Genomic DNA, 57,671 nt, shown 5'->3' on the forward strand with positions numbered 1-57,671 from the left:
CCTAGTACTGCAACGGTGCTTGCCGTGACGGGTGGCCAGGTCAGGGGCTGTGTCCGCGTCGTTTGTAGTGGCTGGTGCGGGCCTGGTGTTGTCGTCGTCGGCGCCAGGTCGACCAGTGCAGGATGTGCTCGACGGGTGTGGGCCGGCGGTTGGTGAGGCGGGTGATCAGCCGTCGGATCTCGGCGAGGCTGAGGTGGATGAGCTGGGAGGATCCGTTTCTGCTTTCCCGGCATCCAGCTCGCGGGCTCGCAGGACGGTCAGGCAGGCGTGGGCGGCCATGGCGAGGGTGATGTGGCGGTGCCAGCCGGGATAGCGACGGACTTGGTAGTCGTCCAGTCCGCATTCCTGCTTCGCGCTCTGGAAGCACTCCTCGATGGCCCATCGGCTGCCCGCGATGCGGATCAGGTCATCCAGTGTGGTTCCAGCGGGGCAGTAGGCGATGTAGTAGGAGATTTCCTGCGGGCGTGCGACGCTGCGGCGGGCGATCACCCAGTGGCGGCGATCGGGCCGGTGCCAGGGCCGCACCTCGACGTGTGCCCAGTCGTAGATCCGCAGGCCGTGAGCCCCGCTGCCGCAGGAACGACGCTTCCATTTCTGCCGTGCCAGGCCGTTGAACAGGTCGTGGACGGGATGGTCGATCGCCCAGCGGGTGACCACGGTGTCGTGCCGGGTGGTGGCCATGACGTGGAAGACGTCCGCCCGCTCCAGCTCGGACCGCCAGCCCTTGGAGAAGCCGTAGGCGGCATCCGCGGTCACCCACCGGAACGGGATCTTGTCCGCGATGGCGCGGCGGACCATCGTCTTGGCCATGGCCACCTTGGTCTCGAAGGCGACCTCATCAGTGATGCCGGCCCGGCGACACCTTTCCCGGTCGTCGGTCCAGGAAGTGGGCAGATACAGACGCCGGTCGATCAGCGTCCGCCCACGGTCGGTGGCATAGGCGAGGAAGACGCCGACCTGGCAGTTCTCCGTCCGCCCCGCGGTTCCGGAGTACTGCCGCTGCACCCCCGCCGACCGCGTCCCCTTCTTCAGGAAGCCCGTGTCGTCCACGGCCAGGACGGCGTCCCGGTCGCCGAGGTTGTCGACCACGTACTGACGCACGTCGTCGAGTACCTCGTCGGCGTCCCACTCGATCCGGTTCAGCATCCGGTGGATGCGGTCCGGGCCCGCATGGCCGGCTTCCTCCGCCAGCGTCCAGCCGTTCTTGCGCTGCAGCGGAGCGATCAGTCCCCGCATATAGGCCAATGCCGACTCACGCGGCTCCGACCTGCTGAAACGGTGCACGAACCGACCATGCACAGCTTCCAGTTCACCCGCCCACAACCTGACACCAGCAAGGTCCCCACCCATAACCACACCAACGACCGACCTGGCCATCAGTCACGGCAAGCACCGTTGCAGTACTAGGGCCTGTTGTTCGGATCAGGTCGCAGGGGGCTGACGGTGCCGACTCACCGCCGGTGAGCGGGGTTCCATACGGCACAGATCACACCACGCGTCCCACCCGCCGGGCGTCACGCGTGCCCGGCGCTCACACCGTCCAGCCGGGTTCCAGGTCGACGATGTCGCCGGTCATCGCGGCGACGTCCGCCTCGATCTGTGTGCGCAGGGCCAGCCGCTCCACCCGCTCGGCTCGGTATTTGCCGTGTTCGGCGGCCGACTGCCACATCGAGAGGATCAGGAACTCGGGGCCCGGCGCCTCGCCGAACAGTCCGCGGATCATGCCCGGTGAGCCGGCCATCGCCGGGTTCCAGACCTTCTCCTGCATCAGCGCGAAGTGCTCGGCCCGCTCCTCGTGGACGCGGCAGTGGGCGACGCGGACGAGGTCGGCCTCGGTGAAGCGCGGTTCGAAGCCCGTCTTCACGTCGAAGCGGTAGTCGAACAGTTTGACCTGCTGGTCCTTGAACGTGCCGGACTGCGTGGCGGCCAGCCGGTCGTGGGAACGGGCCATGAAGGAGTCGTAGAAGGTGCGGCTCTCCCAGAAGGTGAAGACGTGCGCCACACCGGGGCGGGCGCGGCTGAAGCCCCCGCCCTGTCCCCTGAAGCCCGGCTCACCCGGCAGCCCCGCCCACTTCCGCTGTCCCCGTTCGAAACCTCGGCGGTCCACCACGGTGCAGCGAATCCACTTGACCAGCACCGCGCCATCGTAAGGCCACCGGCGTGGCGCCGGTCACGCTCGTCGGGAGCGCAGGGGCGCACGAGCACCCCCGACCGTCGCACGACCGTGGCAGGATGGACAAACGGCCCTCGCGGCCTGGTGGTTGGCGCTCGGCACTCGGGGAAGGGGCACATGCGGTGAGCGGCATCAGCAAGGGGATCGACAAGGCCGAGGTATCGGTCAAATGGGACCCGTCGCCCACCGGCGAGGACCCCACCGACCTCGACATCGTCGCCGGGACCTACACGGGCGACGACCCGTACGGCACCCCGGTCTACGTGGCGCACTTCGACAGCCGGTCCCCGGACGGGACGATCAACCTCAACCGGGACAGCCACGACGGCAAGGGCTTCGGCTGGGACGAGGTCATGACGCTGGAACTGGAGCGCCTCGATCCGCGGTACGTACGGGTGGTGGTCGGCGTGGTGATCCAGCAGCGGTACGGTCACCGGACCTTCGCCCGCGTCCTCAACCCCGCGCTCCGCGTCCGCGAGGGCTACGACGTACTCGCCGAGGACGACTTCACCGGAGTCCCGGACGCGACGGCGGCCACGATCGCGGAGTTCGTCCGGGACGACTCCGGCGAGTGGGAGTTCCGCGCGGGCCTCACCGGCTTCGCCGACGACGACCTGGCGACGTTCCCGCGCGTGATGGGCCGGGCCCGCGCCTGACCTCGCGTTTCGCCCGGGCCGGTCCGGGCGAAACCCTCGCGTTTCGCCCGGGCCGGTCCGGCGGACCCGCCCGGGCTTCCGGCGCGCGCAGCACTCCGGGAGCGGGCTCTGAGCCACGAGAGTCCGGCGTCTCGGTCGGTGGTGCCCACAGCGGCGCTCCGATACGCCGAGGGCGGGGGCCCGGACATCCGGCCCCCCGCCCTCGCCGGACGCCTTCGGCGCCCGGCGGTGTTCACCTCAGCTGCAACCGCTGGTGGAGCCGCAGCCCTCGCAGATGTAGCAGGAGCCGGCCCGCTGCATCTTCGTGCCGCAGGAGAAGCAGAGCGGGGCGTCCGCCTGGATGCCGAGCTGCATCTCGACCAGTTCGGCGCTGGTGTGGGCCTGCTTCGGGGCCGGCAGGGCCGCGGCGACCTCCGCCTTCGGCGTGGCGACGGCCTTCAGCTCCTGGGCGCGGGGCGCCGACTGGGCCAGGCCCTCGACGTCCATGTCCTCGTCGTCGAGCGGCTCGTAGGAGCCGGTCTCCAGGTGACGCTGGCGCTCCTCGGCGGAGTGGATGCCGAGCGCGGAGCGGGTCTCGAAGGGCAGGAAGTCCAGCGCCAGGCGGCGGAAGATGTAGTCGACGATCGACTGCGCCATCCGCACGTCCGGGTCGTCGGTCATGCCGGCCGGCTCGAAGCGCATGTTGGTGAACTTCGAGACGTACGTCTCCAGCGGCACCCCGTACTGGAGGCCGACGGAGACCGCGATGGAGAAGGCGTCCATCATGCCCGCGAGGGTGGAGCCCTGCTTGGACATCTTGAGGAAGACCTCGCCGAGACCGTCGTCGGGGTAGGAGTTGGCCGTCATGTAGCCCTCGGCGCCGCCGACGGTGAAGGACGTGGTGATGCCGGGGCGGCCCTTGGGGAGGCGCTTGCGGACCGGACGGTACTCGACGACCTTCTCGACCGCGGTACGGATCGTCTCCTCGGCCTTCTCGGTGATCGCGTCCTTCTCGACGGACTTGGTGTCCTTGGTCTTGGCCGACAGCGGCTGGCCGACCTTGCAGTTGTCGCGGTAGATGGCGAGCGCCTTGACGCCCAGCTTCCACGCCTCGTAGTAGATCTCCTCGACCTCCTCGACGGTCGCCGTCTCCGGCATGTTGACCGTCTTGGAGATGGCGCCGGAGATCCACGGCTGGATCGCGGCCATCATGCGGACGTGGCCCATCGGGGAGATGGCGCGCTCGCCCATGGCGCAGTCGAACACCTCGTAGTGCTCGGGCTTGAGGCCGGGGGCGTCGATCACGTTGCCGTTCTCGGCGATGTGGGCGACGATCGCCTCGATCTGCTCCTCCTGGTAGCCCAGGCGGCGCAGGGCCTGCGGGACGGTGCCGTTGACGATCTGCATCGAGCCGCCGCCGACCAGCTTCTTGAACTTGACCAGCGCCAGGTCCGGCTCGACACCGGTGGTGTCGCAGGACATCGCCAGGCCGATGGTGCCGGTGGGGGCGAGCACGGAGGCCTGCGAGTTGCGGAAGCCGTGCTTCTCGCCGAGGCGCTGCACGTCCTGCCAGGCCTCGGTGGCCGCGGCCCACACCGGGGTGTCCAGGTCGTCCATGCGGACGGCCACGGCGTTGGCGTCGGCGTGCTGCTTCATGACGCGCTGGTGCGGCTGGGCGTTGCGGGCGTAGCCGTCGTACGGGCCGACGACCGCGGCGAGCTCGGCGGAGCGGCGGTAGGCGGTGCCGGTCATCAGGGAGGTGATGGCACCGGCGAGCGCGCGGCCGCCGTCGGAGTCGTAGGCGTGGCCGGTGGCCATGAGCAGGGCGCCGAGGTTGGCGTAGCCGATGCCGAGCTGGCGGAAGGCGCGGGTGTTCTCGCCGATCTTCTGGGTCGGGAAGTCCGCGAAGCAGATGGAGATGTCCATCGCGGTGATGACCAGCTCGACGAGCTTCTGGAACCGCTCGGTCTCGAAGGACTGGTGGCCCTCGCCGTCGTCCTTGAGGAACTTCATCAGGTTGAGCGAGGCGAGGTTGCAGGACGTGTTGTCCAGGTGCATGTACTCGCTGCACGGGTTCGAGCCGTTGATGCGGCCGGACTCCGGGCACGTGTGCCAGTGGTTGATGGTGTCGTCGTACTGGATGCCGGGGTCGGCGCAGGCCCAGGCGGCCTCGGCCATCTTGCGGAAGAGCGACTTGGCGTCGACCTCCTCGATGACCTCGCCGGTCATCCGGGCACGCAGCCCGAACCGCCCGCCGGTCTCGACGGCCTTCATGAAGGTGTCGTTGACACGGACGGAGTTGTTGGCGTTCTGGTACTGGACGGACGTGATGTCGTCGCCGCCCAGGTCCATGTCGAAGCCCGCGTCGCGCAGGGCGCGGATCTTCTCCTCTTCCTTCACCTTGGTCTGGATGAAGTTCTCCACGTCGGGGTGGTCGACGTCGAGGATGACCATCTTGGCGGCGCGGCGGGTGGCACCGCCGGACTTGATGGTGCCGGCGGAGGCGTCGGCGCCGCGCATGAAGGAGACGGGGCCCGAGGCGTTGCCGCCGGAGGAGAGGAGCTCCTTGGAGGAGCGGATGCGGGAGAGGTTCAGGCCGGCGCCGGAGCCGCCCTTGAAGATCATGCCCTCTTCCTTGTACCAGTCGAGGATCGACTCCATGGAGTCGTCGACGGACAGGATGAAGCAGGCGGAGACCTGCTGGGGCTGGGGGGTGCCGACGTTGAACCAGACGGGGCTGTTGAAGCTGAAGATCTGGTGCAGGAGGGCGTACGCCAGTTCGTGCTCGAAGATCTCGGCGTCGGCGGGCGAGGCGAAGTACTTGTTGTCCTCGCCGGCCTTCCGGTAGGTCTTCACGATCCGGTCGATCAGCTGCTTGAGGCTGACCTCGCGCTGCGGAGTGCCGACCGCTCCGCGGAAGTACTTGCTGGTGACGATGTTGACCGCGTTCACCGACCAGAACTCGGGGAACTCCACGCCGCGCTGCTCGAAGTTGACCGAGCCGTCGCGCCAGTTGGTCATGACGACGTCACGAGACGCCCATTCCACCTCGTCGTACGGGTGTACGCCGGGGGTGGTGTGGATGCGCTCGATACGCAGGCCCTTGCTGCCCGCCTTGGTGCCCTTGGCGCGGGAACTCCGTGCCGGACCGCTCGCCGTCTCTGTCATGCCGCCTCCCTGATATCGGGCAAAACGCCCATCAGTGCCCGTTTCTTCCTGGCACTTGTGTGTGGTGTGTCTGCTGGTCACACGCGTCCGTGCTGCTCGGGCGCGCGTGACAGGTCTGTGTGCGCCGCCGTGGTGGCCGGTCCGGCGTCCCCGCCGTTCCGGGCCGGCCGTTTCGTCAGTCGGCGGCGGTGGCGGGCACGGGGACGCTCCCGGGCGTCCCTCCGGACCCGCGGTCGGTTCCCTGCCGTCCCGCCCGGTCGGCTCCCTGGCGTTCCGCCCGGTCGGCCGGCCGGCGTTCGGTGACGGCGTCCGCGCGGTCGTCGTCGTCCGCGCCTCCCGCCCCGTCGCCGGCGGGGTGCGCCGTCTGTTGCTGCCTGAGTTCCGCGATGGCGGCCTCGAAGTCCTCCAGCGAGTCGAACGCCCGGTAGACGGACGCGAACCGCAGATAGGCGACGAGGTCGAGTTCCTGAAGGGGTCCGAGTATGGCCAGCCCCACGTCGTGGGTGGTCAGCTCGGCGCTTCCGGTGGCGCGCACCGCCTCCTCGACCCGCTGGCCGAGCTGGGCGAGTGCGTCTTCCGTGACGGGCCGCCCCTGGCATGCCTTGCGCACGCCGTTGATGACCTTGGTGCGGCTGAAGGGTTCGGTGACCCCGGACCGCTTGACCACCATCAGCGAACAGGTCTCCACGGTCGTGAAACGACGGGAGCAGTCGGGGCACTGGCGGCGCCTGCGGATCGAGGTGCCGTCGTCGGTCGTACGGCTGTCGACGACGCGGCTGTCGGGATGCCTGCAGAAGGGGCAGTGCATGGTTCCAAGCCTCCTTCACGGCACGACACATCAGCCACAAGAGACCTCACCGGTCCCTCGGAGCGACCCCCAGCATAGGCGATCTCCTGACCGGCGAAAGACCGGGGGAACACAACTTGTGGGCCGCTGCCGCTATCCAACCACTAGATGTAGCGATTGGCTCGCACAAACGCCGATGACACGCCCGGCGCATGCGACACCGCGGGTGCGACGTGGGCGGGGTGCGACCGCCCGCTTGCGGACAGTGCCCGGCCCGCTTGCGGACAGTGCGCGCAGGGCCCCGGGACGGGACTCGCGGGCGCGTCCGAGCCGCGCGTGCACGGGACGTGCGCGCGGGCGTACCGACGTGCGGGCGGTCGTGCGCGGATGCGGTGGACACCGCATGGAGAAGCCGGGCCGGTGCGCGGCGCGCGGAAGCCCTGATGGCAGACTGGGCGCCGCCGACGCGGAGTCCCGGCCGACGGGGCCCTCGCCCCGGCGGTGAAGAGTACAGCAGCACATGCCCGCCCGACCCCCGGACGGCCGGCGTCGGCTATACACCTGGGCACCCGATTCCGACAGGTAATCAGCGGTTTTTCACTCGAACGTGTGTTTGGCGCAACCTTTCGAAAGCCACTACCGTTGTGCTGCACGGGAGACCATCGAGAGGGGCCGACGACGTGACCACCACCGCAGACAGTGCCGCCATCACTGCCCAGGACCGTTCCCAGGGCCGACTCGAGCCGGTGCATGCGATGACGGAAGTTCCGCACCCCGAGGGACCAAAGAGGTCCCTGCCCGGGCGACCTCCCGGCATCCGGGCGGACAGTTCCGGGCTGACCGACCGGCAGCGCCGCGTGATCGAAGTCATCCGGGATTCCGTGCAGCGGCGCGGCTACCCGCCGTCGATGCGGGAGATCGGCCAGGCCGTGGGCCTGTCCAGCACCTCTTCCGTGGCACACCAGCTGATGGCGCTGGAGCGCAAGGGCTTCCTGCGCCGCGACCCGCACCGCCCGCGCGCCTACGAGGTGCGCGGCTCGGACCAGGCCGCTCCCGTGCAGCCCACCGACACGGCGGGCAAGCCGGCCGCGTCGTACGTGCCCCTGGTGGGCCGGATCGCCGCCGGTGGGCCGATCCTGGCCGAGGAGTCCGTGGAGGACGTGTTCCCGCTGCCGCGGCAGCTGGTCGGTGACGGTGAGCTGTTCGTGCTGAAGGTCGTCGGTGACTCGATGATCGAGGCGGCGATCTGCGACGGGGACTGGGTCACCGTGCGGCGTCAGCCGGTGGCGGAGAACGGGGACATCGTCGCCGCGATGCTGGAGGGCGAGGCGACGGTGAAGCGCTTCAAGCGCGAGGACGGGCATGTGTGGCTGCTGCCGCACAACGCGGCGTACGAGCCGATCCCCGGTGACGATGCGACGATCCTGGGCAAGGTGGTGGCGGTGCTGCGGCGGGTCTGACGTCGTCGCCTGCGGGACGTCGCCTGCGGCGTCCTTGCCGACGGGCCCCGGAACCACCTGCGCCGGTTCCGGGGCCTTGTGCTGTGCGGGGCGGGTTCTTTCGCCCCCGCCGCCCCTGCCCTTCCCGCCCCTGCCCGTCCCGTCCCGTCCCTGACAAGGGGCTCCGCCCCTTGGACCCCGTACGGGGCTTCGCCCCGTTTCGCGCCCACGTGGCGGGGCCGCAGGGTGACACAACCCCGCGCCCCTACGCCTGTTTCGCCGCCGCGTCGATCGCCGCGAGGGAGCGGCGGACCTGGCCGCCGTCCACCGTGTACCAGAAGTCCGGCATCGACGCCTTCAGATAGCTGCCGTAGCGGGCCGTGGCCAGGCGGGGGTCCAGGACCGCCACCACACCCCGGTCCCCCGTCGCCCGGACGAGCCGCCCCGCCCCCTGCGCCATCAGCAGCGCGGCGTGCGTCGCGGCGACGGCCATGAAGCCGTTGCCCCCGGCCTCCTCCACCGCCTTCTGCCGCGCGCTCATCAGCGGATCGTCGGGCCGCGGGAACGGGATCTTGTCCATCACGACGAGCTGACAGCTCGCCCCGGGCACGTCCACGCCCTGCCACAGCGACAACGTGCCGAACAGACACGTCGCCGGGTCCGCCGCGAAGTTCTTGATCAGCTCGCCGAGCGTCTCCTCGCCCTGGAGGAGGATCGGGTACTCGGGGATGCGCGCGCGCAGCGCCTCCGCCGCGAGCTGGGCGCCCCGCATCGAGGAGAACAGCCCCAGCGTGCGCCCGCCGGCCGCCTGGATCAGCTCCGTCAGCTCGTCCAGCATGTCGGCCCGGTCGCCGTCCCGGGCCGGCCGGGAGAGGTGTTTGGCGACGTAGAGGATGCCCTGCTTGCGGTAGTCGAACGGGGAACCGACGTCGACGCCCTTCCACCGCGGCACCTCGTCCCCCTCCGTGCCCTCGGGGGCCAGCCCGAGCGAGGCTCCGACGCCGTTGAAGTCGCCGCCGAGCTTCAGCGTGGCCGAGGTGAGGACCACCGAGCGGTCGGTGAAAAGCTTCTCGCGCAGCAGCCCGGAGACGGACATGGGCGCGACCCGCAAGGACGCCCCGCTGTGTCGATACGCGGCTCCGCCGCGGGGCTCGTGCCGCTCGTACCAGACGACGTCCCACTCGCTGCCCTGCGTGATGCGCTCGGCCACGTCGTGCACCGACTCCACCGAGGCCAGGGCCTGCTTGCGGACGGCGTCCTCGTCCTGCACCGACTTGTCGCGCGTGGCGCCGATCGCCGAGATCACCGTACGGGCGGCGTCGCGCAGGGCCGTCAGGGCGTAGCCGAGGTCCTCCGGGATCTCCTCCAGGCGTCCGGGCAGCGCCAGTTCCATCAGCCGTTCGAAGCCCTCGGCGGCGGTCTGGAGCTGGTCGGCGGCCTTCTCGTTGACGAGCTTGGCCGCGCGCCGCACCGCGCGGTTGACCTGGCCCGGGGTGAGCTCGCCGGTGGCGACGCCGGTGACCCGGGAGACCAGTTCGTGCGCCTCGTCGACGATCAGGACCTCGTGCTGCGGCAGCACCGGGGCGCCCTCGATGGCGTCGATGGCGAGCAGCGCGTGGTTGGTGACGACGACCTCGGCGAGCTTGGCCCGCTCCCGGGCCGCCTCGGCGAAGCACTCGGCGCCGTAGGCGCACTTGGAGGCGCCCAGGCACTCCCGGGAGGAGACGGAGATCTGCGCCCAGGCGCGGTCGGAGACGCCGGGGGTCAGGTCGTCCCGGTCGCCGGTCTCCGTCTCGTCCGACCAGTCGCGCAGCCGCAGCAGGTCCTGGCCCAGCTTGCTGGTGGGGGCCGCCGCCTCGAACTGGTCGAACAGGCCCTCCTCCTCGTCCTGCGGCATGCCCTCGTGCAGCCGGTGCAGACACAGGTAGTTCGAGCGGCCCTTGAGCATCGCGAACTCCGGGCGGCGGCGCAGCAGCGGGTGCAGCGCCTCGACCGTGCGCGGCAGGTCCCGCTCGACGAGCTGCCGCTGCAATGCCAGCGTGGCCGTCGCGACGACGACCGGCTCGCCGTGCGCGAGCGCGGGCACCAGGTAGCCCAGGGACTTACCGGTGCCGGTGCCGGCCTGGACCAGCAGATGGGAGCCGTCGTCGACGGCGTCCGCGACGGCTTGGGCCATGGTCACCTGGCCGGGGCGCTCCGTGCCGCCGACGGCGGTGACGGCTGCGTGGAGGAGTTCGGGAAGTGAGGGCTTCGTCATAGCCCGACCACCCTACGGCCCGGGACCGACAACCGGGTCCGGACGGCCGGAGCGCGAGGGGCGGCCCGGGGTGGTGAGGGGCGCCCGTGCGAGCCGCCCCCGGGCGGGGTGGTCGCGTTCACATCAGATGCCGCAGGGAGCGGTCGCGGATCATCAGGGCCGCCCGCTTCCCGGGCAGCGTCAGCTCGGCGGAGAAGCGGAACCCCGCGCTCAGGAAGGCGGTGAGGGAGGCGGTGTTGCGCAGGTCGGGCTCCGCGACCACCCGCGCGCAGGCCGGGCGGTGGTCGAGAATCAGGTCGGTGACCGACCGCAGCAGCACCGAGCCGAGCCCGCGGCCCCGGTCGGCGACGGCGCCGAGGAGCAGATGGACGCCGGTGTCGTGCGGCCGGGCCGGATAGTGCCGGGCCAGGGGGTCGAGGTCGGCGCGGTACACCTCCCAGTAGCTCATCGCCGCGCCGTCCAGCACGCCGAGGCAGGGCACGCTGTGGCCGTCCCCGTCCGCCTGGGCGCGCAGATGCCGCCCGGTGACGTCGTCGGGCCCGTCGAGCTCCCAGAACGCGGCGACCGCCGGATCGTTCATCCAGCGCGCGACCAGCGGAGTGTCCCGCTCCGGGCGGACCGGCAGCAGCCGGAAGGCGCCGGCGGGGGTGGCGACCGGGCCCCAGTCCACGATCCGGCCGAGCAGGTCGTCGGCGGGGCCGGTGTCCGCGTCCCCCGCGTCGGGTGCGGGCGCGGCGAACGCCTCGGCCGGCCGCAGGCTCAGCGTGGTCTCGCAGTCGGATTCCTCGGGGACGGACAGGGGTTCCGCGGTGGGCACAACAGTGCGGCGCGACGGAGCGCCGTCGTCGGTGCGCGCGTCGTGGGAGGACACGGGGCGCTCCTCTCGGCAGACGGGGGTGGGCCGTGGTCAGCCATGAAGGGGGTTGGCGAGGGTGACGTAGACGGACTGGGTGTCGACGGGGCCGACGAGTTCGTCGAGCCCGTGCAGCCGGGTCAGCAGATTGGCCTTGCAGCGCAGCACGGGTGAGTCCAGCAGACGGGACGGCAGGCTCGTACGGAGCCGGTCCGGGCCGGTGGCGACGGCGGTGAGGAAGCCGCGGAACGCGGCGAGCAGCAGTCGCTCGTCGGCCAGGCGCTGCGCACCGAACGCGCCGATCAGCCCGAACACGTTGTTGATGCCGAGGTAGTAGGCGAACCGTTCGTCGGCGACCGCGTCGGCGACGAAGGTGTCGCTGCGGGCCCCGATGCCGGGCAGCAGGGCGTCTAGTTCCGCGTGCCGGGAGGTGCGGAAGTAATAGCCCTGGTTGTCCCGGTAGCGGCCGCCGGCCGGCCAGCCGTCGGGGTCCAGCAGGAGCAGGGTGTTCTGCTGGTGGGCCTCCAGCGCGATCCCGGCCTCCGCGTCCAGCCACAGCAGGGGCCGTACGACCGCCTCCAGATAGCGCAGGAACCACTCGACGGACACGGCGCCGGGCGGGCGGCCGGTGCGGCGGGCGAGCCGGGTGACGAGACGGGCGAGCCGGGAGCCGGTGCCGGGCGGGGCCTGGGCGGCCCCGGAGTCCGGCTCCGGCAGCGGGCGTGGCGCGACCAGGCCCGCCACGCACGACACGTCGTCCGACGGGGCGAACGGGTTGTGGCGGAGCAGCGCGTCGAGCCCGGGCACGGGGCCGCCGTCCGGGTCGTCGACGGCGAGCCAGGCCGGGTCGCGGACGATGTCGAAGCCGGGGTGGGCGGCCCGCCATCGCCGGCCCAGGCCGGTGCGCAGCAGCCGGTGCGCCTCGACGCCCCGGTGCAGTTCCTTGCGCAGGTTCTCCCGGCGGGAGTTGGTGATGCGCAGGCCGAGCGACAGCTTGAGCATGGCGGGGGCGCCGGTGCGGTGGACCGTGCGGACGGAGGAGGTGGGGTGCCAGGGCGGGCCGTACGGATGGAGGTCGCGGAGCAGCCCGGTGTCGAACAGCGCGGCGACGCCCGGTCGCAGGCGCAGTTCGCGCGCCTGCCAGGGATGGACGGGGAGCGCGGCGTGTCCGGCGGGCAGCGGCAGGCCGTGGCCCGCGAGCCGCGCGGTCAGCTGGGCGGCGGGCACGGGCCGTCCGCGTTCGGTCCAGGCGGAGTCGGTCGCGAGGGCGGTGGGGGCCACGGCCAGCCAGTGCAGCGGGAAGGAGCCGCGTGCTTCGGGCGAGTAGCGGCCGGCCTCCGCTTCGGAGAGCCCTTCGCGGCTCTTCGGCGTGGGGTGCAGTGGGTGGCCGAGCAGCAGCGCCTGTTCGGCGGCGAGGAAGAGGTCGGGACCGTCGTCGGGGCGGGCGCGGCGGTCGCGCAGGAAGACGGCGGTACGGCGCACGGAGTCGGCGACGCGCCCCACGAGGTCGGCGGCCTCCGCCCCCGCCCCGGGTGCGCCGGAGCGTGCGCCGGCCTCCCTGGCCAGCAGGGCCGCGAGCGTCACGGCGTCGACGGGCGGGGCGGACTCCGGTGCGTCCGTCAGGGCCGGTGCCCCGAAGCGGTGCCAGCCGGTCGCCGACCAGTGGCGGACCGGCACGCGCAGATGGGCGCCGGAGGCGGGCAACGGGACGCGGAGGACGCCGTCGTCCGGCGCCGCGAACCCGTTCTCCCGCACCCAGCAGCGCAGCAGATTGTCGACACCGGCGGCCTGGGCGGCGGCATACGGGTCGGGATGGTCGAGCGGGTCGGGATGGTCGAGCGGGTCGGGATGGTCGAGCAGGTGGGAGTGATCGAGGTGGTCGAGGTGGTCGAGTGGGGCGAGCCGGCCGCGTGCCTCGGGCTTGTCGCTCGCCGTACGGCGGTCGGGCGGGCCGGCGGGGCGGGGCGCCGACAGCCGCTCGACGGGGGCCGACGGACCGGCGGGCGGCGGGACGTCCTCGGCGTCCGTACCGGCGAGAGCGGCGGTCGTGTTCACACTGGCTCCTTGATTGCGAGGGGCGCGCGGCGGACCCGGCCACGGCGCACGGTTGCCTCACGCGCCGGCGCGCGCTCCCCGGGCCACCGCCGCCACGGCGTCGGCGAGGCGGTCCAGTACGGCGGAGGCCTGCTCGTCGGTGATCGTCAGCGGGGGCAGCAGCCGTACGACACTGGCGTCGCGGCCGCCCAGTTCGACGATGAGCCCGCGCCGCAGACACTCCCGCTGCACTGCCGCCGCGAGGTGGGGCGCGGTGGGGCGGGGCTCGTGACCCGCCGACTCCGTGAGGCCGTGACCCGCCGGCTCCGTGAGGCCGTGACCCGCCGGCTCCGTGAGGCCGTGACCCGCCGGCTCCGGGAGGCCGTGGCCCGCCGGCTCCGTGAGGCCGTGGCCCGACTCCGTGAGGCCGTGGCCCGACTCCGTGAGGCCGTGGCCCGACTGCGTAAGGCCGTCGGGCGACGCGCCGGCACCGCGCTCGCCCCGCTCCACGTCCCGACCGCCCGACTCCCCCGCCGGATCGACCAGCTCCACCCCGATCATCAGCCCGCGCCCCCGCACCTCCCCCACGCACGCGTACGACGTTGCCAGCTCCCGGAGTTGACCGAGCATCCGTTCGCCCAGCTCCGCCGCCCGCGCGGCGAGCCCGTTCTCACGGACGTACGCCAGGGTCGCCGTGCCCGCGGCCATGGCGAGCTGGTTGCCGCGGAAGGTGCCCGCGTGGGCGCCCGGCGGCCAGACGTCGAGGTCGTCGCGGTAGACGACGACGGCGAGTGGCAGGCTGCCGCCGATGGCCTTGGACAGCACCATCACATCGGGCACCGTGCCGCTGTGTTCGACCGCCCAGTAGCGGCCCGTGCGGCCCACCCCGGTCTGCACCTCGTCCACGATCAGCGGAATCGAACGCGCCTCGGTGAGTGCGCGCATGCGGCGCAGCCAGGCGTCGGGCGCGGGCAGCACGCCTCCCTCCCCCTGCACCGGTTCGAGGATCATCCCGGCGGGCCGGGGCACCCCGGACTTGGGGTCGTCCAGCAGCGACTCGGTCCAGCGCGCGGCGAGTTCGGCGCCGCGCGGGCCGCCGACGCCGAACGGGCAGCGGTAGTCCTGCGGATACGGCAGGCGTGCCACCCGTACATCGCTCGCGCCCCCGGATGCTTCGAGCGCCCCCGCGGTCTGTCCGTGGTAGGCGCCGGTGAAGGCGAGGATCCCGGTCCGTCCGGTGGCCGTGCGGACCAGTTTGAGCGCGGCTTCGACGGCGTCCGTTCCGGCGGGTCCGCAGAACTGGATGCGGGCACGCTCGGCGAGCCCCGGGGGCAGGGTCCGGAACAGTTCGGTGGTGAAGGCGTCCTTGACGGGGGTGGCCAGATCGAGGCAGTTGAGCGGGGCCCCGGAGTCCAGGACCCCGCGAATGGCCTCCAGGACCACGGGGTGGTTGTGGCCGAGGGCCAGCGTGCCCGCGCCGGAGAGGCAGTCGAGGTAACGGCGGCCGTCGGCGCCCTCGATGGTGAGGCCGCGGGCGCGTACGGGCACGATCGGCAGGGCGCGCGCGTAGGTGCGGGCGGCGGACTCGCGCGCCGCCTGCCGGCGCAGGATGCCTTCGTGCGCCCCGCGCGCACCTCCGGGCACGCGCGCCCCGAGCGCGTCTGCGGACGCGTGCGCCCCCGCCACCACCGATGCCTCCGCTGTCTCTCCTGCTTCTCCCGCTTCTCCCGCTTCTCCCGCTTCTCTCGTTTCTCCCGTTTCTCCCGCTTCTCCTGCCTCGGACGCCACCGCAGATCCGGTCACTGTCACGACGACGGTTCCTCCCGCTTCCCGACGGCGAGTTGCCGGGGCACCGCACGCCCGCGCCGGACAGCCGGGCGGCAGGCCCCGTGACCACCAACGACCGGAGAGGCCGGGGGGAAGCGGGCACGGGCACGATCTTTCGCCCGCCGTTGCCACGATCTTTCACCTGCCGTTGCCCCGACGGCCCTTGTCCCGGCGGCTCTTGAGCGCCGCTGCCGTGACGCAACCGTTGCCCTCCGGTGGGCAACCACCCACAGCGACCGCATAGTGTGGGATGCCGTCGCGTAAAGCCGTACGGGCAGGGGACTCACTCCCGCACGACAGTCAACTCCGCAGCACATCCCGTTCTTTCCAGGGGGACTTCACACCATGCGACCCATACGCCCGCTCTTCGCCGCTCGCCGAGAAAGGAGCGGACGCCGCAGGATCTCCCCCTCCCCGGCCGCCGTCGCCCTGGCCGCCGCACTGGCGCTGACGGCCACCGCCTGCGGCTCGGACGACGACACCAAGGCGAACGCCGAGATCTCCGCGAGCCCCTCCGCCGGCGACGACGGCAAGATCCACATCCCGGACGACGTCAAGCAGAAGCTCAAGGAGCACGGCTTCGACCTGGACAAGTGGAAGGACGGCGCCTGGAAGAACTGGGACAAGGACGACTGGCTGCGCGAGGCCAACGAGTACATCAACCCCATCATCCAGGGCCTGTGGGACCCGGACCGGATGCGCAAGGCCGACGACCCGGACAAGGGCGTCGACGCCAAGGATCTCGCCGCCGACCAGGGCGTCACCGATCAGACTCCCGCCCCGGTGCGGGCCCAGTCGGTCACGGCGCCGTACCACGACAGCGCACCCACCGCCGGCAAGGTCTTCTTCGACGCCCCCGAGGGCACGATGGTCTGCTCGGCGACAGTGGTCGAGGACCCGGCGCACCCGGGCAAGTCCAACCTGGTGTGGACCGCGGGCCACTGCGTGCACGCCGGCAAGAAGGGCGGCTGGTACCGCAACATCGCCTTCGTGCCCGCGTACAACAACGCCGGTGAGACGGCCGCCCAGTTGGTGGACGCCTCCCGCGAGGAGGTCGCGCCGTACGGGGTCTGGTGGGGCGACTGGGCGCAGACCTCGCAGCAGTGGATCGAACAGGGCGGTGAGACGGGCGGCCAGGGCGCCGCGTACGACTACGCCGTGATCCATGTGACGCCGGAGAAGGGCAGCGGCGGCAAGTCGCTGGAGGAGACGGTCGGTTCGGCGCTCCCGGTGAACTTCGACGCGCCCGCCGTGCCGGACGTCGACAGCATCACGGCCACCGGCTACCCGGCGGCGCCGCCGTACGACGGGCAGACGCTGTACCGCTGCCAGGACAAGCCGGGCCGGCTGTCGATCGCCCAGAACGACCCGACGATGTACCGCATCGGCTGCACCATGACCGGCGGTTCGTCCGGCGGCGGCTGGGTGGAGACGGGCTCGGACGGCAAGCCCGCGCTGGTCTCCAACACCTCCATCGGCCCGGTCAGCGCCGGCTGGCTGGCCGGCCCGCGCCTGGGCGACGTGGCGAAGGGCGTCTACGACGCGGTGAGCAAGAAGTTCGCAGCCGCGCGGTAACCGCGCGAGCACCGCGGCCGGGAACGGCGGAAAGGGCCCGGCCCCTGCGAGGGGGCCGGGCCCTTTCCACTGCACGCCGGCGCCGTACGGTCCGGGCGGGACCGTACGGCGTCGGCGTACCGCCTGTGGGCCGGTCCGGTCAGGCCAGCGGGGCCGGAGTGTACGGTTCCAGGTCCGCCGCCAGTTCCTCGTGCACCCGTACCTTGAGCAGCGTGCCCTCCGGGGTGTGCTCCTCGGAGAGGACCTCGCCCTCGGCGTGGGCGCGGGCGACCAGCTTGCCGTGGGTGTACGGCACCAGGGCCTCCACCTCGATCGCCGGGCGCGGCAGCTCCGCGTCGATCAGGGCGAGCAGCTCGGCGATGCCGCGGCCCGTGCGGGCGGAGACGGCGATCGCACGCTTCTCGGTCCGCAGCAGCCGCTGGAGCTCCAGCGGGTCGGCCGCGTCGGCCTTGTTGACGACGACGATCTCGGGCACGCCGGTGGCGCCGACGTCCCTGATCACCTCGCGCACGGCGGCCAGCTGCTCCTCCGGGACCGGGTGCGAACCATCCACCACGTGCAGGATCAGGTCGGAGTCGCCGACCTCCTCCATCGTGGAACGGAACGCCTCGACCAGGTGGTGCGGCAGGTGCCGGACGAAGCCGACCGTGTCCGCCAGGGTGTACAGCCGCCCGCCCGGGGTCTCGGCCCGGCGCACGGTCGGGTCCAGGGTCGCGAACAGCGCGTTCTCGACCAGGACGCCCGCGCCGGTGAGGCGATTGAGCAGCGAGGACTTGCCGGCGTTGGTGTAGCCGGCGATGGCGACGGAGGGCACCTTGTTGCGGCGCCGCTCCTGGCGCTTGACCTCGCGGCCGGTCTTCATCTCCGCGATCTCCCGGCGCATCTTCGCCATCTTCTCGCGGATCCGCCGCCGGTCCGTCTCGATCTTGGTCTCACCGGGGCCGCGGGTGGCGAGGCCGCCGCCCTTGCCGCCGCCCATCTGCCGGGACAGCGACTGGCCCCAGCCGCGCAGCCTCGGCAGCATGTACTGCATCTGCGCGAGCGCGACCTGCGCCTTGCCCTCACGGGACTTGGCGTGCTGGGCGAAGATGTCGAGGATCAGGGCCGTACGGTCGATGACCTTGACCTTGACGACGTCTTCCAGGTGGATCAGCTGGCCGGGGCTCAGCTCGCCGTCGCAGATGACGGTGTCGGCGCCGGTCTCGATGACGATGTCCCGCAGCTCCTCGGCCTTGCCGGAGCCGATATACGTCGCCGCGTCCGGCTTGTCGCGGCGCTGGGTGACGCCGTCGAGCACGAGGGCGCCGGCCGTCTCCGCGAGGGCGGCGAGCTCCGCGAGGGAGTTGTCCGCGTCCTGGATGGTGCCCGAGGTCCAGACGCCGACGAGGACGACCCGCTCCAGGCGGAGCTGGCGGTACTCGACCTCGGTGACGTCCTCGAGTTCGGTGGAGAGGCCGGCGACGCGGCGGAGGGCCGCGCGGTCGGAGCGGTCGAGCTGGTCGCCGTCCCGCTCTCCGTCGATCTCGTGGCTCCAGGTGACGTCCTCTTCCATCAGGGCATCGGCCCGGAGACCCTCGGGGTGAGTGTGCGCGAGGCGTTTGGTGGCCTGAGAAGAGGAAGAGGAGGAGGTCATTGGTTCCTTACGTCGTGGGAATGCGGTGGGGGACGGCGGGGAGCCGTCCTCTTCGTCAACGTGTGAGAGTGCCCGGGGATTCCCGGGCGGGCCCGTCGCACGGCCGACCCCCCGATGCTCCCACGGCCCCCCGGCCCCCGTCACCGTGTTATCGCCCCCGCCGCCCCGTAAAGATCGCACGGTTCCCCGCGCCCCTGTCAGGGGTGCGAGGAACCGCGCATTCAGGGGCGCCGGAACTGCGTACTCAGCGGCGCGGGGAACTACGCACTCAGGGGCGCGGGGAACCGCGCGAGAAGCCCCACCGGCGGTCAGCCGACAACACGCCCCCGGGGTCCAGGGGCGGAGCCCCTTGTCAGCTCGGGTCGGTGGCCGGACGCCAGTCCGGGTGACCCGGCATCGGCGGCGTCTTCGCCCCGTACAGCCACGGCCGCAGGAACCCGCTCACGTCCCGCCCCGCCACCTCCGACGCGAGCCGTACGAAGTCGGCCGTCGTCGCCGTACCGTCCCGGTGCGTGCCGACCCACTCCCGCTCCAGCCGCTGGAACGCGTCCGCGCCGATCTCCTGCCGCAGCGCGTACAGGACCAGCGCCGCGCCGTCGTAGACGTTGGCCCGGAAGATGCCGATCTTCTGGCCGGCCTTGGGCGGCTTGGGCGCGGCCGGCGGGCCGCCGGACGCCCTCCAGCCGTCGGACGCGGCGTACGCCGCCTTCATACGGGCCTCCATGGGCCGGTCCGCCTTCTCCTGGGCGTACAGCGCCTCGTACCAGGTGGCGTGCCCCTCGTTGAGCCACACGTCGGACCAGGCGCGTGGGCTGACGCTGTCGCCGAACCACTGGTGGGACAGCTCGTGCACCATGATCGACTCGACGTACCAGGCCGGGTAGCCGGGCTCGGTGAACACCTCCTTCTCGAACAGTGAGAGGGTCTGCGTCTCCAGTTCGAACCCGGTCTGCGCCTGCGCCATCAGCAGCCCGTACGTCTCGAACGGGTACGGGCCGACCTTGCTCTCCATCCAGGCGATCTGGCCGGGGGTCTTCGCCAGCCACGGCTCCAGCGCCTTCTTGTCCTTGGCGGGGACGACGTCGCGGACCGGCAGTCCGTGCGGGCCCTGGCGGTGCAGCACCGCCGAGCGGCCGATGGAGACCTGGGCGAGCTCGGTGGCCATGGGGTGCGCGGACCGGTACGTCCATGTGGTGGTGCGGGCGGTGCGCTCAAGCCCTGCGGGCAGGCCGTTGGCGACGGCCGTGTAGCCCTCGGGGGCGGTCACGTGGAAGGTGAAGTCGGCCTTGTCGGAGGGGTGGTCGTTGCACGGGAAGACGAAGTGCGCGGCGTCGGCCTGGTTGGCCATGGCGAGGCCGTCCGTGGTCCGCACCCAGCCGCCGTCCCGGTCGGCGGAGGGCTTCCGCGGGTCGCTGGTGTGCCGGACGGTGACCAGGAGCGGGGTGCCCGGCACGAGCGGGGCCTCCGGTGTGACGACGAGGTCCTCACCCGCGGTGGTGAACGAGGCGGGGTCGCCGTTGACGGTGACGGACTGCACCGTGCCGTGCGAGAAGTCGAGGTTGAACCGCTCCAGGTTCTCCGTGACGCGGGCGTTGATCCTGGTGACGGCGGTGAGCGGCTTGGTGTTGTCGCCGCCGTAGGTGAAGGACAGGTCGTACGCGCGGACGTCGTACCCGGGGTTGCCCAGGTGCGGGAAGAGCCGGTCGCCGATGCCGAGCGGCTCCGCCGGGGAGGGCGCGGAGGCGGCGACGAGGCAGACGGAGACGGCCGAGGCGAGCAGGGCGGCGCGCAGTCGCCCGCCGCGGCGGGAGCGGCGTGGCCTGCGGGTGTCGGGGAGCGGAGGGGCGGACGAGCTGCTCTGCGGATCCGGGGTGTGCGGCATGGATCACCGCTATCAGCGCCCGCACCCGACACGGCGCAGACGCGCACCGAGCCCACCCGAAAGAGGGGCGTACGGGGGCCGGGGGACGTGTACGGCGACGCGGGGAAGCCCAAAATGCAACCGTGCGCACGCATCGCGCCGGGGGCCCGTGCGGCGGCACCCGGGCGCCCGCACGCACGACGCCCCGAGGGCGCGCGGGGCAGCACGGAGATGCCAGGCACGCGCCCGAACGCACGACGGCCCGGGGGCGGAACACAACCAGGCGCACCCGCCCGCCCGCCGTCGCGCACAGCGTCACCCGGCGGCACGGGCGCGACGCCCGGGGCCGGTGCGGTGCGGTGCCCGGGGCCGGGTGGGGCACCCGGGGCCGGAATGCGGCCGACCGCAGCCGACGGCCCGAGGGGCAGCACGGAGATGCCAGGCACACGCCCGAACGCACGACGGCCCGGGGCGGAACACAACCAGGCGCGCCCGCCCGCCGTCGCGCACAGCGTCACCCGGCGGCACGGGCGCGGCACCCGGGGCCGGGTGCGGCACCCGGGGGGGCGGATGCGGCACCCGGGGGGGGCGGATGCGGCACCCGGGGCCGGATGCGGTGCCGGGGCCCGGATGGGGCCCGACCGCAGCCGACGGCCCGAGGGCGCGCGACGGCGCAGGTATGCCGGGAACCGACCAGGCGCGCCCGCTACCCCGAATGGCGCGCAGCCGCGCCCGGCGGCACGGGACGCGACGCCCGCGACCCGGCACGGTCGGCCGACGCCGCCGGCCCGGGCGTCCGTTCGACGGCGCCCGGGCGGCGGCGTCCGGACGCCGCCGCCCGGTCGGCGGCCTCCGCGCATCGGCGCCCGGCCGGTGAGGTTCGGTCGGCCGCGCCCGGTGAGCCGCGGCCGGTCAGCCGCGGTCGGTGGTTCGGGCCGCGGCCTCCGTGTGCTGGGCGCGGTCGACGTCGTACACGCCGGGGACGTCACGCATGGCGCGCATCAGCGCGGGGAGGTGCGCGGCGTCGGGGAGCTGGAGCGTGTACGTGTGCCGTACGCGCTGCTGGCTGGGCGGTTCGACGGTCGCCGAGACGATGCCGACGCCCTCCCGGGCGATCGCCTCGGTGAGGTCGGCGAGCAGGTGGGGCCGGCCGAAGGACTCGGCGACGAGCGTCACCCGGAAGTCGGCGGTGTCCCCCCAGCGCACGTCGACCTCCGCGCGCCCGGCGCTCTTCATGCGCGCCGCTCCGGCGCACTCGACGCGGTGGACGGTCACCGCTCCCCCGCGCACCGTGAAGCCGGTGATCTCGTCCGGTGGTACGGGCGTACAGCACCCGGCGAGCCGTACGGGGGCTCCGGGCCGGTCGGCCACGACGCTCGCGGGGGCGCGCGTGGCGGCGGGGCGGGGGTCGGAAGCCGCCGCGGGCGCCCGGCGTGCGCCCTCCGGGCCGTCGGCCGGAACGGCGAGCGGGGCGGCAGGCGCGGTCGGCGGATGGGCGGTGAGCCAGCGCTGGATGGCGATGCGCGCGGCGGGGGTGTGCGCGTGCTCCAGCCACTCGCGGGAGGGCTCGGAGGCCGCGTCCTGGCCCATGAGGAGCTCGACCGCGTCCCCGTCCTTCAGCACCGTGCTGAGCGTGGCCAGCCGGCCGTTGACCCGGGCGCCCATGCAGGCGTGGGCGTCCTCGCCGTACTGGGCGTAGGCGGCGTCGACGCAGGTGGCGCCCTCGGGCAGACCGAGCGTGCCGCCGTCGGGGCGGAAGACGGTGATCTCGCGGTCCTGGGCGAGGTCCTCGCGCAGCGCCGACCAGAAGATGTCGGTGTCGGGGACCGCCTCCTGCCACTCCAGGAGGCGGGAGAGCCAGCCGGGACGGGTGGGGTCGGCGCGCTCGCCGTCGGCCGGGTCCTCGGCCCCGGGGGCGTACGGATTGCCGAGGGCGACCACGCCGGCCTCGGCGACCTTGTGCATCTGGTGGGTGCGCACGAGCACTTCGGCGACCTCGCCGTCCGGGCGGGCGACGGCCGTGTGCAGCGACTGGTACAGGTTGAACTTGGGTACGGCGATGAAGTCCTTGAACTCCGAGACGACCGGCGTCATACAGGTGTGCAGTTCGCCGAGGACGGCGTAGCAGTCGGCGTCCTCGGCGACCAGGACGAGCAGCCGGCCGAAGTCGGTGCCGCGCAGGGTGCCGCGTTTGCGGGAGACGCGGTGGACGGAGACGAAGTGCCGCGGCCGGATGAGGACTTCGGCGGTGATGCCGGCCTCGCGCAGGACCGCGCGGACCTCGTCGGCGACCTCCGTGAGGGGGTCGGTGCCGCGTTCCGCGTTGCGCGCGATCAGCTCGCGGGTGTGCGCGTACTCCTCGGGGCGCAGGATCGCGAAGACCAGGTCCTCGAGCTCGGTCTTGAGGGCCTGGACGCCGAGGCGTTCGGCGAGCGGGATGAGGACGTCGCTGGTGACCCTGGCGATGCGTTCCTGCTTCTCGGGGCGCATGACGCCGAGGGTGCGCATGTTGTGCAGCCGGTCGGCGAGTTTGATCGACATCACACGGACGTCGTTGCCGGTGGCGACAAGCATCTTGCGGAACGTCTCGGGCTCGGCGGCGGCGCCGTAGTCGACCTTCTCCAGCTTGGTGACGCCGTCGACGAGATAGCGCACCTCCTCGCCGAACTCCTCGCCGACCTGGGCGAGGGTGACGTCCGTGTCCTCGACCGTGTCGTGGAGGAGGGACGCCGTGAGCGTCGTGGTCTCGGCGCCGAGCTCGGCGAGGATGAGGGTGACGGCGAGCGGGTGCGTGATGTACGGCTCGCCGCTCTTGCGCATCTGGCCGCGGTGGGAGGACTCGGCGAGGAGGTAGGCGCGGCGGAGGGGGCCGAGGTCGGCGTCGGGATAGTGGGCGCGGTGGGCCTCGACGACGTGGCCGATGGCGTCAGGGAGCCGGTCGCCGCGGGCGGCCGGTCCGCGGAGGGCCGCGCGGCTGAGGCGGCGGAGGTCGAGGTGGCGGCTCTTGCGGCGGGGGCCGGCGGGGGTGGGGGCGTCCTCGGGTGTGGGGGCCGGGCGCGGGGCCGGGGTCGGCGCCGGGGGTGTCATGGACGCCGCGGACGCGGGCGTGGTGGGGGCGGGCGTGGCAGGGGTCGTGGCCTCCGCACTCATGGGCACCTCCGGCTGCTAGACCGGCGGACGGGTTCCCCTTTGCTTGTGCGCGGCTCGGGGACTGGTGGTGTTCCCCGTCCGGGCCGGTGCTTGATGCTATCGAGCCCACCACGGCTGTCCGACCGCCTCCCGCCGAGCGTGAAACGGATCACCCAATCGAGCGACGTGAGGCGAGGTTTATCCCTCGCCGACCGTGGTTGCAGAACTGTCAACGCCCCGACCGCCCCTACCCTTCCCGTCCCTCACCCGGGGGCTGCGCCCCCGGGCCCCCGCTGGTTCGGACGGGTGCTGGTGGGATGTGGCCGGTCGCGCGGTTCCCCGCGCCCTTGGGAAGGCCGCGGTCCCCCAGGGGTCCAGGGACCGTCAGCCCCCGACCCCCCGCAGCCACTCCCCGTCGATCTCCCCCTCCGCCACGATCACCGCAGGCCCCGTCATCTCGATCTCGCCCCCGGGGTACTCCGTGATCACCAGCCTGCCGCCCGGCACATCCACCGTGTACGTCGATGCCGCTCCCGTCACCGCCGGGTCCGCCCCGTCCCGACGCGCCGCCGCGACGGCCACCGCGCACGCCCCCGTCCCGCACGATCGCGTCTCCCCCGAGCCCCGCTCGTGCACCCGCATCGCGACATGCCGCGGCCCCCGGTCGACCACGAACTCGACGTTCACCCCGTCCGGGTAGGCCGCGGCCGGCGCGACCGGCGGCGCGACCAGCAGATCCCCGGCGTGCGCGAGGTCGTCCACGAACGCCACCGCGTGCGGATTGCCCATGTTGACGTTGCGCGCGGACCAGCTGCGCCCGCCGACGCTCACGGTGACCTCGCCCTCGGGGAACCTCGCCCGCCCCATGCCGACCGTCACGTCCCCGTCCTTGGCGAGGTGGACCCGCTTCACGCCGCCCCGCGTGGCGACGGCGAGGTCGCCCGCCCCGACGTGCCCGGCGCGCTCGAGATAGCGCGCGAAGACCCGTACGCCGTTGCCGCACATCTCCGCGACCGAGCCGTCCGCGTTGCGGTAGTCCATGAACCACTCGGCCTCGGCAGCCATCCCCCGGGCCTCGGGGTGCGCCGCGGACCGCACGACGTGCAGCAGGCCGTCCCCGCCGATGCCCGCGCGGCGGTCGCACAGCGCGGCGACGGCGGCCGGGGGCAGGTCGAGGGTGTTCTCGGGGTCCGGGACGATCACGAAGTCGTTCTCGGTGCCGTGTCCCTTGAGGAAGGCGATCCGCGTGCTCATACACCGATCGTACGGGCTGGGTACGACACCCGGCCGCCCGTGCCTCAGCGCAGCCGGGCCACGCGCCACACGGCGAGCACGACCACCGCGGTGACCACCACGGCGTAGGCCATCACGACCCGCCACTCCGGCCGCCGTCCGGACCCGCGCGAGGGCAGTCCGGGCCAGGCGTAGCCCACCCTGCGGGCGGCCATCATGCCCCACCCGGCGGCGCAGGAGCAGATGAGCAGGCCGAGCATGGCGACCACGGCACCGCCGTCACCGAACTCGAAGGCCAGCGGGAAGGCGAACATCAGCGAACCGACCGCGGCCAGCATGACGATGGGCGCGAGCTGCCAGATGCGCAGCCGGCGCTGCGGGCGCAGCTCCACCTCGACCTCGGGCCCGGTGGACAGCTCGTCCGCGCCGGGACCGTCGTCGCTCACGCCGACCGGTTCCGGTTCGTCCTCGGGGCCGTCGGAGCTGAGCGGTCCGGCGTCCACGCCGAGCCGGTCGTCGTCCGGCAGCACCGGGGCGTCGCCGAACTCGCGCGCGTCCTCGCCGAGGTCGCCGTCGGGTTCCGGTTGCGGGTGCCCGGTGCTCTCCGCGGTGCCGTGCGCCGCGGCGTGTGCGGTGTCACGAGGGCCGGCCTCCATCGCCACGCGCCCTCCCCACTCGGACTCCACTTGCGATCGAAGCTCGATGATGGCACGCCGCCGATGGCCCGGATGACGGCCGGAGCTTCCCGATGCCATCACGTGATCAGGCTGTAACCGGTCGTTCGACCAACGCGAGCGCGAGCCCCGGAAGTTCCCCGATGTCGGCCGCGGCCCCACTCAGCCAATGCACCCGGGGATCCCGCCTGAACCATGAATCCTGGCGGCGCGCGAAGCGCTTGGTGGCGCGTACGGTCTCGGCGCGCGCCTCCTCCTCCGTGCACTCCCCGACGAGCGCCGCGAGCACCTGCTGGTAGCCCAGCGCGCGCGAGGCCGTGCGCCCCTCGCGCAGGCCCTGCGCCTCCAGCGCGCGCACCTCGTCGACGAGCCCGGCGTCCCACATGCGGTCCACCCGGCGCGTGATGCGGTCGTCGAGCTCGGGGCGCGCCACGTCGACCCCGATCTGCACGGTGTCGTAGACCGAGTCGTGCCCGGGCAGATTGGCGGTGAACGGCTTGCCGGTGATCTCGATGACCTCCAGGGCGCGCACGATCCGCCGCCCGTTGCTGGGCAGGATGGCGTGCGCGGCCCCGGGGTCGGCGGCGGCCAGCCGCGCGTGCAGGGCGCCCGAACCGCGCAGCACCAGCTCCTCCTCGAGCCGGGCCCGTACTTCGGGGTCGGTGCCGGGGAACTCCAGGTTGTCGACGGCCCCGCGGACGTAGAGCCCCGAGCCGCCCACCAGTACGGGCCAGCGGCCCTCGGCGAGGAGCGCGTCGATACGGGCGCGGGCGAGCCGCTGGTACTCGGCGACGGACGCGGTGACGGTCACGTCCCAGATGTCCAGGAGGTGGTGCGGAACGCCGGCGCGCTCCTCGGGCGTCAACTTGGCGGTGCCGATGTCCATCCCCCGGTAGAGCTGCATGGAGTCGGCGTTGACGACCTCGCCCCCCAGCTGCCGGGCGAGGAAGACGCCCAGATCGGACTTTCCGGCCGCGGTCGGCCCGACGACGGCGATGACCCGCGGGGCGGGGGCTGCGCTACTCACCGCCCCAGTCTCGCAAACCCCGCGCGCACTCCTCGAACGAGTTACGTGACGTCACCTGTGCGGGGTCGTTGCCCGGAGCGGGGTTCCGGCCGCCGTTCGCGAGCGCCGGCGTTCCGGGTGACGCGAAGAGGCGCACCGGAGCCACGCGGGATTTCGCCCGCACGAGTACCGTATGGAGTGGATATGGGTGTTTTTGCGCGACTTTTCCGGAAGTCGAAGGTTGTCGAGTCCTCGGTGCCGTCGGAGGGCGACGAGTCCTCGGAGACTGCGACGCCCTCGGATGCCGGGGAGTCCGCGACGACCGAGGAGTCCCCGGTAGTCGCCGAGGTCTCGACGGTTTCAGAGGTCTCAGGGGTCTCAGGGGTCTCGGAGGCCTCGGAGGCCTCGGAGGTCTCGGAGGTCTCAGAAGTTGCGGAGTCCTCCGAACCCGCCGAGGACTCCGGGCTCTCCGAGTCGTCCGACTCCGCGCGGGATGCGGAGTCCTCCGAGGGCCGCGAGACCGCGGGGGCGGACGTCGGGGACTCCGCGACGGCGGATGCCGGCGCCCGCGCCGACGAGGTGAAGGACGCGGCGGACGACCAGACCGCCGACGCTGTCCCCGCCGCCCGCGAGCACGCGGCGATTCCGGGGCAGCAGTCCGCCGGACGGACCGCCGACGAGGAGGCCGGCGAGAGCGCCCGCACATGACGGTCCCGCGAGGGGAAGGTGCACCATGGGTCTGCTCGACAACGTGAAGGCCAGGCTGGGCCCGGCCAAGGACAAGGTCTCGGACCTCGCCGATCAGCACGGGGACAGGATCGGGCGGGGGATCGACAAGGCGGCGCGGGTCGTCGACGAGAGGACCGGGGGCAAGTACCGGGACCGGATTCGGACGGGGTCGGGGAAGGCGAAGGATGCGGTGGGGCGGCTCGGCCACCGTGGGGCCGACGGCGGGGGTGGGGCGGCTCCGCCGCCGGTCTCTTGAGCGGTGGGGTGCTGTGGGGGTTCTCGCCCCCGCCGCCCCTCCCCCGAGCTCTCCGCTTCGCTCGAGCAGGGGGCGCCCCGATCGTCCCCGGGGGCTCCGGGGGCTCCGGCCCCGGACGCTCGAAGATGCGCCCACGCGGCGGAGCCGCACATCGGCACCGCCCCGCGCCCCTATCGCCTCATGACCACGTTGCCGTCATATAGCCCACCCCGTACGGGGCCTCCGCGTACAGCAAGGCGCCCGTGAGGTCGGTCGAGGTGGCCGCGCCTGCCAGGACCTGCCAGGGGGCGCGGCCGGAGGCCTTCAGGGTGCGGGCCAGGTCGGGGTCGAGTGCCATGAGGGCGGCCGGGTCCGCCGTGCCGAGTGCCTCGGCGGCCCGGGCGTCGAAGGGCTCGGCCCGTTCGTCGAGGTAGCCCGGCGCCTTGAGGGACCGGCAGGCGCTGCCGTCGCCCATCACCAGCAGGGCCACCCGGTCGGCTCGCGCGGCGAGGTCCCGGCCCGCCTCCGCACACCGTTCGGGCTCCAGCGGTTCACCCACGCCCAGTCCCTCGACCGGGGCGCCGGACCAGCCGTCGCGCTCCAGCAGCCACGCCGCCACGGCCAGCGAGGGCGGCAGCGCGCCCTCGGACGCGGTGCCGGGGTCCCGGCCGAGCCGGACGTCCAGGTCCACGCCGAAACCGCGGAACGAGCCGGGCGTGCCCTCCGGGTGCGGGCCTCGGCCGGGCCGCTCGGCCGGTCCGACGACGACGAGCAGGTCGGGGCGGGCCGCGGCGAGGACGCCGAGGGCGTCCGCGCACGCGGCACGCGCGGCGTCCAGCTCGGGCGCGGCGCCCCGCGCCACCTCCGGCACCAGCAGGGGCGGACAGGGGCAGACGGCTGCGGCGACAAGCATGATCGGCAGCCTAACGCCGTCCCACGGCCCGCCGCCCGCGCCTTTCCGGCTGTCGCGCCCCGGCGCGGATCAGTCGCAGCCGCACCCGCTCGCCACGGCCGGCAGCGGCTCCGGCACGCCGATCTTCGGCAGGCCGAGCAGGACGCCGCTCTGCCTCTTCTCCTGCTCCCGGGCGTTGCGCGCCGCCCAGGCGTCCCCCGCGCGCGTGCGGCGCACGCCGAGCACGGCGCCCTCGGCGAGCAGGTGGTGCGGGGCGGCGTAGGTGACCTCGACGGTGACCATGTCGCCGGGGCGGACCTCCTGCTCCGGCTTGGTGAAGTGCACCAGGCGGTTGTCGGGGGCGCGGCCGGAGAGGCGGTGGGTGGCGCCGTCCTTGCGGCCCTCGCCCTCGGCGACCATCAGCTCCAGGGTGCGGCCGACCTGCTTCTTGTTCTCCTCCCAGGAGATCTCCTCCTGGAGGGCGACGAGCCGCTCGTAGCGCGCCTGGACGACCTCCTTGGGGATCTGGTTCTCCATGGTGGCCGCCGGCGTTCCGGGCCGCTTGGAGTACTGGAAGGTGAACGCCTGTGCGAACCGGGCCTCGCGCACCACGTGCAGGGTCTGCTCGAAGTCCTCCTCGGTCTCCCCGGGGAAGCCGACGATGATGTCCGTGGTGATCGCGGCGTGCGGGATGGCGGCGCGCACCTTCTCGATGATCCCGAGGTAGCGCTCCTGGCGGTAGGAGCGGCGCATCGCCTTCAGGACGGGGTCGGAGCCGGATTGCAGCGGCATGTGGAGCTGCGGCATGACGTTCGGCGTCGCGGCCATCGCCTCGATGACGTCGTCGGTGAAGTCGCGCGGGTGGGGCGAGGTGAAGCGGACCCGCTCCAGGCCCTCGACCTGGCCGCAGGCGCGCAGCAGCTTGCTGAACGCCTCGCGGTCGCCGATGTCGGAGCCGTACGCGTTGACGTTCTGCCCGAGCAGGGTGATCTCGGAGACGCCCTCGGCGACCAGGGCCTCGACCTCGGCGAGGATGTCGCCGGGGCGGCGGTCCTTCTCCTTGCCGCGCAGCGCCGGGACGATGCAGAACGTGCACGTGTTGTTGCAGCCCACGGAGATCGAGACCCAGGCGGCGTAGGCGCTCTCGCGCCGGGTCGGCAGCGTGGAGGGGAACGCCTCCAGCGACTCGGCGATCTCGACCTGCGCCTCCTCCTGCACGCGGGCGCGCTCCAGGAGGACCGGCAGCTTGCCGATGTTGTGCGTGCCGAAGACGACGTCGACCCAGGGCGCCTTCTTGACGATGGTGTCGCGGTCCTTCTGCGCCAGGCATCCGCCGACGGCGATCTGCATCCCGGGGCGCGAGGCCTTCTTGGGGGCGAGGCGGCCGAGGTTGCCGTAGAGGCGGTTGTCGGCGTTCTCGCGGACGGCGCAGGTGTTGAAGACGACGACGTCCGCGTCGCCGTCGGAGCCCTCGGGGGCCCGTACGTACCCGGCGCCCTCCAGCAGCCCGGAGAGCCGTTCGGAGTCATGGACGTTCATCTGGCACCCATAGGTGCGGATTTCGTAGCTCTTGGGTGCGGGAACGTCCACTGCCGGGCTCCGGTCGCTGCTGCTGGTCATGCCCTCCAGGGTAGGCCGTCCCGCGACCGCCCCCGGGGGCGCCCGGAAGCGTCCGGGGGCGTCCGGGAGGACCGCCCTGGCCGTGGCGGCCCTCCTGCTGGCAGGATCGCGCGCATGGTCACAGGTCTCGCCGGGGTCGGCCGGCGCCGGATGCTGTACGCGGCGGCGGCCGTGCTCGTCGTGCTCGGGCTGCTGTTGTGGTGGCTGCTGCCGCTGGGCGGGACGTCGCCCAGCGGGACGATCAGCCTCAGTACGGGCACGCCCACCGGCGTCTACCAGAAGTACGGCGTCCTCCTGCAACGCGAGGTCGCCCAGCAGATGCCGCAGCTGGACGTGCGCCTGGTGAACAGCGACGGGTCGCAGGCGAACGTCCGCCGGGTGGCCACCGGGAAGGCGGACTTCACCATCGCCGCGGCCGACGCCGTCGAGGCGTACACGCTCGCGAACCGGGAGGGCGCGGACACGCTGCGCGGCTGCGCACGTCTGTACGACGACTATGTGCACCTCGTCGTGGCGCGCTCCTCGGACATACGCTCGGTGGCCGACCTCAAGGGGCACAGCGTCGCGGTCGGGGAGGCCGGATCCGGGGTGCGGCTGATAGCGGACCATGTGCTGGCCGCGGCGGGGCTCGATCCGCAGGACGACGTCACTCCGCTGCCCCAGGGCATCGGTGACGCGCCCCGACTGCTGGAGCAGCACCGGATCGACGCGTTCTTCTGGTCGGGCGGGCTGCCCACCGCGACGCTCACCCAGCTTTCGCAGCGCTTCCCGGTGCGGCTGGTGCCGATCGGCACCGATCTGGTGCGCAAGCTGCACGCCCAGGGCGGCGCCTCCCGCTACTACCGGGCGGCGGTGATGCCGGCCGACGCCTACCCCGACGCCCAGCACGGCAACGCGGTACCCACCCTCGCGGTGGCGAACCTGCTGGTGACCCGGGCGAGCTCGGGCGCGGACCTGACCGAGCAGCTGACCCGTACGGTGATCGACAGCCGGGACCGCATCGGGCGCAAGGTGCACGCGGCGCAGCGGGTGGACCTGCGCACCGCGATCTACACGGATCCGCTCCCGCTGCACGAGGGCGCACGCCGGTACTACCGGTCCGTGAAGCCGTAGGCCCCCCCCAGAACCCCAGACCTCAGGCCCCCAGCCCCCCAGGACCCCCCGACGGCTTTCACGCCCCCCGCGGCACCGACGTCCGCGGCACCGTCACCGTCACCGTCAGGCCGTGCGGGGCGTGGTGCGCGTACGCGATGGTGCCGCCGCCGGCCGCGAGCAGGGCCCGGCAGATGGACAGGCCGAGTCCGGAGCCCTTGATGTTCTGGTGGGCGGTGCTGCGCCAGAAGCGGTCGCCGATCCGGGCGAGTTCCTCATCGGTGAGGCCGGGTCCGAGGTCGTTGACGACGATGCTCGCACTCTCGCCCCCGGCGGCCACCTCCACCTCCACGCGCTCCCCCGCGGGGGTGAACTTGAGCGCGTTGTCGATGACGGCGTCCAGCGCGCTGGACAGGGCCACCGGGTCGGCCCAGGCCGTGGTGGCCGGGCACTGTCCCTCCAGGAGCACGCCCTTGTCGGCGGCGACCGGTCCCCAGGCGGCGACGCGCTCGGCGGCCAGCGCCCCGATGTCGGTGAGCCGCAGCTGGGTCTCGGCGTGCTCGGCGAGCGCCAGGTCCAGCAGGTCGTCGAGCACCTGTGCGAGGCGTTTGCCCTCGGTGCGGACGGAGGCGATCTCCTCGTTGCCCTCGGGCAGTTCCAGGGCGAGCAGTTCGATGCGCAGCAGGAGCGCCGAGAGGGGGTTGCGCAGCTGGTGGGAGGCGTCGGCGACGAAGGCGCGCTGCTGCTCCAGCACGTCCTCGACGTTGTCGGCCATCTCGTTGAACGAGCGGGCCAGACGCTGGAGTTCCGGGGGTCCGCCGGCCGCCGCGACCCGGGACTTCAGCCGTCCGGTGGCGATGTCGTGGGTGGTGGCGTCGAGGATCCGTACGGGCCGCAGCACCCAGCCGGTCAGCCGGAGCGCGGCGCCGACGGCGAGCAGCATGGCGGCGACCTCGCCGGCGGCGAGCACCACCCAGCCGTGCAGGATCCGGGAGCGCATCTGCCCGGTGGGCGAGTCGGTGACGACGACCGCGACGACGTCGCCGTCCCGGATGACCGGGGAGGCCACGAAGAGGGAGCTGTGCTGCCAGGGCCAGACCTGCTGGGGATCGTGGCTGCGGCGCCCGGCGAGGGCCTCGTCGAAGGCGGCGCGGCCCTCGCCCTCCTCGGGCACCCGCCAGTTGCCGGGGGCCCGCGCCATGGGGCACTCGTCGCGGTAGAAGACGCCGGCCCGGATGCCGTACACCCCGTGGTAGGTGGTGAGTTCCTTCTGGAGGGTGGCGCCGCGCTCGTCGCTGTCGGCGAGCGCGGCGCAGCCGGCGGGCCGGTCGGTGACGAACTGGGCGAGCGAGGCGAAGCGCGCGGTGTCGTCGATCCGGTCGACGACGACCTTCTGCTGTTCCCCGGCGGCCAGGCTGACCGCGAGCGGGACGCCGAGCGCGAGCAGGACCGCCGCCATGAGGACGATGAGCAGCGGCAGGAGACGTGCGTGCACGCGGCCCCGCTAGGCGGCCGGGGCGACGAGCCGGTACCCGACGCCGCGCACGGTCTCGATCAGCGCGGGCATGCGCAGTTTGGAGCGCAGCGAGGCGACGTGCACCTCCAGGGTGCGCCCGGTCCCCTCCCAGCTCGTCCGCCACACCTCGCTGATGATCTGCTCGCGGCGGAAGACCACGCCGGGGCGCTGGGCGAGCAGTGCGAGCAGGTCGAATTCCTTGCGGGTGAGCTGGACCACCGTGCCGTCCACGCGCACCTGGCGGGTGGGCAGCTCGATGTGGACGGCGCCGAGGCGCAGCGCGGTCTCGACGGCGCCGGTGTCGTCCACGTGCGGGGTGCGCCGGCTGACGGCGTGGATGCGGGCGAGGAGTTCGCCGGTGTCGTACGGCTTGACCACGTAGTCGTCGGCGCCGAGGTTGAGGCCGTGGATGCGGGAACGCACGTCGGAACGGGCGGTCACCATGATCACGGGGGTGCTGGTGCGCTTGCGGATCTTGCCGCACACCTCGTAGCCGTCCTGGTCGGGCAGGCCCAGGTCGAGCAGGACCACGTCGAAGCCGGCCGCCTCCGGGACGAGGGCGCGCAGGGCCTCCTCGCCGCTGCGGGCGTGGGTGACCTCGAAGCCGTGCCGGGCCAGTACGGCGGACAGGGCGGCGGCCACGTGGTTGTCGTCCTCGACGAGGAGCAGTCTCATCCGGCGGCGCCCTCCGGTCCTCGGTGGTCTTGCGGCTGCGGCTAGAGTGGTAGCACACGCGTGCGGACGCGCGTACCGGGTGGTCACGCGGACACCGGGGGCGTTCCGCGTGCACATGGCAGTGACGCCGATGAAGCAGGACGCCGTCAAGAGAGATCGGGTTGCGAGCGGTTTCTGTTATCCACCCGGTACGGGTTCCGGACGCTTCTATGACGGCACGCGTCCGGACGATATCCGATCGTGATGCTCAACCTTCCCTCAGATGTGCTGACGGTCACTTTGACGGCTGATTACTGTCCTCCGAAACCGAGGAGGACGGAGCCAGTCAGCAATGACCGAAGTAGCAGTTGCCAAGAACAGTACGGCCTCGACCAGTGATCTTGTGGTCCTGAAGAGCGTCAACAAGCACTTCGGCGCCCTGCATGTGCTCCAGGACATCGAACTGACCATCACCCGCGGCGAGGTCGTCGTGGTGATCGGGCCCTCCGGGTCCGGCAAGTCGACCCTGTGCCGCACCATCAACCGCCTGGAGACCATCGACTCCGGCGAGATCAGCATCGACGGCAAGCCGCTGCCCCAGGAGGGGCGGGAGCTGGCCCGGCTGCGCGCCGACGTGGGCATGGTCTTCCAGTCGTTCAACCTCTTCGCGCACAAGACGGTGCTGGAGAACGTGACCCTGGGCCAGCTCAAGGTCCGCAGGACGGACAAGAAGCAGGCCGAGGAGAAGGCGCGCGCCCTGCTCGACCGCGTCGGCGTCGGCACCCAGGCGGACAAGTACCCCGCACAGCTCTCCGGCGGTCAGCAGCAGCGCGTCGCCATCGCCCGGGCGCTGGCCATGGACCCCAAGGTCATGCTGTTCGACGAGCCGACCTCGGCGCTCGACCCCGAGATGATCAACGAGGTCCTCGAGGTCATGCAGCAGCTGGCGCAGGAGGGCATGACGATGGTCGTCGTCACCCACGAGATGGGCTTCGCGCGCTCGGCCGCCAACCGTGTGGTGTTCATGGCGGACGGCCGGATCGTCGAAGAGGCGACCCCGGACCAGTTCTTCAGCAACCCGCGCAGCGACCGGGCCAAGGACTTCCTGTCCAAGATCCTGCACCACTGACCCCCGCCGGCCCTCGCGGCCGGACCCCCCCCGGCCCCCCGCGGCCGGATCCCCTCGCACGCACAGACTTCCGTACCGGCACCCGCACGCACGGGGCGCGCCGCACACGCACCGCCGGCCTCGGCACACCGCTTTCACGAGTCAAAGGACGCAGACATGAACCTCCGCAAGATCACCGCCGCCTCGGCCGCCGTGCTCGCCCTCGCCGTGACCGCCACCGCCTGCGGTTCGGACGACAAGGACAGCGGGTCCTCGGGCGGCGGTGACAAGATCACCGTCGGCATCAAGTTCGACCAGCCCGGCCTCGGCCTGAAGAACCCGGACGGCAGCTTCTCCGGCTTCGACGTCGACGTCGCGACGTACGTGGCCAAGCAGCTCGGCTACGACGCCAAGAACATCGAATGGAAGGAAACTCCGAGCGCCGACCGTGAGAACGCTTTGCAGCGCGGAGATGTCGACTACATCGTCGCCTCCTACTCGATCACCGACGAGCGCAAGGAGAAGGTCGACTTCGCCGGCCCGTACCTGCTCGCCCACCAGGACCTGCTGATCCGCGCCGACGACAACATCGCCAAGGGCGCCGACCTCAACGGCAAGAAGCTGTGTTCGGTCACCGGTTCGACCTCGGCGCAGAACGTCCAGAAGAGCATCGCGCCCAAGGCCCAGCTCAAGAAGTACGGCACGTACTCCGAGTGCCTCGACGGACTGACCAGCGGTGCCGTCGACGCCGTGACCACCGACGACTCGATCCTCGCGGGCTACGCCTCGCAGGACCAGTACAAGGGCAAAGTCAAGCTGGCCGGCCTCAAGCTCAGCAACGAGAACTACGGCATCGGTGTCAAGAAGGGCGACACCAAGATGACGGACAAGATCAACAAGGCCCTCGAGAAGATGGCGTCGGACGGTTCCTGGGACAAGGCCGTCAAGACCAACTTCGGCCCGGCGAACTACAAGAACGAGCCGGCCCCGAAGATCGGCAACATCGTCAAGTAGGCGCACGCCCTGCACCAGACCGGTACGGCGAGCAGGCCCGAGTCACGACGGCAGGTGAGCCCGTACGCATGATGTGCCGCGCCCCGAGCGCGCGGGCGCGGCACATCCCGACATCCCTCGGCACTCGTGGAAGCGCGGGAGATCGTGTTCGACTTTCTTGAAGGCTACGACGTCCTCGCGGCGTTCTGGGTGACGGTGAAGCTGACCTTCTTCTCCGCCCTGGGCTCGCTGATCCTGGGCACCCTGCTGGCCGGTATGCGGGTCAGCCCGGTGCCGCTCATGCGCGGTTTCGGCACGTTCTATGTGAACACCGTCCGCAACATCCCTCTCACCGTCATCATCGTTTTCTCGTCCCTCGGCCTCGCCGACGTCTTCGGCATGACCCTCGGCGCGCCCGACGACTTCGACGCGCTGGCCTACCGGCTCTCCATCCTCGGCCTGAGCCTCTACACGGCGGCGTTCGTCTGCGAGGCGCTGCGGTCCGGCATCAACACCGTGCCGATGGGACAGGCGGAGGCGGCCCGGGCCCTGGGGCTGAACTTCACCCAGGTCCTCACCCTGATCGTGCTCCCCCAGGCGTTCCGCACGGTGATCGTCCCCCTGGGCAACGTGCTGATCGCCCTGACCAAGAACACCACGGTCGCGGCGGCCATCGGTGTGGGCGAGGCGGCCCTGCTGATGAAGGACATGATCGAGAACGAGGCGCAACTGCTGCTCATCTCGCTCATCTTCGCCCTCGGCTTCGTGGTCCTCACGCTGCCGACGGGTCTGATCTTCGGTTGGCTCGGCAAGCGCCTGGCGGTGAAGCGATGAGTTCCGTCCTGTACGACACGCCCGGCCCCCGGGCGAAGCAGCGCAACATCATCTACACGGTCGTCTTCGTCGTCCTCCTCGGCCTGCTGCTGTGGTGGGTCTGGCAGCAGCTGGACGACAACGGCCAGCTCGACTGGGCCAAGTGGAAGCCGTTCACGCTGTCGACCAGCTGGACGACGTATCTGCTGCCCGGTCTCGGCGAGACCCTCAAGGCCGCAGCGCTGTCCATGGTGATCGCGCTGCCGCTGGGCGCGCTGTTCGGCATCGCGCGGCTCTCCGACCACGTGTGGGTCCGGGTGCCGGCGGGGGTGATCGTGGAGTTCTTCCGCTCCATCCCCGTGCTGCTGATGATGGTCTTCGCCAACCAGTTCTATGTGCAGTCCACGGACCTCAGCAGTGACACCCGTCCGCTCTACGCGGTCGTCACGGGCCTGGTGCTCTACAACGCCTCCGTCCTCGCGGAGATCGTCCGGGCGGGCATCCTGTCGCTGCCCAAGGGCCAGGCGGAGGCCTCGCACGCGATCGGTCTGCGCAAGTACCAGACCATGACGTCGATCCTGCTGCCGCAGGCGGTCACGGCGATGCTGCCGGCGATCGTCAGCCAGCTCGTCGTCATCCTGAAGGACACCGCGCTCGGCGGCGCGATGCTGAACTTCACGGAGCTGCTGTCCGCCCGCAAGACGCTGGCCGCCTTCTACGCCAACGTCATCCCCAGCTTCATCGTGGTGGGCCTGATCTACATCGTGCTCAACCTCGCTCTCACCACCTTCGCGAGCTGGCTGGAGCGGCGGCTGCGGCGCAGCAAGCGCGGCACGGGCACGGTGCTGGGCGCGGAGGACGTCGAGGAGCTGAACGCGGCGGAGCTCGGCAGCGTGGTCGGTGCCGGGGTCGGTGGTGCCGCCGACGATGTCGGCAAGAGGTGACGACCGGTCACCGTACGTGAACGAGGCCCGCCGGGGAACCGGCGGGCCTCGTCGTGCGTTTCCCCGGTGACTCTGACCCACTTGGCGGCACGGCGGGGGCCGGGATGATCACGGCCGAGTCCGTCGCTTGACGCGGACAGCGGCAATGGGTTGCATACGTTCTGTGATCGTGCACCCCGCTCCACCTGCCTGTTCCCGTCCGTTCCCGAGGACTTCGTCATGGGCGGGGGGCGCGGCGCCGTGGACCCGGTGATCATCGTCGGCGCAGGGCCCGTGGGGCTGGCCCTGGCACTCGCGCTGGCCCGCCAGGAGGTCCCCTCCGTGGTCCTCGACGACGGCCCGGGCAAGGACGAACCCCGGCTCGCCCGCACCGCCGTGCTGCGCGAGGACACCACCGCGCTCGTCGAACGCCTGACCGGCGCGCCGCTCACCGGGGCGGGCGTCCGCTGGAGCGGCTGGCGGTCGATGCGGCGGAAGCAGGTGATGCGGCGGGTGGTGTTCGAGGGCGCGGGCGAGGAGGCGTCCGACGGCGGATACGGGGGCGCGCTCGACGGCGGGCTCGGGGGCGGGCACGGCGGCGCGTTCGGGGGCGGGCACGGCGGCGCGTTCGGGGGCGTCGAGGACGCGCGGGGTGGCCCGGCCGAGGATTCCCCCGAGCCCCGCGGTGCCGAGGCCGCCGGACCCGCTCCCCTGCACCTCGCCCAGCACGTCCTGACCGGCGTCCTGCGGGCGGCGCTCGCCCGGGAGCCGCTGGTGAAGGTGGCGGTGGAGAGCCGGCTGGACGGCGTCGAACAGGACACGTCGGGCGTCACGGCACACACCCGGGGCCCCAAGGGCACCTGGTGGCGCGGGAGTTACCTGGTCGGCTGCGACGGCCCGCGCTCCACCGTCCGCAAACTCCAGGACATCCGTTTCCCGGGGCGCACGGCCGTCGAGCGGTACGCCGTCGCGGCCCTGCGCACCGAACTCCCGTGGAGCGGCGAAGCGTTGCTGCACCGCCTGCCGCCATGGCGCACCGCGGGCCCCTCGGCCGGCGAGGTCACCGCACGGCCGCTGCCCGAGGGGGTGTGGCGGCTGGACTGGCTGCTGCCGCCCGGCAAGGAACTGGTGACGCCGGAGCTGCTGGTCGGCCGCATCCGCGAGACGCTCACCGGCTGGACCGGCAACGCCACACCGGCGTACGAGCTCCTGGACACCGGCGTGCACACCGTGCACCACCGGCTCGCGCGCCGCTGGCGCGCCGACCGGGTCTTCCTCGCCGGGGACGCCGCGCATCTGCTCGGCGCACTCGGCACACAGGGGCTGGACGAGGGGCTGCGGGACACGGACAACCTCGCCTGGAAACTGGCGGCCGCCTGGCACCACCCGAACGGCTCGCGCGAGGCTCTCCTCGACAGCTACCAGGAGGAACGGCGCGCGGTCGTCTCCGCCCGGCTGCGCGCCGCCGACCAGGTGCTTCCGGTACTGCGCGGCGGTCGGGGCCTGCGGTCGTACGTCCCCGGGTCCGGGCGCGGCCACGACGCGCTGCTCGCCGACGGCCACCTGGGGCGGGGTCCGCTGGGCGGCCCCGGCGCCTACACCGGCTCGCCCCTGGCGGCGCCGGACGACGAGGCCACCGTGCCGGTGGGCACGCCGCCGGGGGCGCCGGTGGTCGACGTGACGGTGACGGCGGAGGACGGCACGTTCGTACGGCTGCGGGACCGGCTGGGGCGCGGGGCGCTGCTGGTGGTACTCGTCGCTCCGGGCACCGGGGTGTGGGAGCGGCGGCACTGGATGTCGGCCGGGATCATGCCGAGGCTCGCGGCGGCGGTGACGGCACTGCCGTACCGCGCGGAGCTCCTGGTCACCGAGAGCTATCCGGGTGCCGCCCCCCACACGGTCCTCCTGATCCGCCCCGACGGCCACCTCGTCACCGCCCTGGCGGGCGTCCACCCCGCCGCGCTCTACACGGCCACGGCAACGGCCCTGGCCGCCCAGGAACCCACTCCGCACACGACCTGACGGACGGTGCGGGGGGCTCCGCCCGGGAGCGGTGGGGGACGCGCCCCATCAGGGGCGCGGGGAACCGCGCGCCCAGCCACGACACCCCCGCACCCGCCATCGCACCCCAAGTCCCCCGCCCCTCCGGGGGACTTGGGGGCAGAGCCCCCTCGGGACGGGGGGCTGGAGCCCCCGCGGGACCGGGGGCGGAGCCCCATGGCGTCCCGGGGGGGGCAGAGCCCCGCACATTCTTTCGGGGGTGCAGGGGGCGCAGCCCCCGTGCAGGGGTGCAGGGGGCGCAGCCCCCGTGCAGGGGTGCAGGGGGCGGAGCCCCCGCGGGACCGGGGGCGGAGCCCCACGGCGTCCCGGGGGGGCAGAGCCCCCGCACGTTCTTTCGGGGGTGCATGGGCCGCAGCCCCTGCGCAGGGGTGCAGGGGGCGCAGCCCCCGCGTAGGGGGCCCGGGGGCGGAGCCCCCGGTGGGGTCGAAGGGGCGGAGCCCCTGGAGGACGGGAAGGGTAGGGGCGGCGGGGGCGAAACACCCCCGAAACAACACTCCGCACCCCGGAATTGACCACCCGCCGCCCCCATGGTGTACTCCCGACCATGACCGACACCTGCGTACGCCTCTGGCGGAGGGTCCACATGGACCTCGTCCGCTACGCAGGCTGCGTATGTAGCCCGTCCTGCTGAACCACACCCCCCTTCCGGCCGGTCCCCCCGGCCCCCGGTTCACCCCCGGCTCCCCATTGCCGCGTACCCACGCCCCCGCAGGGCCACCACGCGTACCCCGGAGAGCCCCGGACTCCTCAGGACGGTCCCGCGATGTCTGCAACCCCTTCTTCCGCCACCAGCTCCCTCACCTCCCACGCCCCCACCCCCACACCCCCCACCCAGGCCGAACTCCTCGACTTCGTCCACCGCACCGCCGCCGACACAGAACTGATCGACTCCCTCCCCCTCGACCCGGAGGGCCGCACCTGGATCCGCCTCGACGGCCCCGGCGGCAGCGAGGCCTGGCTGATCGGCTGGCCCCCCGGCACCGGCACCGGCTGGCACGACCACGCCGACTCGGTCGGCGCCTTCCTCACCGCCCGCGGCGAGTTGAAGGAGAACGCGCTCGCCGCCCGACTGCCCACCGACGGCTGGAAGACCCTCGAACTGACCGAGGACGTCGACCGCGAGCGCCGGCTGCCGGCCGGCAAGGGCCGCGCCTTCGGCCGCCACCACGTGCACGAGGTGCTCAACGAGTCCGCCGACGCCCACGCCGTCTCCGTCCACGCCTACTACCCGCCCCTGCCGCGCATCCGCCGCTACTCCCGCTCGGGCCACGTCCTGCGCCTGGAGCAGGTCGAGAGCCCGGAGGACTGGCAGTGAGTCCCAGCCGTCCCTCCGCCGACCACGGCCTCAGCCGCCCGCAACCGCCCCTCGGCATCGACGAGTTGCTGGACCGGGTCCGCGCGGACCTGGACCGGGTCGAACCCCGGCGGGCCCACGAGGAGGCGCAGTCGGCCGGCACCCTGCTGGTCGACATCCGCTACGCCGCCCTGCGCGACCGTGACGGCCTCGTCCCCGGCGCCGTCATCGTCGAGCGCAACGAACTGGAATGGCGCCTGGACCCCACCGGCAGCCACCGCATCCCGGAGGCCACCGGCCACGACCTGCGCGTGATCGTCTTCTGCAACGAGGGCTACGCCTCCAGTCTGGCCGCCGCGTCCCTGCGCCGACTCGGCCTCCACCGCGCCACCGACCTGACAGGCGGCTTCCAGGCCTGGCGCGCCGAGGGCCTGCCGGTGACGTTCGCCCCAGGACGTCCCCCCACGGCCCCCGTGCAACCCCACTGAGCCGATTGCCCCGACCCCGCCCGGCGCCCGCGCCCCGGCCCCGGCCCCGGGCGGGTCGAGGTGGAACCGCCCCTCGCCAGGCACCCGCCCCAGCCGACTCAGCCCCCCTTGTCCCCCTCGCCTCTCTCGTCCCCCCACGTCGCCCGTGCCCACTCGTTCACTCGTTCACTCGAACCCCAGATCCTCCGTCTCTTCCCCCTCCTCCTCCAGCGCCCGCCGGACCACCCGGAGGGCCATGCCCTCCGGATACCCCTTGCGGGCCAGCATCCCGGCAAGGCGGCGCAGCCGCTTGTCGCGGTCGAGTCCACGCGTCGCGCGGAGCTTGCGCGCGACCAGTTCCCGCGCCGTCTCCTCCTCCTGCTCGGCGTCGAGCTGCCCCACGGCCTCGTCGATCAGGGCCGGGGCGACCCCCTTCGTCCGGAGCTCCCGGGCGAGCGCCCGCCGCGCCAGGCCCCGGCCGTGATGCCGGGACTCCACCCAGGCGTCCGCGAACGCTCCGTCGTCGATCAGACCGACCTCCGCGAACCGGTCGAGCACGCCGTCCGCCACGTCGTCCGGGATCTCCCGCTTGCGCAGGGCGTCCGCGAGCTGTTTCCGCGTGCGCGGGGTCCCGGTGAGCAGGCGCAGACAGATCGCCCGCGCCCGCTCCTCCGGGTCCCCTGGGGACTCCCCCTGCTCGGCCCTCGACGAGGAGGAGGAGCCCCCGTCCTGTGCGGCGCCGGTCCCCTCCCCGGAACCGCGCCGTCGTCCCCGGCCCCGTCCCGCGTGCGCGCCCCCGGCCCGGCGGGCGCCACCCCGCCGCGTGCCACCGCCGCCGGCCCCGCCGGCCGGTTCGCCGCCCTCGCCGCCGGTGCCGTCCCCCGGCCCCCCGCCGGCGCCGTACGCGTGCTCGTCGTACCCCCCGTCCCCGTCCGCGACGGGCCGGCCGCCGGCGTCACCGGTCCCCCGGCCGGAGGGCGCGGGGGGCCGGGGGGTGTACTCGGCCCACTCGGTGCGTCGTGTCATGCTCCGCTACTTCGCCGCCACGGCCTTCGCCTTGCCGGCCTTGGCCGCCGGTGCGGGCACCGCCTTGGCGTCCGTCGCGGGAGGCGTCACGGCCGCGTCCGTGCCCGGCTCGGCGGCGGGCTGCTCCGGACGGACCCCGACACCCAGCTTCTCCTTGATCTTCCTCTCGATCTCGTTGGCCAGGTCGGGGTTGTCCTTCAGGAAGTTGCGCGCGTTCTCCTTGCCCTGGCCGAGCTGGTCGCCCTCGTACGTGTACCAGGCGCCGGCCTTGCGGACGAAGCCGTGTTCCACGCCCATGTCGATCAGGCCGCCCTCGCGGCTGATGCCGTGGCCGTAGAGGATGTCGAACTCGGCCTGCTTGAAGGGCGGCGCGACCTTGTTCTTGACGACCTTGCAGCGGGTGCGGTTGCCGACCGCGTCCGTGCCGTCCTTCAGGGTCTCGATGCGGCGGATGTCGATGCGCACCGAGGCGTAGAACTTCAGCGCCCGGCCACCGGTCGTGGTCTCCGGGGAGCCGAACATCACACCGATCTTCTCGCGGAGCTGGTTGATGAAGATGGCGGTGGTCTTGGACTGGTTGAGCGCGCTGGTGATCTTCCGCAGGGCCTGGCTCATCAGCCGGGCCTGCAAACCCACGTGGCTGTCGCCCATCTCGCCCTCGATCTCCGCGCGCGGGACGAGCGCGGCGACGGAGTCGATGACGATGAGGTCGAGGGCGCCGGAGCGGACCAGCATGTCCACGATCTCCAGGGCCTGCTCGCCGTTGTCCGGCTGGGAGAGGATCAGGTTGTCGATGTCGACGCCCAGCTTCTTCGCGTACTCGGGGTCGAGAGCGTGCTCGGCGTCCACGAACGCGACCTGGCCGCCGGCCTTCTGCGCGTTCGCCACGGCGTGCAGGGTGAGGGTCGTCTTGCCGGAGGACTCCGGGCCGTAGATCTCCACCACCCGGCCGCGCGGCAGGCCGCCGACGCCGAGGGCCACGTCGAGCGCGGTGGATCCGGTCGGGATGACCTCGATGGGCTCGTTGGTCCGGTCACCCATGCGCATGACCGCGCCCTTGCCGAATTGTCGTTCAATCTGTGCGAGCGCGGCGTCGAGCGCCTTCTCGCGGTCGGTTCCTGCCATGGGTTCCACCCGGTTCGTTTGTGTCGATCGCTTCACGTCAAAGACGCTAACGCCTGCCACTGACAATGCGCCTCGACGCCGTCCGGCCTGTGGATAACTCGGGCACTTCGCCGCGAATCACACGGGCGTTCCCTCCGCCCGGCGCCCCGCCGGAGATCTCATATGAATGGATGTTCGATTTTCATGTCAAGCGCACCACGCACAACCGGCGCCCGTCGGCGGCCACGCCCCGTCCCGCTCTCCCTCCCCCGCCGCTACTCCCCCGGACGTACGGCCGTTGCCTTCGGCCGGACGACGACCCTCCTGGCTGCGCATGGCCGCCCGGACCCGTACCGTCCTGCTCGCCGTGTTCGCCGTCGACTGCGTGGTCGAGGTGGGCGGGATCACTCTCCAGGCGTGGCGCCGCGTGCCCTCGCACCTCGACACGGAGACGCCCTTCGACACGGCGGTCTCCATGACCCTCGCGGTGGGGGGCGGCATCCTGGTCGTCGTCCTGTCGGCCTTCGCCGCGGCCGCGTTCCGGCACCGGCCGACGGGTCCTGAGGGCATGGCGCCCGCGGTGCGCGCGGGGTTCGCGCTCCTGGTCGTCGGCCTGCTGTCCGGGGCTGCGATGATCGCGCGCGGCGTCCTGCCGGCGCGTACGGGACACCAGGAGGCCGCCTACCGCTCGACCGCACCGCTCAAGCCGCTGCACGGCGTCAGCCTGCACGCCGTGCTGGTGCTGCCGGCCGCGGCATGGCTGGTGTCCCGTACGTCCTGGAGCGCCCCGGTCCGGCGCCGGGCCGTACGGGCGGCGATCGCCTGCTGCACGGCAGCCGTCGTGGCCGCCGCGCTGTGGCCGCTCCTCAACCGCTGAGAACCGGCCGCGCGCCGGAGAGCGTGCCCCGCCCGCGCCCCTGTCAGGCCCCTTCCTCCCCCTGCGGCCCGGCCGCCGCCCGCCGGGCCGCCCACATCCGCCGCAGCCCCCGGGAGACCCCGCCCGGGGGACGACGGGTCCGGTGCCCGTGGACGCGGGGGTCGTCCGTGACGTCGTACCGCTTCACATAGGCGCCCAGGAACGCCTGTAGCGTGGCGATCGCCGGAATGGCGATCAGCGCGCCGACCGCACCGAGCAGCGCGGTGCCCGCGATGACCGACCCGAAGGCGACCGCGGGGTGGATGTCCACGGACCGCGCGGTCAGCTTCGGTTGCAGCATGTAGTTCTCGAACTGCTGGTACACCACGACGAAGACCAGCACCCACAGCGCGTACCAGGGGTCGACGGTGAACGCGATCAGCATGGGCAGGGCACCCGCGAGGTAGGTGCCGATCGTCGGGATGAACTGCGAGACGAGCCCGACCCAGACGGCGAGCACGGGCGCGTAGGGGATCTCCAGCACTTGCAGCAGTACGTAGTGGGCGGCGCCCGAGATCAGTGCCATGAGGCCACGCGAGTACAAATAGCCACCGGTCTTGTCGACGGCTATCTCCCAGGCGCGCAGCACCTCCGCCTGCCGGGCGGGCGGCAGCACGGAACACAGGCCGCGCCGCAGCCGGGGGCCGTCGGCCGCGAAGTAGAACGAGAACAAAGTGATCGTCAGCATCCTGAAGAGGCCGCCCAGGACCTGCGCGGAGACGTCCAGCACGCCCGTGGCGCTGTTCTGCACGTACTTCCGCAGCCAGTCGGAGTGCACCAGGTTGTTCTGGACGTCGACCCTTCTCAGTTCGGTGTGGAACGTGGTGTTGATCCACTGGATGAGCGAGTCCAGGTACTCCGGGAAGCCCTCGATCATCTTGACGATCTGCCCGGCCAGCATCGACCCCAGCAGGGTGATGAAGCCCGCGGTCAGGAGCATCAGACACAGGAAGACCAGGAAGGTGGCCAGCCCCCGGCGCAGACCGTGCCCGGCCATCCAGCTCACCGCGGGCTCTATGGCCAGCGCGAGGAAGAACGCGATCAGAATGTTGATCAGCAGCCCCGTGAGCTGGTGGAAGGCCCAGCTGCCGAGCTGGAAGGCGGCGATCAGGGCGAGGGCCAGCACCATCGCGCGGGGCAGCCAGCGCGGCATGCGGGTACTGCGCCCGGGCACGCCCTCGGGCGGCGGGCCGGGCGGCCGGGGCGCGTCGGCCGGCGCCGGGTGCGGGGGGACCTGCGCGGTCTCGTCAGTCGGGGCCACGGCGCAAGTGTCGCCCACGCCACCGACAACCCGACCGCCGCCCACCACTGTCGTGACCCGCGACACACCTCAAGGGCAGCGGGAAGGGCGCGAACCGTCGCTTTCCGCCCCCGGCGGTCAGCGCCTCTCCTGCGGGACGTCCATGGCCGTGCACACCACTCGCCACACGTCCTTGGCGTCCCAGCCGGCGTCCAGCGCCTCGTGGACCGTGCGGCCGCCGAGCTCCGTCATCACGTGGTCGCGCGCGAAGGTGTCGGCGTACCCCGTACCGAAGTGCTCGGACATCCGCTGCCAGAAAACCGTCAACCGCATGCCTCAAGTATCCCGCTCCCGGGGCGCCGACCGGCTCAGCCCGTCATCACCCGCACCCCCGCCGTCACCACCACCGCGGCGGCCACCACGAGCAGGAAGGGGGCGCGCAGCACCAGGGCGACGGCCGCCGCGGCGAGCCCGGCCGCGCGGGCGTCCAGGACGAGCGCGCGGCCGTCGGCGAACGTCTGCTGGGCCGTGAGGGCGGCCAGCAGGGCGACGGGCAGCAGAGCGGCCAGCCTCCGCACGACGGGCCGCTCCAGGACACCCTCGGGCACCAGCAGCCCGGCGAGCTTGACGGCGTAGGCGCCGACCGCGGTCGCCCCGATCGCCAGCCAGACGTTCACCGCTCCTCCCCTCCGGGCTCCGCCGAGCCCCGCCGCCCCGCGAGGAAGAGCACCAGCGGGGCGGCCAGCGCAGCCGCCAGCACCGGCACACCGGCGGGCAGCACGGGCAGCAGCCCGAGCCCCAGCAGCACGGCGAGCCCGGCCACGACACGCTCGGTGGTGGTCCGCAGCATGGGGGCGAGCAGCGCGAGGAAGACGGCCGGACCGGCGGCGTCGAGCCCCCACGCGTCGGTGTCGCCGATGGCCTCCGCGCCCAGCGCGCCGAGCAGCGTGGTGATGTTCCACAGCACGTAGAGGGTGAGCCCGGTGACCGTGAACCCGATGCGGGCGGCCCGCCGGGAGGGCTGGGCGAGCGAGACGGCGGTCGTCTCGTCGATGACCCACTGCGCGGCGAACGGACGCGCCACGCGGGGGAGGGCCAGCAACTGCGACAGCCGCAGCCCGTAGAAGGCGTTGCGCACGCTCAGGAAGAACGCCCCGGCGGCCGCGGTGTACGGATTGCTCCCGGCCGCGAGCGCACCCACCAGAGCGAACTGGGATGCCCCCGTGAACACCAGGAGGCTCAGTACGCAGGTCTGCGGGAGTGTCATCCCACTGCCGGCCGAGGTCACCCCGAAGGCGAACCCGGAGAGGCCGACGGCGACACCGACGCCCAGGGCGTCACGGACGACGGCGGCATCAGGTTTCCCCTGCGGCCCTCTGTCCACGAAAACTGTCTGTTCTGCCACCCCCGCGACGCTACGGACCGCCCACCCCGAAATCTTGTACGTTTTTGCGCTCCCGCCGGTACGCCCCCGGCGGCACCCCCACGATCCGGGTGAAGTGCCGGCCGAGATGCGCCTGATCGGTGAAGCCGACGGCGACGGCCACCTCGGCGGGCGCGCGACCGGCGTCCAGCAGCCGTCGTGCCGCCCGCACGCGCGCGTCGGTGAGCCAGGTGTGGGGCGGCATCCCGTAGGCGTCACGAAAGGCCCGCAGCAGCGCGAACGGGCCGGTGCCCAGCTCCGCGGCGAGCCTCTCCAGGGTCGGCGGCTCGGCCATCCGCTCCTCGAGCACGGCACGCGCGCGTGCGGCCAGCCGCGCACCCGCCGTCCGCACGGACCGCTGCGGCAGCGCCCCGCCGTTGAGCCGCAGCAACCGCGTCACCACGACCCGCAACAGCGTGTCGGCGGCCAGCGCGTTGCCCTCGTCGACCGCCCGCAGCACCTGGTGCACGAGTCCGGCCGCGTACGGATCATCCACAACAGGCCTCACGAACCCCGGACTGCCGCGCAGCGCGGTGGTTTCCTCCGCGATCCGGGCCACGAGCCCCGCCGGCGGATAGACGGCCCCGTACCGCCATCCCTCAGGAACCCCCGCACGACCTGTATGCGGAGTATCGGGATTGACCAGCGCGAGGGCACCGGCCCCCACGTACTGGTCGGCACCGCCATGGTGGAACACCTCGACACCATCGACGACGGCCGCGATGACGAACTGCTCATGCGTGTGCCGCACGAACCGCTTCTCGACGTAACGGGCACGCAGCAGATCGACCCCCGGCAACTCCTCGTACCGCCAGTGCCGCGCCCGCTCCTCACCACCCGCCATGCCCCCATTGTCGACGCAGCGGCAGCCACGCGCGCACCCCCACGGCGGGCAGGCCGCCCAGGCACGGGAGGGGACGGGGCGGTGGTGCCCGCCCGCGGCGTCCGGCGCGTCGGCACCGGCTCCCTCGTCCTCGTACCGCCCCGCACCGGGCCGAGGACGCGTATCTCCGCCGCGGCCCCGGCCCCGTACGCACAGCGGGCGCACACCAACTGCCTGAAGCAACCGCAACCACCGACAGACGACGCACCCGCGAACCACCGAACCCGCCGCCGACGGCCGAACCCGCAGGTCATCCCCATTGTCAGTGGGGCAGGGCACCATGGACCCATGGCCAGCTCCACCCACCGAGCCCTAGCCGGCTTCTCGCCCGCGACCCGCGCCTGGTTCACGGGGGCGTTCTCCGCCCCCACCACGGCCCAGGCCGGCGCCTGGCACGCCCTCGCCCAGGGCTCGGACGTCCTCGTCGTCGCGCCCACCGGCTCCGGCAAGACCCTGGCCGCCTTCCTCGCCGCACTCGACCAGCTCGCCTCCGCCCCGCCCCCCGCCGACCGGCGCAAGCGCTGCCGGGTCCTGTACGTCTCCCCGCTCAAGGCCCTCGCGGTCGACGTCGAACGCAACCTCCGCAGCCCCCTCACCGGCATCCGCCACGAGGCGCTCCGGCTCGGCCTGCCCGAGCCGGAGGTCAAGGTCGGCATCCGCTCCGGCGACACCCCCGCCGCCGAGCGCCGCTCCCTGGCCACCCGCCCGCCGGACATCCTGATCACCACCCCCGAGTCCCTGTTCCTGATGCTCACCTCCGCCACGCGGGACGCGCTGACCGGCGTGGAGACGGTGATCCTGGACGAGGTGCACGCGGTCGCCGGCACCAAGCGCGGCGCGCACCTCGCGCTGTCCCTGGAGCGGCTGAACGAACTGCTGCCGCGCCCCGCCCGCCGCATCGGCCTGTCGGCCACCGTCCGCCCGGTGGACGAGGTCGCCCGCTTCCTGTCCCCGCACCGCAAGGTGGAGATCGTCCAGCCGGAGTCCGGCAAGGAATTCGACCTCTCCGTCGTCGTCCCCGTGGAGGACCTGGGCGAACTCGGCGGCTCCCCCGTCTCCGACGGACCAGGCGGCGCAGGCGACGGAGGGGCCGCCGGCGGCGCCGAGCGCCCCTCCATCTGGCCGCACGTGGAGGAGCGCATCACCGACCTGGTGCAGGCGCACCGCTCGACGATCGTCTTCGCCAACTCCCGCCGCCTCGCCGAACGCCTGTGCAACCGGCTCAACGAGATCGCCTACGAGCGGGCCACGGGCGAGCCCCTGGAGGAGCACCACTCCCCCGCCGAGCTGATGGGCGGTTCCGGCGCCGCCCAGGGGGCGCCCCCGGTCCTCGCGCGCGCCCACCACGGCTCGGTCTCCAAGGAGCAGCGCGCCCTGGTGGAGGAGGACCTCAAGGCGGGCCGGCTGCCCGCGGTGGTGGCCACCTCCAGCCTGGAACTCGGCATCGACATGGGTGCGGTGGACCTCGTGATCCAGGTGGAGTCGCCGCCGTCGGTGGCGTCCGGGCTACAGCGGGTGGGCCGCGCGGGCCACCAGGTGGGGGCGGTCTCCACGGGCGTGGTCTTCCCCAAGTACCGGGGCGATCTGGTGCAGGCCGCGGTGGTCACCGAGCGGATGCGCACGGGCTCCATCGAGTCGCTGCGGATCCCGGCCAACCCGCTGGACGTACTCGCGCAGCAGCTCGTCGCCATGGTGGCGCTGGACACCTGGCAGGTCGACGACCTGCTGGCCATGGTCCGCCGCGCGGCCCCCTTCGCCGCGCTGCCGGAGTCGGCGTTCACGGCGGTCCTGGACATGCTCGCGGGCCGTTATCCGTCGGACGCGTTCGCGGAGCTGCGCCCGCGCGTGGTGTGGGACCGCGTGGCGGGCACGGTCACCGGCCGCCCCGGTGCCCAGCGGCTGGCCGTCACCTCCGGGGGCACGATCCCGGACCGCGGGCTCTTCGGGGTCTTCCTGGCCGGCGCCGATCCGAAGAAGGGCGGCGGCCGGGTCGGCGAGCTCGACGAGGAGATGGTGTACGAGTCCCGCATCGGGGACGTGTTCACGCTCGGCACCAGTTCCTGGCGGATCGAGGACATCACGCGCGACCGGGTCCTGGTCTCCCCCGCTCCCGGCGTCCCGGGCCGGCTGCCGTTCTGGAAGGGCGACCAACTGGGCCGTCCCCTGGAACTGGGCCGCGCGCTGGGCGCCTTCCTGCGCGAGGTGGGCGCGCTGTCCGAGGAGGACGCCCGGCTGCGGCTGCTGTCGGCGGGGCTGGACGCCTGGGCGGCGGACAACGTGCTCGCCTACCTCGCCGAGCAGCGCGAGGCCTGCGGCCACGTCCCGGACGACCGCACGATCGTCGTGGAGCGGTTCCGCGACGAACTGGGCGACTGGCGGGTCGTGGTGCACTCCCCGTTCGGCGCGCAGGTCCACGCCCCCTGGGCGCTCGCGCTGGGCGCTCGGCTGTCCGAGCGGTACGGCATGGACGCCCAGGTCATGCACGCCGACGACGGCATCGTGCTGCGCCTTCCCGACGCCGACCTGATGGGCCTCGACCTGCTCGACCAGGAACCGTCCGCGCCGGGCACGGCCTACGACGCCGAGCAGGCCCCCGTCGGCGCGTCGGACGTCCTGTTCGACAAGGGCGAGGTGGACCAGGTCGTCACCGACCAGGTCGGCGGCTCGGCCCTGTTCGCCTCCCGCTTCCGCGAGTGCGCCGCCCGCGCGCTGCTGCTGCCGCGCCGCAGCCCCGGCCGGCGCACCCCGCTGTGGCAGCAGCGTCAGCGCGCGGCGCAGCTGCTCCAGGTGGCGAGCGAGTTCGGATCGTTCCCGATCGTCCTGGAAGCCGTCCGCGAATGCCTCCAGGACGTCTTCGACGTCCCCGGGCTCACCGAACTCATGGGCGACATCGAGTCCCGCAAGGTGCGTCTGGTGGAGGTGACCACCCCGGAGCCCTCCCCCTTCGCCCGCTCCCTGCTGTTCGGCTACGTGGCGCAGTTCCTGTACGAGGGGGACTCGCCGCTCGCCGAGCGCCGCGCCGCCGCGCTGTCGCTGGACTCGCGGCTGCTGGCCGAGCTGCTCGGCCAGGCGGAGCTGCGCGAACTGCTCGACGCGGAGGTGCTCACCGAGCTGGAGCGGGAACTCCAGTGGCTCACCGAGGACCGCCGGATCAAGGACGTCGAGGGCGTCGCCGACGTACTGCGGCTGCTGGGCCCGCTCACCGACGCGGAACTCGCCGAGCGCGGCGCCGCCCCCGGGTGGGCGCCCGAGCTGGCCGCGTCCCGGCGGGCCATCCGGGTGCGTATCGGCGGCGCCGAGCACTGGGCGGCGGTGGAGGACGCGGGCCGGCTGCGCGACGCGCTCGGCACCGCGCTGCCCGTGGGCGTGCCGGAGGCGTTCACCGAGCCGGTGAAGGACCCCCTGGGCGATCTCCTCGCCCGCTACGCCCGCAGCCACGGCCCGTTCACCTCGGCCGCGGCCGCCGCCCGCTTCGGACTGGGCACCGCCGTCACCGAGGGTGCGCTGCAACGGCTCGCGGCGAGCGGCCGGGCGGTGCAGGGCGAGTTCCATCCGGCGGGCATCGGCCAGGAGTGGTGCGACGCGACGGTGCTGCGCCGGCTGCGGCGCCGCTCGCTCGCCGCGCTGCGGCACGAACTGGAGCCGGTGCCGCCCGCCGCCCTGGCCCAGTTCCTCCCCCAGTGGCAGCACGTGGGCGGCGGGCACGGTCTGCGCGGCATCGACGGACTCGTGCGCACGATCGAGCAGTTGCAGGGCGCCTCCGTACCGGCGTCCGCCCTGGAGAAGCTCGTCCTGCCGTCCCGCGTGACCGGCTACGCGCCCGCGCTGCTGGACGAACTCACCGCCGCCGGGGAGGTGGTGTGGGCCGGTGCGGGCGCCCTGCCCGGCAAGGACGGCTGGGTCTCCCTCTACCTGGCCGACGCCGCCCCCCTGTTGCTGCCCCCGCCGCACCCCCTGGAACTGTCCGCGCTGCACCAGTCCGTGCTGGACGCGCTCTCCGGGGGCTACGGCCTGTTCTTCCGTCAGATCGCCGACCAGGTCCGCGCCACCACCCACCCCGAGGCCACCGACCCGCAACTGGCCGACGCGGTCTGGGACCTGGCCTGGTCGGGGCGGCTCACCAATGACACGCTGGCCCCGATGCGCGCCCTCCTCGGCTCGGGGCGCACCGCGGGCTCCACGGCCCACCGCGCCAAACGCTCCGTCCCGCGCGGGCGGTACGGCTCCCTGACGGCCGCCGCGCGCCCCCAGTCCCGTACGGGCCCGCCGACGGTGGCGGGCCGCTGGTCCCTGCTGCCGGCCCGGGAGGCGGACCCGACCGTGCGCGCCCACGCGCTCGCCCGCACCCTGCTGGACCGCCACGGGGTGGTGACCCGGGGCGCGGTGGCCGCGGAGGGCGTCGAGGGCGGCTTCTCCGCGGTGTACCGCGTCCTGTCCGCGTTCGAGGACAGCGGCCAGGCCCGCCGCGGCTATGTGGTCGAGGGGCTGGGCGCGGCGCAGTTCGCGATGGACGGCGCGGTGGACCGGCTGCGCGCGGTCTCCACCGCCCGTGAACGGGGTGGTACACCGCCGGCCCCGGTGGGGGTGGCGACCGGCTCCGTCGCCGGGGAGGGTTTCCTCGACGCGTTCGACACGCCGTACGACGGTGACGGTGACGGCGACGGGAGCGGCCAGGGCGGTGCGTACGATCCCTGGTCCGCGCCCGGCTACGGTGGCCCGCGCTCCGGCGCGGGGGGTGGAGGTCCGGTGCGGCCCGGTCCGCCGGCCTTCCCGCCCGGTCACGGCCGCCCCGGCCGGACCACGGGCCCGGCGCGCGCGGTCGTCTTGGCCGCCGCGGATCCGGCGAACGCCTTCGGGGCGGCACTGTCCTGGCCCGAACCGCCGGAGGGGGCGGGGCACAAGCCGGGGCGGAAGGCGGGGGCGCTGGTCGTTCTGGTGGACGGTGAGCTGACGCTGTACATGGAGCGCGGCGGGAAGACGCTCCTCGCCTGGCCCGGTGCGGCGGACACCGCGCCCGGAGACGATCCCCGGCTGCCCGCCGCCGCGGAGGCGCTGGCCGCCTCCGCCCGTGCCGGCGCCCTGGGCACCCTCACCGTCGAACGCATCAACGGGGTTCCCGCGCTGACGTCGCCCTGGGGCGCCCTCCTGGAAACCGCGGGCTTCGTAGCCACCCCCCGGGGCCTCCGCATACGGGCGTGACCGCGGGTGTTCTCGCCCCCGCCGCCCCTACCCTGCCCGTCCCCGGGGGCAAGCCCCCGGACCCCCAAAAGATGCGCAGTTCCCCGCGCCCCTGTCAGGGGCGCGGGGCTGCGTCAACATGCGGCTCCGCCGCGGGCGCACAACCGGGCGAAGCCCCGTGCCGAGGTCCAAGGGGTGGAGCCCCCCGAGGAACGGGACGGGTAGGGGCGACGGGGGCGGAAAACCCCGGGCGAACCCCGCCGTGTCACCCTGGAGCCATGCCCGAAGGCGACACCGTCCATCAGGCCGCGGCCCGGCTGCACACCGCCCTGGCCGGCAGCCGGCTCACCCGGTTCGACCTCCGCGTCCCCCGCTTCGCCACCGCCGACCTCACCGGCCACACCGTCCTGAACGTCACCCCCCGCGGCAAACACCTGCTCACCCGCATCGAGGGCGGCTACACCCTCCACTCCCACCTCCGCATGGACGGCGCCTGGAAGGTGTACGCCCCGGGCCGCCGCTGGACCGGCGGCCCCGCCCACCAGATCCGCGCGATCCTCGGCACCACCGACCGCACGGCCGTCGGCTACCGCCTCCCCGTCCTCGAACTCCTCCGCACCACCGACGAGTCCCGCGCCGTGGGCCACCTCGGACCGGACCTGCTCGGCCCCGACTGGGACCCGGACACCGCCCTCGCCAACCTTCTGCGCGACCCCGCCCGCCCCCTCGGCGAGGCCCTGCTCGACCAGCGCAATCTCGCCGGCATCGGCAACGTCTTCAAGAGCGAACTGTGCTTTCTGCTCCGGGCCACCCCCTGGCTCCCGGTGGGCGAGCTTCCCGCCGGTCACCTCGCCGAACTGCCGGCGCTCGCGCGGAAGGTCCTGGAGGCGAACCGCGAGCGCCCCGTCCGCAACACCACCGGCCGCCGCGAGCAGCCCCTGTTCGTGTACGGCCGCGCGTCACGGCCCTGCCTGCGCTGCGGCACCCCGGTCCGCATGGCCGACCAGGACGACGGCTCCCGGGACCGCCTCACCTACTGGTGCCCCGTGTGCCAGTCGGGCCCGGCCCCCGCCGCTTCCGTCTCCCGCCCGGCACCGCCGCCCACCGACCGGCCGTAGGACGAGGGGCGTCCCTGCCGGCCGCTCACCGACCGGCCGTAGGACGAGGGCCCTTCCCGTCGGCCGTACGGCGACCCGTCTCCCCCTCGTCGGGCCGCCGTACGGCCGACGCCCAGCCTCCGCCACCGCCAGGGTTCCCCCCATCGGTCCGGCCCGCCGCGCGGGCCTTCGGCACACAGTGCACCGGCAGCAGACTGAGCCCCCACCCCCCGGTGGCGACCGCACCCTCCAGCACTCCGGCATCGGGTGCCAGGACGAGCCGCAGCAACCCCCACCACCACAGCCCGCCGAACGCCAGCGCAACCCCCCAGCGCACCGCGCGCCCGGTCATGGCCGCCACCTGCCGCCAGACGCTAGCCCTCCGCCACGACACCCGGGGAGGGCGCACCGACGGCACACGGGCGCACCGTCACGACCGGCCGTGCCGTCACCGCGCGCCCACGATGCGCGCGCGGCACCTCCCGCACCGGTCGGGTCCGTCCGGATCATCCCTCCACCATGACCGCCCCGCCGTCCCCCGGCAAGCGCACCCAAGGCACACCGAGCGGCCCTCCAGACAGCGCAAAGCCCCGGTGGGAGGCTCCGAAGATCCGGAGCTCCCCACCGGGGCTCGTGAACCGCGTCAGGCGGCGACCACATCCACCGCTTCGCTGGGCGCCTTGATCGTGACCCGTTCCGGCGGGACGCCGGCGACGGACACGGAGTTCAGCATGGGGCGACGCACCGGAGCGGGCACCGGTTCGGTGACCGCGGCCGACGCCGCCAGCTCCGCGAGCGCGAGTTCGTCACTCACCTCGCGCATCAGCTCGGACATCCGTACGTCCAACGCGTCGCAGATCGCGGAGAGCAGTTCGGAGGAAGCCTCCTTCTGCCCCCGCTCCACCTCGGAGAGATAACCGAGCGAGACTCGGGCGGAGGAGGAGACTTCGCGCAGAGTACGGCCCTGGCGCTGGCGCTGCCGACGCAGCACGTCACCCAGCAGGCGACGGAGCAGAATCATCGGTGGCTCCCTCCTCGGACCGCGTAACCGCATCCTTCACGCCCCACCGTACCGCCTTGCGCCGCGGCCGTGCGGGGAGCGCTGTCGTGTTCACTCAGGGCTGCAAACATCAAGTCCCCCCGTTCCGTTCCGTATCCTGTGCCCGCTCATTCCCGGTCTGTTCGCCCGCCAGCTCCTCCAGGAGGAGTGCGAGCACGCTCCGTACACTCTCCATACGAATTTCCGTACGGTCGCCGTTCAACCGCAGAGACGTCACTTTCTCGCCACCGGGTTCTCCGAAAACGGTCTCGAAGGGGCCGTCGACGGCCACGAAGACCGTACCGACCGGCTGTCCGTCCTGGGGTTCGGGGCCGGCCACGCCGGTGGTGGCGATCCCCCAGTCCGCGCGCAGCAGCCTGCGCACGCCGGCCGCCATCTGGGCCGCGACCTGCGGGTCCACCGCGCCCCGTTCGGCCAGTAGGGTGCCCTCCACACCGAGGACGTCCCGCTTCACATCGGTGGCATACGCGGTGACCGAGCCCCGGAAGGCCTTGGACGCCCCCGGCACGGAGGCGATCTCCGCGGCCACCAGGCCGCCGGTCAGCGACTCCGCGACGGCGAGCGTCTCGCCTCTCACCGTGAGTAGTCGCAGCACGTCGGCGGCCCCGGATGTCACCGTTGTGCCTCTTCCAACGCGGCCCGGCGCTCCGCGATTCCCCGGCGGCGCAGCACAATGGCCTGTCTCACATAGTCGAGCCCCGTCACCACCGTCAGGACGACCGCCGCGGCCATCACCCAGAAACGGAGGGTGGCGAGCCACCCGGTCAGTACGAGGACGTACATGCCGACGGCCACGCCCTGGGTGAGCGTCTTGAGCTTGCCGCCGCGGCTCGCCGGGATGACGCCGTAGCGGATGACGAGGAACCGCAGCAGGGTGATGCCGAGTTCGCGGCCGAGGATGACCACCGTCACCCACCACGGCAGGTCACCGAGGGCGGAGAGACAGATGAGCGCCGCCCCCATGATCGCCTTGTCGGCGATGGGGTCGGCGATCTTGCCGAAGTCGGTGACCAGATCGTACGTGCGTGCGAGATGGCCGTCGAACAGGTCGGTGATCATGGCGACGGCGAACGCCGCCCAGGCGAACGACCGCCAGGCCGGGTCGTAGCCGCCGTTGCCGAGCATCAGCGCGACGAAGCCCGGGACGAGGAGCAGGCGGAGCATGGTGAGCAGATTGGCCACGTTCCAGACGCTGGCCTGGTCGACCGCGGCGGCGCCGATCTTCCCACCCCGCACCGGCCGCGCGCCCTCGTGCGGACCGCGCGCCCCCTCACCCTGCCCGGTCTCGTCCGTGTGCTCCCCCGCGCCGCCGTCGTACCGCCCGGCAACGGCCTCGGACCGTCCGGCCGTGACGTCCTCGACGGCACCGGAGTCCCGCGCGTCCTCGCGCACGGCGTCCGCCGCCGTGACGTCGGGAACCCGCGCCGCGGGAGCCGTCCCGCGCGCGCCGGAGGGGCCGCCCGCCGCGGATGCCGGGACTCCGGTCATCTGCCCGCCTCCTCTGTACATCCCGGGGAGCCCGGGAGCGGCTCGGCCACCAGGTCGACGCCCTCGGCCCCGACCACCTTCGCCTCGACCATACGGCCGACGCGCACACCCGCGCCGCTCGTCAGCCGCACCTGGCCGTCCGTCTCGGGAGCCTGGTGTGCGGCACGGCCGTACACGCCCTCCTCCTCGTCGACGGACTCCACCAGCACGTGCACGGTGGAGCCGACACGCTCGTCGGCGCGCTGTGCGACCAGTTCCTCCGCGAGCCGGGAGACCCGGCTCAGCCGCTCGGCGACGACGTCCGCGTCGAGCTTGTTGTCGTACGTCGCCGCTTCGGTGCCGTCCTCGTCGGAGTACCCGAAGACGCCGATCGCATCCAGCCGTGCGCCGCTGAGGAATCTCTCCAGTTCGGCGAGGTCGGACTCCGACTCGCCGGGGAAGCCCACGATGAAGTTGGAGCGCACGCCGGCCTCGGGCGCCTTGCCGCGGATGGTGTCGAGCAGTTCCAGGAAGCGGTCGGTGTCGCCGAAGCGCCGCATCGCACGCAGCACGCCGGGCGCGGAGTGCTGGAAGGAGAGGTCGAAGTAGGGGGCGACCTTGGGCGTGGCGGTCAGCACGTCGATCAGGCCGGGGCGCATCTCGGCGGGCTGGAGGTAGCTGACGCGCACCCGTTCGATGCCGTCGACCTCGGCGAGTTCGGGCAGCAGGGACTCCAGGAGGCGGATGTCGCCGAGGTCCTTGCCGTAGGAGGTGTTGTTCTCGGAGACCAGCATGACCTCCTTGACGCCCTGCTCGGCCAGCCATCGCGTCTCGTTCAGCACGTCGCTCGGGCGGCGGGAGATGAAGGAGCCGCGGAAGGAGGGGATGGCGCAGAAGGAGCACCGGCGGTCGCAGCCGGAGGCGAGCTTCACCGAGGCGACGGGCGCCCCGCCCAGCCTGCGGCGCAGCGGCGCCCGCGGACCGGAGGCCGGAGCGACGCCTTCCGGAAGATCGGCCGGGCCGTGCCCGGGGAGGGCGACCGCGGCGCCCGCCTCCTGGCGCTCGGCGGGGCTGATCGGCAGCAGCTTGCGCCGGTCGCGCGGGGTGTGGGCGGCGTGGATGCCGCCGGACAGGATGGTCTGGAGGCGGTCGGAGATGTCCGCGTAGTCGTCGAAACCGAGGACTCCGTCGGCCTCGGGCAGCGCCTCGGCGAGCTCCTTGCCGTACCGCTCGGCCATGCAGCCCACCGCCACCACGGCCCGGGTTCTGCCGTGGTCCTTGAGGTCGTTGGCCTCCAGGAGGGCGTCGACGGAGTCCTTCTTGGCGGCGTCGACGAAGCCGCAGGTGTTGACGACGGCGACGTCCGCGTCCTCGGCGTCCTCCACGAGCTGCCAGCCGTCCGCCTCCAAACGGCCTGCGAGCTCCTCGGAATCCACCTCGTTACGGGCGCAGCCGAGAGTGACGAGTGCGACGGTACGGCGTTCAGGCATGGGCTCAAGACTACTTCGTCCCGCTGACATCCCACGTCGACGGGGTTGGCCGTCTCCCGGCCCCCTCCACCGGGCCGCGCGGTGTGCCGCGGCCCGGGCCCCGTCA

General features: G+C 72.9%; 46 protein-coding genes and 1 pseudogene (1 of these 47 running past the window's edge). 17 read left to right on the forward strand and 30 right to left on the reverse strand.

From position 1 onward, the window contains the following. Positions 1 to 165: 165 nt before the first annotated feature. Positions 166 to 1,350: an IS701 family transposase gene (locus IO29_RS24445; protein WP_033227032.1), complete on the reverse strand. Its 1,185-nt coding sequence runs from the start codon at positions 1,348 to 1,350 to the stop codon at positions 166 to 168. A 181-nt stretch (positions 1,351 to 1,531) separates the two neighbouring features. Next, positions 1,532 to 2,137, reverse strand: a complete 606-nt coding sequence (locus IO29_RS24450) for a YdbC family protein (protein ID WP_030379444.1) — start codon at positions 2,135 to 2,137, stop codon at positions 1,532 to 1,534. Between the two features lie 158 nt (positions 2,138 to 2,295). On the opposite strand from IO29_RS24450, the gene IO29_RS24455 reads away from it, so the two are divergent. Further along, entirely contained in the window at positions 2,296 to 2,829 is a 534-nt protein-coding gene (locus IO29_RS24455) for a TerD family protein (RefSeq protein WP_030379445.1), read from the forward strand. A gap of 237 nt (positions 2,830 to 3,066) precedes the next feature. On the opposite strand, the gene IO29_RS24460 is transcribed toward IO29_RS24455, so the two are convergent. Continuing rightward, complete coding sequence (locus IO29_RS24460) at positions 3,067 to 5,976, reverse strand: vitamin B12-dependent ribonucleotide reductase (protein ID WP_030379446.1); 2,910 nt, start codon at positions 5,974 to 5,976, stop codon at positions 3,067 to 3,069. A 175-nt stretch (positions 5,977 to 6,151) separates the two neighbouring features. Next, positions 6,152 to 6,784, reverse strand: coding sequence for a transcriptional regulator NrdR (gene nrdR, locus IO29_RS24465; RefSeq protein ID WP_030379447.1), 633 nt, complete (start codon positions 6,782 to 6,784; stop codon positions 6,152 to 6,154). A 659-nt stretch (positions 6,785 to 7,443) separates the two neighbouring features. On the opposite strand from nrdR, the gene lexA reads away from it, so the two are divergent. Next, on the forward strand, positions 7,444 to 8,223 hold the full coding sequence (gene lexA / locus IO29_RS24470) for a transcriptional repressor LexA (protein ID WP_030379448.1): 780 nt from the start codon (positions 7,444 to 7,446) through the stop codon (positions 8,221 to 8,223). A 244-nt stretch (positions 8,224 to 8,467) separates the two neighbouring features. Here the strand turns inward: lexA and IO29_RS24475 are convergent, their stop codons facing one another. The 4 genes from IO29_RS24475 to IO29_RS24490 form a co-directional block, all read right to left on the reverse strand. After that, positions 8,468 to 10,459, reverse strand: coding sequence for an ATP-dependent DNA helicase (locus IO29_RS24475; protein ID WP_030379449.1), 1,992 nt, complete (start codon positions 10,457 to 10,459; stop codon positions 8,468 to 8,470). A 118-nt stretch (positions 10,460 to 10,577) separates the two neighbouring features. Further along, the gene (locus tag IO29_RS24480) at positions 10,578 to 11,330 is read right to left on the reverse strand and encodes a GNAT family N-acetyltransferase (RefSeq protein ID WP_030379450.1); all 753 of its coding nucleotides are present in this window, start codon (positions 11,328 to 11,330) and stop codon (positions 10,578 to 10,580) included. Positions 11,331 to 11,366: 36 nt separating this feature from the next. Next, the gene (locus IO29_RS24485; RefSeq protein WP_030379451.1) at positions 11,367 to 13,367 is read right to left on the reverse strand and encodes an IucA/IucC family protein; all 2,001 of its coding nucleotides are present in this window, start codon (positions 13,365 to 13,367) and stop codon (positions 11,367 to 11,369) included. Positions 13,368 to 13,424: 57 nt separating this feature from the next. Further along, positions 13,425 to 14,990, reverse strand: coding sequence for a diaminobutyrate--2-oxoglutarate transaminase family protein (locus tag IO29_RS24490; protein ID WP_030379452.1), 1,566 nt, complete (start codon positions 14,988 to 14,990; stop codon positions 13,425 to 13,427). A 528-nt stretch (positions 14,991 to 15,518) separates the two neighbouring features. Here IO29_RS24490 and IO29_RS24495 point away from each other — a divergent pair. Then, positions 15,519 to 16,748 (forward strand): trypsin-like serine peptidase, encoded by a 1,230-nt coding sequence (locus tag IO29_RS24495; RefSeq protein WP_030379453.1) that lies wholly within the window; start codon positions 15,519 to 15,521, stop codon positions 16,746 to 16,748. 139 nt (positions 16,749 to 16,887) lie between these two features. On the opposite strand, the gene hflX is transcribed toward IO29_RS24495, so the two are convergent. The 6 genes from hflX to miaA all read right to left on the reverse strand — a co-directional run bounded on the left by hflX (position 16,888) and on the right by miaA (position 26,305). Further along, positions 16,888 to 18,381 carry a GTPase HflX gene (hflX, locus tag IO29_RS24500; RefSeq protein WP_030379454.1) on the reverse strand — a complete coding sequence of 498 codons (1,494 nt, stop codon included), beginning with the start codon at positions 18,379 to 18,381 and terminating at the stop codon, positions 16,888 to 16,890. Between the two features lie 352 nt (positions 18,382 to 18,733). Continuing rightward, the gene (locus IO29_RS24505) at positions 18,734 to 20,263 is read right to left on the reverse strand and encodes a M1 family metallopeptidase (RefSeq protein WP_030379455.1); all 1,530 of its coding nucleotides are present in this window, start codon (positions 20,261 to 20,263) and stop codon (positions 18,734 to 18,736) included. Positions 20,264 to 21,154: 891 nt separating this feature from the next. After that, positions 21,155 to 23,392, reverse strand: coding sequence for a RelA/SpoT family protein (locus IO29_RS24510; protein WP_037840590.1), 2,238 nt, complete (start codon positions 23,390 to 23,392; stop codon positions 21,155 to 21,157). Positions 23,393 to 23,755: 363 nt separating this feature from the next. Then, a complete protein-coding gene (gene dapF, locus IO29_RS24515) occupies positions 23,756 to 24,625 on the reverse strand; it encodes a diaminopimelate epimerase (protein ID WP_030379457.1) in 870 nt (289 codons plus the stop codon). A gap of 44 nt (positions 24,626 to 24,669) precedes the next feature. Further along, positions 24,670 to 25,266 carry a hypothetical protein gene (locus IO29_RS24520; RefSeq protein WP_033226361.1) on the reverse strand — a complete coding sequence of 199 codons (597 nt, stop codon included), beginning with the start codon at positions 25,264 to 25,266 and terminating at the stop codon, positions 24,670 to 24,672. Positions 25,267 to 25,366: 100 nt separating this feature from the next. After that, a complete protein-coding gene (gene miaA / locus IO29_RS24525) occupies positions 25,367 to 26,305 on the reverse strand; it encodes a tRNA (adenosine(37)-N6)-dimethylallyltransferase MiaA (RefSeq protein WP_030379459.1) in 939 nt (312 codons plus the stop codon). 183 nt (positions 26,306 to 26,488) lie between these two features. Between miaA and IO29_RS38000 the strand changes: the two genes are divergently transcribed. Together IO29_RS38000 and IO29_RS24535 are read left to right on the forward strand one after the other, a co-directional pair. Next, a complete protein-coding gene (locus IO29_RS38000; RefSeq protein WP_051707882.1) occupies positions 26,489 to 26,992 on the forward strand; it encodes a hypothetical protein in 504 nt (167 codons plus the stop codon). A gap of 25 nt (positions 26,993 to 27,017) precedes the next feature. Further along, on the forward strand, positions 27,018 to 27,269 hold the full coding sequence (locus IO29_RS24535) for an antitoxin (protein ID WP_030379460.1): 252 nt from the start codon (positions 27,018 to 27,020) through the stop codon (positions 27,267 to 27,269). Between the two features lie 178 nt (positions 27,270 to 27,447). Here IO29_RS24535 and IO29_RS24540 read toward each other — a convergent pair whose 3' ends face one another. Beyond that, positions 27,448 to 28,161 carry a class III extradiol dioxygenase subunit B-like domain-containing protein gene (locus IO29_RS24540; RefSeq protein ID WP_030379461.1) on the reverse strand — a complete coding sequence of 238 codons (714 nt, stop codon included), beginning with the start codon at positions 28,159 to 28,161 and terminating at the stop codon, positions 27,448 to 27,450. A gap of 69 nt (positions 28,162 to 28,230) precedes the next feature. Continuing rightward, positions 28,231 to 29,760, reverse strand: a complete 1,530-nt coding sequence (gene miaB, locus IO29_RS24545; RefSeq protein WP_030379462.1) for a tRNA (N6-isopentenyl adenosine(37)-C2)-methylthiotransferase MiaB — start codon at positions 29,758 to 29,760, stop codon at positions 28,231 to 28,233. 114 nt (positions 29,761 to 29,874) lie between these two features. Here miaB and IO29_RS24550 point away from each other — a divergent pair, with 114 nt between their 5' ends. Continuing rightward, positions 29,875 to 30,873, forward strand: coding sequence for a TAXI family TRAP transporter solute-binding subunit (locus tag IO29_RS24550; RefSeq protein WP_030379463.1), 999 nt, complete (start codon positions 29,875 to 29,877; stop codon positions 30,871 to 30,873). A 58-nt stretch (positions 30,874 to 30,931) separates the two neighbouring features. Here IO29_RS24550 and IO29_RS24555 read toward each other — a convergent pair whose 3' ends face one another. Both IO29_RS24555 and IO29_RS24560 read right to left on the reverse strand, forming a co-directional pair. Next, positions 30,932 to 32,347, reverse strand: coding sequence for a sensor histidine kinase (locus IO29_RS24555; RefSeq protein ID WP_030379464.1), 1,416 nt, complete (start codon positions 32,345 to 32,347; stop codon positions 30,932 to 30,934). A gap of 9 nt (positions 32,348 to 32,356) precedes the next feature. Beyond that, positions 32,357 to 33,043, reverse strand: coding sequence for a response regulator transcription factor (locus IO29_RS24560; protein WP_030379465.1), 687 nt, complete (start codon positions 33,041 to 33,043; stop codon positions 32,357 to 32,359). Between the two features lie 331 nt (positions 33,044 to 33,374). Here IO29_RS24560 and IO29_RS24565 point away from each other — a divergent pair, with 331 nt between their 5' ends. The 8 genes from IO29_RS24565 (at position 33,375) to IO29_RS24595 (ending at position 40,702) form a co-directional block, all read left to right on the forward strand. Continuing rightward, positions 33,375 to 34,151 (forward strand): amino acid ABC transporter ATP-binding protein, encoded by a 777-nt coding sequence (locus IO29_RS24565; protein WP_030379466.1) that lies wholly within the window; start codon positions 33,375 to 33,377, stop codon positions 34,149 to 34,151. A 156-nt stretch (positions 34,152 to 34,307) separates the two neighbouring features. Beyond that, complete coding sequence (locus IO29_RS24570) at positions 34,308 to 35,144, forward strand: glutamate ABC transporter substrate-binding protein (protein WP_030379467.1); 837 nt, start codon at positions 34,308 to 34,310, stop codon at positions 35,142 to 35,144. 144 nt (positions 35,145 to 35,288) lie between these two features. Further along, complete coding sequence (locus IO29_RS24575) at positions 35,289 to 35,957, forward strand: amino acid ABC transporter permease (protein WP_030379468.1); 669 nt, start codon at positions 35,289 to 35,291, stop codon at positions 35,955 to 35,957. Further along, positions 35,954 to 36,880, forward strand: a complete 927-nt coding sequence (locus tag IO29_RS24580; RefSeq protein WP_030379469.1) for an amino acid ABC transporter permease — start codon at positions 35,954 to 35,956, stop codon at positions 36,878 to 36,880. The genes IO29_RS24575 and IO29_RS24580 overlap by 4 nt, the downstream gene beginning before the upstream one ends. Before the next feature lie 240 nt (positions 36,881 to 37,120). Then, positions 37,121 to 38,881, forward strand: a complete 1,761-nt coding sequence (locus IO29_RS24585) for an FAD-dependent monooxygenase (protein ID WP_037817794.1) — start codon at positions 37,121 to 37,123, stop codon at positions 38,879 to 38,881. A 583-nt stretch (positions 38,882 to 39,464) separates the two neighbouring features. Beyond that, on the forward strand, positions 39,465 to 39,551 hold the full coding sequence (locus IO29_RS40250) for a putative leader peptide (protein ID WP_324608160.1): 87 nt from the start codon (positions 39,465 to 39,467) through the stop codon (positions 39,549 to 39,551). A 132-nt stretch (positions 39,552 to 39,683) separates the two neighbouring features. Further along, positions 39,684 to 40,235, forward strand: a complete 552-nt coding sequence (locus tag IO29_RS24590; RefSeq protein ID WP_030379471.1) for a cupin domain-containing protein — start codon at positions 39,684 to 39,686, stop codon at positions 40,233 to 40,235. Further along, positions 40,232 to 40,702, forward strand: coding sequence for a rhodanese-like domain-containing protein (locus tag IO29_RS24595; RefSeq protein ID WP_051707883.1), 471 nt, complete (start codon positions 40,232 to 40,234; stop codon positions 40,700 to 40,702). Before IO29_RS24590 ends, IO29_RS24595 begins: the two co-directional genes overlap by 4 nt. A gap of 165 nt (positions 40,703 to 40,867) precedes the next feature. Here IO29_RS24595 and recX read toward each other — a convergent pair whose 3' ends face one another. Together recX and recA are read right to left on the reverse strand one after the other, a co-directional pair. After that, positions 40,868 to 41,707, reverse strand: coding sequence for a recombination regulator RecX (recX, locus tag IO29_RS24600; protein ID WP_030379473.1), 840 nt, complete (start codon positions 41,705 to 41,707; stop codon positions 40,868 to 40,870). Positions 41,708 to 41,713: 6 nt separating this feature from the next. Further along, positions 41,714 to 42,832: a recombinase RecA gene (gene recA, locus IO29_RS24605; RefSeq protein WP_030379474.1), complete on the reverse strand. Its 1,119-nt coding sequence runs from the start codon at positions 42,830 to 42,832 to the stop codon at positions 41,714 to 41,716. Positions 42,833 to 43,133: 301 nt separating this feature from the next. Here recA and IO29_RS24610 point away from each other — a divergent pair. Further along, a pseudogene (locus IO29_RS24610) lies at positions 43,134 to 43,688 on the forward strand (hypothetical protein); the annotation flags it as partial. Between the two features lie 43 nt (positions 43,689 to 43,731). Here IO29_RS24610 and IO29_RS24615 read toward each other — a convergent pair. The 5 genes from IO29_RS24615 to IO29_RS24635 all read right to left on the reverse strand — a co-directional run bounded on the left by IO29_RS24615 (position 43,732) and on the right by IO29_RS24635 (position 47,234). After that, positions 43,732 to 44,988 carry an AI-2E family transporter gene (locus IO29_RS24615; protein WP_078618236.1) on the reverse strand — a complete coding sequence of 419 codons (1,257 nt, stop codon included), beginning with the start codon at positions 44,986 to 44,988 and terminating at the stop codon, positions 43,732 to 43,734. A 117-nt stretch (positions 44,989 to 45,105) separates the two neighbouring features. Continuing rightward, positions 45,106 to 45,300, reverse strand: coding sequence for a DUF3046 domain-containing protein (locus IO29_RS24620; protein ID WP_030379477.1), 195 nt, complete (start codon positions 45,298 to 45,300; stop codon positions 45,106 to 45,108). 35 nt (positions 45,301 to 45,335) lie between these two features. Then, positions 45,336 to 45,644: an AzlD domain-containing protein gene (locus IO29_RS24625; protein ID WP_030379478.1), complete on the reverse strand. Its 309-nt coding sequence runs from the start codon at positions 45,642 to 45,644 to the stop codon at positions 45,336 to 45,338. Further along, positions 45,641 to 46,372, reverse strand: a complete 732-nt coding sequence (locus tag IO29_RS24630; protein WP_051707884.1) for an AzlC family ABC transporter permease — start codon at positions 46,370 to 46,372, stop codon at positions 45,641 to 45,643. Before IO29_RS24630 ends, IO29_RS24625 begins: the two co-directional genes overlap by 4 nt. Before the next feature lie 10 nt (positions 46,373 to 46,382). Then, the gene (locus IO29_RS24635; protein WP_030379480.1) at positions 46,383 to 47,234 is read right to left on the reverse strand and encodes an AraC family transcriptional regulator; all 852 of its coding nucleotides are present in this window, start codon (positions 47,232 to 47,234) and stop codon (positions 46,383 to 46,385) included. Between the two features lie 327 nt (positions 47,235 to 47,561). Here IO29_RS24635 and IO29_RS24640 point away from each other — a divergent pair, with 327 nt between their 5' ends. Both IO29_RS24640 and IO29_RS24645 read left to right on the forward strand, forming a co-directional pair. Then, positions 47,562 to 52,472, forward strand: coding sequence for an ATP-dependent helicase (locus tag IO29_RS24640; RefSeq protein ID WP_030379481.1), 4,911 nt, complete (start codon positions 47,562 to 47,564; stop codon positions 52,470 to 52,472). Positions 52,473 to 52,729: 257 nt separating this feature from the next. Then, positions 52,730 to 53,569, forward strand: a complete 840-nt coding sequence (locus IO29_RS24645; protein WP_030379482.1) for an Fpg/Nei family DNA glycosylase — start codon at positions 52,730 to 52,732, stop codon at positions 53,567 to 53,569. 622 nt (positions 53,570 to 54,191) lie between these two features. On the opposite strand, the gene IO29_RS24650 is transcribed toward IO29_RS24645, so the two are convergent. From IO29_RS24650 to IO29_RS24670, 5 genes are all read right to left on the reverse strand, one after another. Continuing rightward, a complete protein-coding gene (locus IO29_RS24650) occupies positions 54,192 to 54,569 on the reverse strand; it encodes a helix-turn-helix domain-containing protein (RefSeq protein ID WP_006142544.1) in 378 nt (125 codons plus the stop codon). A 109-nt stretch (positions 54,570 to 54,678) separates the two neighbouring features. Further along, positions 54,679 to 55,224: a CinA family protein gene (locus tag IO29_RS24655; protein WP_030379483.1), complete on the reverse strand. Its 546-nt coding sequence runs from the start codon at positions 55,222 to 55,224 to the stop codon at positions 54,679 to 54,681. Continuing rightward, positions 55,221 to 56,096: a CDP-diacylglycerol--glycerol-3-phosphate 3-phosphatidyltransferase gene (pgsA, locus tag IO29_RS24660; protein ID WP_030379484.1), complete on the reverse strand. Its 876-nt coding sequence runs from the start codon at positions 56,094 to 56,096 to the stop codon at positions 55,221 to 55,223. Before pgsA ends, IO29_RS24655 begins: the two co-directional genes overlap by 4 nt. Then, the gene (rimO, locus tag IO29_RS24665) at positions 56,093 to 57,565 is read right to left on the reverse strand and encodes a 30S ribosomal protein S12 methylthiotransferase RimO (RefSeq protein WP_078618238.1); all 1,473 of its coding nucleotides are present in this window, start codon (positions 57,563 to 57,565) and stop codon (positions 56,093 to 56,095) included. Before rimO ends, pgsA begins: the two co-directional genes overlap by 4 nt. A 103-nt stretch (positions 57,566 to 57,668) precedes the next feature. Next, on the reverse strand, positions 57,669 to 57,671 hold the end of the coding sequence (locus tag IO29_RS24670; protein ID WP_030379486.1) for a helix-turn-helix domain-containing protein. It continues 900 nt past the right edge of the window; only the last 3 of its 903 coding nucleotides appear in the window; its start codon lies off the right edge, out of view; the stop codon is at positions 57,669 to 57,671.

The sequence above is a fragment of the Streptomyces sp. NRRL F-6676 genome (genome assembly GCF_000725625.1).
Taxonomy (GTDB): Bacteria; Actinomycetota; Actinomycetes; order Streptomycetales; family Streptomycetaceae; genus Streptomyces.

Bases quoted from the DNA above. Each gene is read 5' to 3' on its own strand.
- IO29_RS24445 (WP_033227032.1), bottom strand. From the start codon at position 1,350: ATGGGTGGGGACCTTGCTGGTGTCAGGTTGTGGGCGGGTGAACTGGAA.
- IO29_RS24460 (WP_030379446.1), bottom strand. From the start codon at position 5,976: ATGACAGAGACGGCGAGCGGTCCGGCACGGAGTTCCCGCGCCAAGGGC.
- nrdR (WP_030379447.1), bottom strand. From the start codon at position 6,784: ATGCACTGCCCCTTCTGCAGGCATCCCGACAGCCGCGTCGTCGACAGC.
- IO29_RS24475 (WP_030379449.1), bottom strand. From the start codon at position 10,459: ATGACGAAGCCCTCACTTCCCGAACTCCTCCACGCAGCCGTCACCGCC.
- IO29_RS24495 (WP_030379453.1), top strand. From the start codon at position 15,519: ATGCGACCCATACGCCCGCTCTTCGCCGCTCGCCGAGAAAGGAGCGGA.
- hflX (WP_030379454.1), bottom strand. From the start codon at position 18,381: ATGACCTCCTCCTCTTCCTCTTCTCAGGCCACCAAACGCCTCGCGCAC.
- IO29_RS24505 (WP_030379455.1), bottom strand. From the start codon at position 20,263: ATGCCGCACACCCCGGATCCGCAGAGCAGCTCGTCCGCCCCTCCGCTC.
- IO29_RS24510 (WP_037840590.1), bottom strand. From the start codon at position 23,392: ATGAGTGCGGAGGCCACGACCCCTGCCACGCCCGCCCCCACCACGCCC.
- dapF (WP_030379457.1), bottom strand. From the start codon at position 24,625: ATGAGCACGCGGATCGCCTTCCTCAAGGGACACGGCACCGAGAACGAC.
- IO29_RS38000 (WP_051707882.1), top strand. From the start codon at position 26,489: ATGGGTGTTTTTGCGCGACTTTTCCGGAAGTCGAAGGTTGTCGAGTCC.
- IO29_RS24535 (WP_030379460.1), top strand. From the start codon at position 27,018: ATGGGTCTGCTCGACAACGTGAAGGCCAGGCTGGGCCCGGCCAAGGAC.
- IO29_RS24540 (WP_030379461.1), bottom strand. From the start codon at position 28,161: ATGCTTGTCGCCGCAGCCGTCTGCCCCTGTCCGCCCCTGCTGGTGCCG.
- miaB (WP_030379462.1), bottom strand. From the start codon at position 29,760: ATGACCAGCAGCAGCGACCGGAGCCCGGCAGTGGACGTTCCCGCACCC.
- IO29_RS24550 (WP_030379463.1), top strand. From the start codon at position 29,875: ATGGTCACAGGTCTCGCCGGGGTCGGCCGGCGCCGGATGCTGTACGCG.
- IO29_RS24560 (WP_030379465.1), bottom strand. From the start codon at position 33,043: ATGAGACTGCTCCTCGTCGAGGACGACAACCACGTGGCCGCCGCCCTG.
- IO29_RS24565 (WP_030379466.1), top strand. From the start codon at position 33,375: ATGACCGAAGTAGCAGTTGCCAAGAACAGTACGGCCTCGACCAGTGAT.
- IO29_RS24570 (WP_030379467.1), top strand. From the start codon at position 34,308: ATGAACCTCCGCAAGATCACCGCCGCCTCGGCCGCCGTGCTCGCCCTC.
- IO29_RS24580 (WP_030379469.1), top strand. From the start codon at position 35,954: ATGAGTTCCGTCCTGTACGACACGCCCGGCCCCCGGGCGAAGCAGCGC.
- IO29_RS40250 (WP_324608160.1), top strand. From the start codon at position 39,465: ATGACCGACACCTGCGTACGCCTCTGGCGGAGGGTCCACATGGACCTC.
- IO29_RS24590 (WP_030379471.1), top strand. From the start codon at position 39,684: ATGTCTGCAACCCCTTCTTCCGCCACCAGCTCCCTCACCTCCCACGCC.
- recX (WP_030379473.1), bottom strand. From the start codon at position 41,707: ATGACACGACGCACCGAGTGGGCCGAGTACACCCCCCGGCCCCCCGCG.
- recA (WP_030379474.1), bottom strand. From the start codon at position 42,832: ATGGCAGGAACCGACCGCGAGAAGGCGCTCGACGCCGCGCTCGCACAG.
- IO29_RS24620 (WP_030379477.1), bottom strand. From the start codon at position 45,300: ATGCGGTTGACGGTTTTCTGGCAGCGGATGTCCGAGCACTTCGGTACG.
- IO29_RS24635 (WP_030379480.1), bottom strand. From the start codon at position 47,234: ATGGCGGGTGGTGAGGAGCGGGCGCGGCACTGGCGGTACGAGGAGTTG.
- IO29_RS24640 (WP_030379481.1), top strand. From the start codon at position 47,562: ATGGCCAGCTCCACCCACCGAGCCCTAGCCGGCTTCTCGCCCGCGACC.
- IO29_RS24645 (WP_030379482.1), top strand. From the start codon at position 52,730: ATGCCCGAAGGCGACACCGTCCATCAGGCCGCGGCCCGGCTGCACACC.
- IO29_RS24650 (WP_006142544.1), bottom strand. From the start codon at position 54,569: ATGATTCTGCTCCGTCGCCTGCTGGGTGACGTGCTGCGTCGGCAGCGC.
- pgsA (WP_030379484.1), bottom strand. From the start codon at position 56,096: ATGACCGGAGTCCCGGCATCCGCGGCGGGCGGCCCCTCCGGCGCGCGC.
- rimO (WP_078618238.1), bottom strand. From the start codon at position 57,565: ATGCCTGAACGCCGTACCGTCGCACTCGTCACTCTCGGCTGCGCCCGT.